Consider the following 55,918-nt stretch of genomic DNA (forward strand, 5'->3'; position numbering starts at 1 on the left):
CCGGCAGCCGGAGGCGCCGATGGGGTGGCCGAGGGCGATCGCGCCGCCGTTGACGTTGACCCGGCGCTCATCCCACTCCAGTACCCGGCCAACCGAGATCGCCTGAGCGGCAAAGGCCTCATTGGCTTCGATCAGATCGACGTCGTCCAGCCGCCAGCCGGCCCGCTCCAGACAGCGACGGGTGGCATGCACCGGGGCAATGCCCATCAGCGCCGGATCGACGCCGACGCTGGCGAAGGCGCGGATCCGCGCAAGGATCGGCAGCCCCAGCTCCAGCGCTTTAGCCTCGCTCATCATCATTACCGCCGCCGCGCCGTCATTGATGCTTGAGGCGTTGCCGGCGGTTACCGATCCAAGGCGATCGAAGGTGGGCTGCAGGCTGGCCAGCCCTTCCGCGCTGGCATCCACCCGCGGTTGTTCATCGGTATCCACGGTGCGCGCCGCGCCGTTATGCTCGGTGACAACCGGGACGATCTCATCGCGAAAGCGACCGGAATCAATCGCCTTGCGCGCCTTATGCTGTGAGCTGAGCGCCCAGGCGTCCTGCAGCTCGCGACTGATGCCAAATTCCCGGGCCAGGTTTTCCGCCGTGACGCCCATATGATAATCGTTGAAAGCATCCCACAGCCCATCATGCACCAGACTGTCAATCAGCTGGCTGTTGCCCAGCTGGGCGCCGGTGCGGCTGTCGGTAAGCACATGCGGAGCGCGGCTCATATTCTCCTGGCCGCCAGCGATCACCACGTCCGCTTCCCCGCACTGGATCGCCTGGGTAGCGAGGTGCAGAGCCTTCAGGCCGGAACCGCAGACATCGTTAATGGTGATAGCCGATACGGTGTTAGGCAGCCCACCGCGAATAGCGGACTGACGCGCCGGATTTTGTCCGGTCCCCGCGGTCAGCACCTGGCCGAGGATCACCTCATCCACGCTGTGCGGATCGATTCCCGTTTTCTCCACCAGCGCCTTCACCACCACGCTCCCCAGCTCGACGGCTGAATGGCGCGATAATGCGCCCTGAAAGCAGCCAATCGGCGTTCGCAGCGCGCCGACGATCACGACATCCTTCATCCTCTACCCCTGCCCATGCATTTGCGCAAAGAAACAGCGATATACTAGATAATTGTTATCAAAAAACTTTGTAATTGTTTAAAAAAAGTGAAGCCAATCACAAAGAAATAGCTATTCGTTAACGTTCACGCCGCTGCAGATGCTGACGCAGCCAGCTGCCGGCCGCTCCCGGCGGCGCTTTCTTATTCCACAGCAGATCGACTGAAATTGCCCGCGGCCAGCCGGGGATATCGAGCGCCACCAGCCCGCCCTGCGGCGCAAACTCCGCCACCAGCGCGCTGGGCAGAATGCACCAGCCGAACCCCTGCGCCGCCATGCTGAGCAGCAGCAGGTAGTTTGGCGCCGACCAGACCTGGCCTGCGGCAGGTTCGGTGGCGCTGGCCAGAAAGGTGCTCAAACGCAGCTCGCGCCAGCTGCGCAGCTCATCCCAGGCGACCTTACCCTGCGCCGCCAGCGGATGGCCAGGGGCTACATAAATGCCCATCGCCGTCTGCAGCGGCAGGCGGGTGCTGCCGATATCGGTGGGGTAGCGCTCCCTCGCCTCAATCAGCCCCACCTGGGCGCGGGATTTTTGCAGGAGATCGATCACATCCTCGTCTTCGCCAATCAAACACTCAAACTCGGTATGAGGAAAGCGGCGGTCAAACTGCACCAGCAGATCTTCCAGCACGTCCGGGTGCAGAGTATCGGAGAGCACGAAGGTCAGCCGCGGCTCCGTCTCGCCGGACAGCGACACAGCCAGTTCGTCCAGCCGCTCGCTGGCGGCAAGAATCGCTTTGACATAGCTCAGCACCTGCTCCCCCTGCGGGGTCAGCGTCGGTTGCCGCGTTGCCCTGTCAAAGAGGATTACGCCGAGATCGGCCTCCAGATTGGCGATGGCGGTACTGATCGTCGACTGACTTTTCCGCAGGCGGCGGGCGGCGGCGGAGAACGATCCGCTGTCGACCGCCTCGACAAAGGCGGTTAAGGCTTCCGGTGAATAACGCATGATGTATCTACAATATCGATGGTTCCTATCTTTTGTTTATCATATTTTTCCATAAACTGCCGGGTAATTTCCTGTTCAGGCTAAAACTGGAGGTAGCTCGCCATGCAACAGACCCCACATCAGCGCAAGACGCTCACCGAACGCGTTATCCACGCCATCACCTTCGAAGGACTGGCGACGCTGATCCTCGCCCCTACCGCCGCCTGGCTGATGCAGCGCTCGGTAGTGGAGATGGGCGGACTGAGCATTCTGCTCGCCACCCTGGCGATGGTATGGAACATTATCTATAACGCGGCGTTCGATCGCCTGTGGCCGGTCTCCCGCTTCCCCCGCCAGCTGAAAGTACGCGCCCTGCACGCGCTCGGTTTCGAAACCGGATTCGTCATCATTGGCGTCACCATGGTGGCGATCGTGCTGGGCGTCTCGCTGCTGCAGGCGTTTATGCTGGAGATCGGTTTTATGCTTTTCTTCCTGCCCTACACCATGGCCTTTAACTGGGTATGGGACACCCTGCGCGAGCGCGTTATTCGTCACCGCCGCCCGCGCCAGACGGCGCGCGGTTAATCCCGGCGCGGATCTTCGACGATCCGCCGCGACTTTATCACCAAAAACTATCGCAACAGACGAACCATAAATATGGTAAATTGCACTCCTTTTTTTTGGTTTGACGGTTGATAAAGTCGCATAATGTCTAAAATTTGGTCTAAAGAAGAAACTCTATGGAGTTTTGCCTTATATGGCACTGCAGTAGGCGCTGGGACGCTATTTCTACCGATCCAGCTGGGTTCGGCTGGCGCCATTGTGCTGTTCATCACCGCGCTGGTCGCCTGGCCGCTCACTTACTGGCCCCACAAAGCGCTGAGCCAGTTTATTCTCTCGGCCAATATCGCGCCGGGAACCGGGATCACCGGCGCAGTTAATCACTACTATGGTAAGAAAATTGGCAACCTGATCACCGGCCTCTATTTCCTTGCCTTCTTTGTGGTGGTGCTCATCTACGCCGTGGCCATCACCAACTCGCTGGCCGAACAGGTGGCGCATCGCACGCCGATGACCCCAGGGCTGCGTGCGCTGCTGAGTCTGGGGGTCGTGCTGGTCCTCAACCTGATCTTTCTCATGGGACGGCAGGTCACCATCAAGGTGATGGGCTTTCTGGTCTTCCCGCTTATCGCCTGTTTCCTGTTTCTCTCCCTCTATTTAATCCGCGACTGGCATCCGGAGCATCTCACCAGCCAGATGCAGTTCAGCCCGCAGACGCTCCACCAGGTCTGGATCTCTATTCCCGTGATGGTTTTCGCTTTTAGCCATACGCCGATCATCTCGACTTTTGCTATCGATCAGCAGGAGAAACACGGCGACCTGGCCATGGGTAAATGCAAAAAAATCATGAAGGTGGCCTACACCATCATCTGCGCCAGCGTGCTGTTTTTTGTCTTCAGTTGTCTGCTGGCGATCCCGGCAACCTATATAGAGACCGCCCGCGATCAGGGGGTGACTATCCTCTCCGCCCTGTCGATGGTGCCAGGCGCGCCGGGATGGCTGGCGGTGACCGGCATCATCGTCGCCGTCGTCGCTATGTCGAAATCGTTTCTCGGAACCTACTTCGGAGTGATTGAGGGCGCCAGCGAAATCGTCAAAAGCTCGCTGGGCCTGCTGGGCGTGCGTAAGAGCCGCGCTTTCAACCGCGCGATGTCGATCCTGCTGGTCTCCGCCTTCACTTTTGCGGTGTGCTTTATCAACCCGAATGCGATCTCAATGATCTACGCTATCAGCGGACCGCTTATCGCCATGATCCTGTTTATTATGCCCACGCTGTCGACATGGCTCATTCCGGCGCTGAAGCCGTACCGCTCGGTGGGTAACGCCATTACGCTGGTGGTTGGCCTGCTCTGCGTGTCGGTGATGTTCTTCGGCTAATCCCCTCTGGCGACAGCGGCTGCCTGAGCTGCTGTCGCACATTCTGACAATATTCTCCCCCTTGCCTTCCTTGTGAGCGGATTACACTTACGGCTTAGCCACCGTGAGGAGAGTTCTTATGTCCAGTGTCACCTTATCCGGTCGCGGCACGCTCGGCGATCGCCAGGTCTATCGCTTAGGTTACGGCGCGATGCAGCTGGCCGGCCCCGGTGTTTTCGGCCCGCCCAAAGATCCTGAAGAAGCGGTGCGCGTACTACAGGCCGCCGTCGAGGCCGGGATAAACCATATCGATACCTCTGATTTCTACGGTCCACATGTCACCAATCAGTTGATCCGCAAAGCGCTCCACCCCTACCCTGACGATCTGTGCATTGTCACCAAGGTCAGCGCCCGCCGTGACGAGAAAGGCAACTGGCTACCGGCCATGTCGCCCGCCGAACTGACCCAGGCCGTTGAAGACAATTTGCGTCACCTGGGGCTTGAGGTACTGGAAGTGGTTAATCTGCGCAGTATGCTGAGCCCGCACGGCCCGGTGGAGGGTTCGCTGGAGGCGCCACTCGCCACCCTGCTGGAACTGAAAGAGCGAGGATTAATCCGCCATATCGGCCTCAGCAACGTGACGGCAAAGCAGGTCGCGGATGCGCAGAAAATGACGCCCATCGTCTGCGTGCAAAATCTTTATAACGTTGCCCATCGCGCCGACGACGCGCTGGTGGATGCGCTGGCCGCCCAGCACATCGCCTGGGTGCCCTTTTTCCCGCTGGGCGGTTTTACGCCGTTGCAGGCGCAGGAGTTGAACGAGGTCGCGGCTTCGCTTGAGGCGACGCCGATGCAGGTCGCCCTCGCCTGGCTGCTCCAGCGAGCGCCAAATATTCTGCTGATCCCCGGCACCTCCTCCCGCACGCACCTCGCGGAAAATATTGCCGCTGCCGAGCTGGTCCTGCCCGCGGAAGCGCTGCGCACCCTCGATAATATCGCCACCGCCGCGCGCCGCTGACCTGCCAGACAAAATGGAGGGAACCCTATCCCTCCTCAATATTTGCCTGGAAAAACCTCACCGCTACTGGCACTATAGATCCTACAAATGGGGCGTGATCGACGATCGTTCTCTCATTATCCCCGTTAATTAAACTTAAGTTTTTATCCTTCGACCGGTCTCCAGCTTGGAGGCCGTTGTCGTTTTTGTCATGACCAAAATTCGAAACTCTTGATTACAGGAAATACAATATCAAATTCCAAGTTTATACATATCAATCTGGCTGCAAAGATAGTCAATAACATCAAACGCTCATAAAAACATCTGATTAACCCAATCAGAATGTTGCTATTGCTATAAGAAAAATCAAACGCCTCACGACAACTATTTACAAGGGATGCATATGACAGAGGGAACGATAAAGACCAGTAAGTATGAAATTATTGCTATTTTCAGAGAGGAGTTGCGCAAACGTACTGAAATTGAAATATTTTTTAACAACACCAGTATCATAACCCAACTGACGCGCGTGGACTTTGCCGAGTTTCATATTCAGACCCATCGCAAAATCCCGTCCGGGCATAAAATTCGCTTTCTCCTGCATAGCGATTCAGGGAAAATAGAGTTTAATGCGGCCCTGACAAAACATGACAATAGCGGTGTCGATAAAGGTATCCGCTACGCTTTTTCATTGCCTGAATGCCTGCAGGTAGTGCAGCGTCGCCGCGATCCCCGCTTTCGTTTACGCCATGAGCATGACTTTTATTGCCGCGGCCGCCATAAAAACGGCGAAAACTATCTTTTCGATATCAAAGACATTTCAGATGGCGGTTGCGCATTGATGACCAAAACGCCGAATCTTAAATTCCTCAGCCACAACGCCTTACTGAAAAACGCCGTACTGATGCTTGCAGAATATGGCGAGATCACCATCGACCTGGTGGTCAAAAATGTCATTGTTATCACCCTGGATAACGCTAATGAAGAGAGTGAGAGCTACTATCAGATATCCTGCCAGTTTAAGTTCCGCCATCTCGATGACCAGCGCAGAATAGAGAAGATACTGCTGGACCTTATCTTAGAAGCCAAGCGCAAAAAGAGAATCTGACAACCTTGGACAGTATATTGCTGTACACCAATGACAATCTCATTGGTCACTCAATCTATCACTACCTTATTGATAGCCATGAAAATGCCACCCGACTGAGTTATGCCGATGTCATCCATGAGAAACATCTGCCACTGGCCCAGACGATTATTTTCAATTTAATTAATAAGGATATTTCTGCCATCAGAATCGTCGATCTGCTGAATGCGCTCCGCCTTTCCCTGCTGCGCTGCCAGCAGCCGGTGCTAATGGTGAAAAGCGACATTGTCGGGCTGTGCAGAGAGTTGATAAACTTTGACAACGCTATGATTATTAGCGAGAAATCTCCGCTAACTCTTTTTTCATCTATCGTCCAGCGCGCCAAAGGCGTCAGCGAACTGCCGCCGCGAGGATTGCGCAAACAGCTTTCACCACGGGAGTGTCAGATCCTCGAACTGCTCATTGCCAACAATAATAATAAGCGTATTGCCGCCCTGCTCGGCATTGCTCATAAAACGGTTCATAGCCACCGCATCCATATCATGCAAAAACTGGGTATTGATAATTCCCGCACTATGAATCAGCGTATTGCCGCTCTCCATCAATGCTAAATGTTCTCCCGGTAAATCAGTAGCGGATAAAGCGTACTTATTCGCTGTTGATTTACATTTCCCGCCATTCCCATTAATCATCAGGTAGCCTATAATTAATGTATCCTCTGCCTATTGTCTGACTAACCTCGTGAAGAGGGATAATGAACACTAAAATATTCGAAGACAACATTTTATCTCGTAATGATATCGCTGTACGCTACGTCTTTCAGAAAATGTTTTCCCCACAAGGTACTCTGGTCGCGGTGGAATGCTTAAGCCGCTTTGATAATCTTTCTATTTCCCCCGAAGATTTTTTCCGCCATGCTACCGCCGCCGTTCGTGAACGTATTTTTCTCGAACAACTGGCACTGATTGAAAAGCATAAAGCCTGGTTTTTACGTAACCATATTTCCGCAACAATTAACGTTGATGACCATATCCTGAACCTGTTGCGCCAGAAGGATATAAAAGCCAAAATCGCCGCCATGACCTGCGTCCATTTCGAGGTAACCGAAAACGCCGAGAATCTGCTGCATAATTCTCTTGCCGCCTGGCAGAGCCCACAGGATACCTCACTGTGGCTCGACGACTTCGGCTCCGGCTACGCGGGAATTAACGCTATTCGCGGTTATCACTTTGACTATGTGAAAATTGATAAGGATTTTTTCTGGCACCTGATGCGCAAAGAGTCCGGCCGCCAGTTGATGGATGCGCTGGTGACCTTTTTATCGCGCAACCATCATAATGTGATTATTGAAGGTGTCGAAAGCGAAGCCCATAAAGAATGGCTGCAGGGAATGGAGTGGTTTGCTATCCAGGGACATTACTGGCGGGAAGTCAGTATTGAACAACTGGTCGCCGATGATATTGCCATGTAAACAAAGCCGGGAATTCCCGGCTTTTTAACGTCACTTAATTATAAACTAATTCCCACGTTGCCCAGCTGGTAATCGGCCCGCTGGTGGCGCTTTTCGGCGTTGGCGAAACATAGCCAACGTAATAGGTGAACAGGCCGCCGCTGACCGCGCTTTCCTGCAAACGCACCTGATTTTGCTGCGGGTCCGCCGGGACAATTTTATTACTCTTATCCAGCGTATTATTATCGTTAGTCGATAGGGCTAGATAAATATTCTGCGCTCCATCCGGCAAGGTATTGGCCAGATACCCGGCGTTTTCGTTACCGACCGCCGTCAGTAAAAAACCATCGACCCAGCGCACGCTGACCCGACGCACCTCATCCTGCGAGGCTGCTTCACCATCATGGCGCAGCTGGCAGTTTGACAGTGCCAGGGTAAACGGCTGCGGTTTCATAAACGCCCCGGCCCCGCGATCGTGGACTTCCGCCAGGCTGACCGGCGCCAGCCAGACATTACCGCTGCCGGCATGCTGGCCGCCGTTTAGCGCGACGCTACAGGAAATATCCGTCACCCGCCCGGCAAAATCGACCCGTCCGCGATCGTAATTGGTCTCAAAACCCCACGCCGAGGGGGCGGCGAGGCTGCCGCAAAATAGCAGCCACGCGATAGTGTTTTTCGGCAATCCCTTCATTCCCCCTCCCGTATTAATCGTACGTCAGGTTAAAGATCATATGCGACTCCACCTCGCCGGTGCTGGTCGTCGGGCCATACTGATAAAAACGCGCGTGTAGCGGTATGGTGATGTAGCGGGTCTCCTGATTATTCAAGCGGCCGACGGTGTATTTCTTATTAAACTGCAGCGGGGAGCCATCCTTCAGCACCTGGATGCCAATGCCTTTCGCCATCCCGCTGCCGGCTTTTTCATTCAGCAAGGCGCCCATGGTAGCGGTAGTGCTGGTGGCCAGGGTACCGGAGAACGAGGTGCTAATGTTGGCATATCCCGTTTCACTCAGGCCGCCGCTGCACTGCAGGTCGATATTAAAATCCTTCCCGCCGGCGGTGGTGCCGACCCCTTTCAGGTCGGTGCGCCGGATGGAACCCACATCGACATTCATATTTTTCCCGCTCAGCACCGAACAGGAGGGCGAGACCACGGTGATGGCGTTGGCGCTCAGATAGGTTTCGAGGATCGGGTTACCGCCGCTCTCCCAGTCGTAGGAGGTGTACTTACCCGCCGCCAGGGTGCCGCTGCCGGTGGTTGCCGCGGTTTTGATAATCTGCAGCGTAAAGCGCGACCCTTCGAGGGAATAGTTGGTGGTGTTATATACCCGGGACGAAAAGACATCGGGATAGACGATATTTACCGTTGCGCCGCCGCGGCTGAAACGCATGCCGATTCCCGGCACGTTGGTGGAGTAGATTTTATTTCCAAGGTCCGTGGCCCCTGGCGACACGATCTTCGCCGCAAAGCGGTTGGTGCCGGAAGTACAGCGATAGCTTGCCCCGCCGGGAGCGCTCATCGTCCAGTCGCGGGTAAGGATCACCGAGCCCACCGGCAGATCCGGGGGCACCACCACCCTGCCCACCACCATGTCCAGCATCACCGTTGGCGATGAGAGACGCGTACAGGAGGCCCAGGACGAGGTGGTTCCCAGCGCCATTAAGACGATAAAAAGCGTTAGTAATTTCCTCAGCGACATACGCTATCCTTTGTTGTTTGCTGTCCCAGATCCACCGAACACTGCCCGCCGCTCCACTTCACAATCGCGCGTTTGGCGTTCGCATCGCTGATAAACATCATGCTGCCCTGGCCGACAACGCCGATCTCCTTGCCGTCGGGGGAGAAAATACTTGCCGCAAACGGCAACGGCTCGTGGTTCGCCTGGCGCGCCTGCAGGGTGAGGTTGTTCTGCACCTTAGTGCCGAACGCGACCTTAACCACGCTGCCTTCCCACGGCACAACCTGCGCCACGGTGCGATCGAAGGCCACGTCGTCATGGCTGCCTTTCGGGTCGATTTCCACGGCGTTAATCCGGTACGGGCGCAGATACGGCAGGATGGCGTAACCATTGCTGTCCACACGGGTGCCCGGCGATCCCGGAAGCATCGCCCCGGCCGCGTCTTTGGCTTCAATCAGGGCCATCGTCGAGCCGCTTTCCGGTGAGAGCACCACGCCGCCGCTGTGGGCGATCATCGTCCCGCTGGCGCCAATGCCGCTCTGACGATAGCCTTCGCCCTGGCTGTAGCTGCCGTTGAGGGTGGTCCATGGCGTACGGTAGCTGCCGTTGAGCGCCACATCATGCTGACCGCCGGTGGCGGTGGTGGTCGACACGCCGTAGTTAAGGTTGTTTTCACTGTCCAGCGAACCGTTGATACCAATCTGCGAGCTGGCAAAGCGCGAGTTATTGAACGAGGTGTTCGACGTCAGGTTGGCGGTGCGGTTATCGCCAAACCACAGCGGGTAGCTGAAGTTGAGTGAAATACGATCGTCGCGGCGATGACCGGAGCTGTCTGGCGTATAGACGCGCTGCGCGCTCGCCGACCAGGAGAGACGACCAAATGAATTGTTGTAGCTGACCTGATACTGCTTCTCGGTCCCGGAGCGGTTCCAGTAATCGGAGATACGGCCGCTGAGATAAAACCCGCCCCAGCCGTCCGGCAGGTTCTGGTTCACCGTGAAGGTCATGCCGTTTTTTTGCCGCCACAGGGTGTAGTTGCTGCGACTATTTTTTTCCTGATCGACGGCGTACAGCGCGTCGTTGAGGTTGTAATAACCTTTCGTCGAGTAGCGATACGCCGCCAACACGATGCTGGTCTGGGTATCGGTAAACATGCGGTTAAAGGTCGCGCGATAGCTCTGACCCGAGTCATCATGGGCATCGCTCTTCAACCGCGAATGGGTGACGTCAAAAGAGAGCGCGCCGATGCCGGTGTTCATCCCGGTCCCCACCAGGAAGGCCTGATAGTCGTCAAAACCGGTGACCCCGGTGTAGCCGGTCAACAGATTGTTGATCCCGTGCTGCCAGGTCGCCTGATAGAGCATCGGCTTGTTGCGCAGCGCGCTGTCGTCCACTTTACCGGCGGAGAGCGCGTAGCGGGTCATTCCCGGACGCAGCAGCTGGGCGACGGAAGCGTAAGGCACGCTAAACACTTCTACCGAGCCATCCGCTTCTTTCACCGAGACCTCAAGATCGCTGCCATAGCCGGAAGGATAGACATCCTGCAGGGTAAATGGTCCGGGCGGAACGGTGGTCTGATAGATAATATTGCTGCCCTGGCGCACGGTGACGAGGGCGTTGCTCTGCGCCACGCCGCGAATTTCCGGAGCATACGAGCGCATGCCGTCCGGGAACATATTGTCATCGGTGGAAAGATTAACCCCGCGCAGACCGATGGTGTCGAAAAATTCACCATTGGTGAAAATCTGCCCGCCGCTGACGATGGAGTTGAGCTGTGGGATAGGGCGCTGGAGATAGGTCTGGTTGCTGTTCCAGTGCGCTTTACCCTGCTGCTGCTGCCAGTTCAGGTTGCCGATGTGCTTCAGCAGCCAGCCGTCCCACGACAGTCCGGCGTTGACGCCCAGATAGGCGCTGCTGTTATCCGACCCGCCTACCGAAGAGGTATGGCTGTTCCAGGCGTTCGCCATCCAGCCAAGATTGAGCGCGGTAATACCTTTGTCCCAGAACTCCGGGCTGACATAGTTTTTCAGGCGTTGATCTTCATAGATCTGCGGTACCGAAATGTTCAACCGCAGGGAGGACTGGACCAGGTTGTCTTTGACGTTTTCTTCGTTGCGCCAGGATTTGAGGCTACCGCAGTAGCCCTCCTGCTCGCTCAGCTGCGGATTGAGCTTTTCCGCCGCGATGCCATATTGGGCCAGCATCGCTTTGGTGTAGCAGACGCCCAGCCGACCATCTTTATCGCGCGCGATGCGTAAATCGTAGCGCCCTTTCCACTCGTCGTTGGTGTAGACGTCAAGGGAGTAAGTGCCTTCGGTAATCGCGCTGGTCGAAAAGCGCGACAGATCGACCTTTTCGCGACTGCCGACAATAAAGCCGTCGTTAAACTGATATACCGTTCCCGGGTTTTCCTGTCCGCTGGAAAATGGCGGAAAGCAGCACAGCGCGATGGCGATCGCGGTGCTTAATCTTCCCGGGCAGAATGACCTCTGCTTCATTAGCTTTTCCCTTATTTAACGGCCACTTTCACTGCGACATCGGCGCCATAGTCATTAATGTTGTTAACGGTCAGGGTTTCGCCGCGGTTGACGGCGGAGGAGAGCGCCACCGTTTGGCTGGACTGCGGCGCCAGCATCACGGTTTTGCTGTTCAGGGCTTTACCGCCGTCGCGGGAAATACGGCTGACGGTAATGTAGAACGGCGTCGGGTTGTTGATGGCGAGACCACTGCCGCTGGCGGTCAGGGTCAGCTTCTCGGCCGCCGCATCGCGGTTGCCCAGTCCGGCAGGACGATAAATAAATTTAAAGCGCGAACGGATCGCCAGCTGCAGCACGTTCTGGCCTTCATTTTTCTGATTGGCCACCACCGGCGGAATTTCCAGCAGATTCAGCCACCACAGCGTCTCTTTATCTTTCGCCAGACCGGCGCTGCTGCCGAGCTTAATACGCAGCGTCTGGCCGCTCTTGGCGTCAACACGCGAAATCGGCGGGGTGATAATAAACGGGGTGGTAATGGTATCCGGTGTGGCATCGGCATCGCCGTTATCCAGCCAGGCCTGCGCCAGCGCCGGACGGTCGGCGTTATTTGAAAGCTGTACCGTTATTTCTTTTTCATTTCCTGGATAAATAAAGCGGGTACCGTTAACAATAATATTGTTGGCATGGGCCGCAAAACTAAAAATGAAACAGAAAAAAAGGGCAATACGCTTCATGCTGACCTCAGAATAAAAATACAAGCGGCGGACATTGCCGCTTTATTATTGTTATTAACTGCCCCATCGCGGGGCAGTTTTATTTTCTGACGGAATTACTGGTAAGTAATTTCGTAAGTCGCGTAGCTGTTAACCACACCGGTGGTTACCGTGGTCGGCGCGCTGGTGGCGTAGCCTACGTAGTAGGTGAAACGCGCGCCATCGGCTACAGCGGAAGCGTCGCCTTTCGCTTTCGGCTGAGTGCTGTCACCCGGGATGATTTTGTTGGTCAGCGCGGTAGCGTTGTCAGTAGACAGCACCAGCTGGATGTTCTGAGCACCGGAAGCTTCGGTGTTCGCCAGGTAGCCCTGTTGTTTGTTGGTTGCGCCAGCCAGCAGGTTACCGCCGGTCCAGTTCACGCCCAGTTTGCTTACGTCATCCTGTTTAGTGCCATCAGCAGCCTGGCAGTTAGAGACGTCAATGGTGAAAGATTTCGGTTTCAGGTAAGTATCCGCTGCTGCCGCTTTAACTTCAGTCAGGGTTACCGGAGACAGGTAAACGTTCGCATCGCTGCCCTGGCCGTTAACGGAAACAGTACAGGATACATCGGTAACTTTACCGAAGAAATTAACCTGGCCGCCGCCAACATTGGTATCAGCTGCATGGGCAGCAGTCATGCCAAAAAACGCGGTTGCCATTGCTGCAGAAAGAAGAACCTTTTTCATTGCCATTTCCTTGTCAGAGTGAATTACGAATCAATGAGCACACTGTGAATTCGCATAGAACCAGAAACATCAGGCGATGCTGATTTATGCCACTGCTAATAGAATCTTCGACTGACCGGGAGCCGCAATATTTAAGGCGTCAGGTAACGAACCTAAAAATATAAGTTCGCTGGTGCTATCGGCGTCAAAGAATGCTATTTATTCGCCGACAAATATACATTTGTTCACGTTTCATTAAGTTATATAACAGATAACCATCGACTATTAATAAACAGTCATTGATAGATGAAAACGCGAGGGTGGTTGTTTACAGCGCAGCAAGCCTAACGCCAGAGCGAGAGAAAGTGACCGCAACAGCATGCAGAAAAAGCCCTCGGAAGGCCATCGCGATAAGTCTGAATCTGCCTTTGCGGTGGTGAAAACAGCACCAAACCATTCACACAACGAATGGTGAAAGCATGAATGAGGCGCATTCCTCTCCCTGAACAAGGGCAGCCCATGTGATATCCCCTTCCAGAAATAAATCATTAATTCATTGTTTTTAAATTAAAAAATAGATAAACGATCATGTTTTCGCCATCAAACCGCCATAAAAATGTGATCTAAATCGCACTTTTTGCCACGCGCGTTATAGTTAGCAGGCTTATTATAAGTCCATCGAAAGCAAACATGCTTTCCACCATAAAAGTTAAAAGGACAAACACCATGAAAAACGTAAAATTACTCGCCGCTGCCGGTATGCTCTCCCTGGTCTCTTTCGCTAGCTTCGCTCATCCGGTGAGCGTGACAGCAGACACCCTGGACAGCGCAGAAGCGAAAATCGCAACCATTGCGAAAGAACAAGGCGCTTCCTACCACATCACCGAAGCCTATACCGGCAACCAGGTCCATATGACCGCCGAGCTGTCTAAATAAGCGAATGGTTGCAGAGGGAGCTGCCGGACAGGCCGCCTGCGGGTGGCTGGTCTGGCTCCCGCCGCCCACCCCGCACGCAGCAATGCCGAGCCCCGTTATGGGGCTTTTTTCGTTTTTGCTCCCGCCGCCTGGCGCGCCAGCGCGCGCTGGATAGACAGCACGCTCGCCAGCACCACGATCAACCCCACCAGCGCCATCCCCTGGATCTTTTGTCCAAGGAAAATCCATCCCAGCACCACGGCGGTCACCGGGCTCAGCAGACTCATCGCCGACACGGCCACCGGTGAGAGGCGGCCAATCCCCCGAAACCACAGGCCATAGGCCAGCATGGCGCCCGCCAGGCACAGCCACAGATAGCCGGCCGCCTGCAGCACTGTTATCTGATGCAAAGGAGGGTCAACGATCAGCGCCACCGGGGCCAGCACCACCCCACCGATCGTCAGCTGCCAGCCGGTCAGCGCGACGATCGGCAGGGAGAGCGCCCAGCGCCGGGAGAGCCAGGTGCCCAGCGCCATACTGATCGCCCCGAGAAACGCCGCGCCGATACCCAGCGGGTCGAGGACGGTGTGCGGCGACAGCAGCAGCATGGCCATACCGAGTATGCCGGCGATGGCGGAGAACACCGCCAGCCAGGGCGAGCGCTGCCGGTCGACGCACCAGGCGAGGAGCATCACCAGCAGCGGCTGGATCGCGCCGATCACCGCCGCCAGCCCGCCGGGTAAGCGATAGGCGGCGATGAACAACAGCGCCTGAAACGCGCCGATATTTAAGATGCCGGTAACGATCAGCTTTGCCCATTCGCCGCGTTGCGGAAAACGACGGCTCCAGATCAGAAGAGCGATACCTGCCGGCAGCACCCTCAGCAGCGCAGCAATAAATGGGCGGTCAGGGGGCAGAAACTGGGAGGTGACGATGTAGGTCGTCCCCCAGATAGCGGGCGCCAGCGCGGTGAGCAGCAGGTCGAGAATCAGATTACGTGAGAGAAAAGCCATGATTTTATCTTCACTTCAAGGTAAATTAGTGAGTGAAGTATGTACCGCCAAGTATCTTGATATCAAGACAAGTGAGCACTAATGGACAAATCACCGCCGATCGACGCCGTGGATCGCATCCTCGCCCAGTGGCAGCGGGAGCGGCCAGACCTCGACTGCAGCCCCATGGGGCCGATAGGTCGCCTGAAACGATGCGCTATGCTGCTGGAGCCGCAGGTGGAAGTGGCCTTTACGCGCCACGATCTGGTGCGCTGGGAGTTTGACATGCTGGCGACGCTGCGGCGCGCCGGGGCGCCTTTTGTACTTTCGCCCACCCAGCTCTTCTCCACGCTGATGATTACCTCCGGCACCATGACCCATCGTCTGAAGGCGCTGGAGAAACGCGGGTTTATTACCCGCCTGCCCAATCCGGAGGATGCCCGCAGTATGCTGGTCGCCCTGACTTCCGCCGGACGCGAACGGATCGATGCCGCAGTGGAAACCCACGTCGACAACGAACGGCAACTGCTGTCAGGACTCAGTGACGGTGAACGCCAGCAGTTGGATCAGGCGCTGCGGGTGTTGATGCGACTGCTGGAAACGGGCTAACAGCCAGCGGCGATAAAGTCGCCGTTGGCGCTGATCGGCACCACGCTGAAAAACAATCCCACGGCAAAGAGGATCAGCGCCAGACCGCCGAGGATCTTCATCAGCGGAACCAGCCAGGGCCGCGGGCGGTGATTCGTGGCCAATCGTTTGACCGTCCGATGGCGCGCATAGTGAACCAGTAGCGACAGACCGAGGATCGAGAGCGCGGTGCCCAGCGCCATGCTCATCACCGCGGCGATGCCCCAGCTAACAATCCCCAACGCATTGGCGAATAATAAAATCATGATCGCCCCGCTACAGGGCCGAACGCCGATAGCCAGCACCACGCCAAGGCGCGTCTTCCAGTCAGCGCCCTGCAGATCCTGCCCCACGCCGTGATGGCCGCAGCCGCACGAGGCGTCATGCTGATGCGCTGGCGTCAGACGGCGAATCACCTGTTTTGTCGGCCACAGGCTTTGCAGAGCGCGAAAGATAACATAAGCCCCAAAGACGCCGATGGTCAGGGCGCTGATCTTCTCGACGTACCAGCGGCTGGCGCTAAGATCGCCAGCGGCCAGATTCAGCCCCACCGCAAGAATAAAGACAAAGAGTATCGCAGTGACGCCCTGCAACAGGCTGCCGAGAAAGGGCACCACCCGCGCCGCCGTCAGGCTCTCCTGATTGGTGCTCAGGTAGGTCGTCACGATAAATTTACCGTGTCCCGGTCCGACGGCGTGCAGCACGCCATAGAGAAAGGCCCCCACCAGCAGCCAGATACCGCCGCTGTACTGATGGTTATTCAGCAACAGAAGGTACATCACCAGATAGCGATGCAGGGTAATTTGGGTGGCGAGACACCACTGGAGAAAGTCACCCCAGTGGCTGTGCAAGGTGATAGCGGCGGCCAGCAGTAGAAGGCCGCCGCACCCGGCCGCCAGCAGGCGCCAGTCGCGGAGCGCAATCGGAGTCGTCATCGTTATACCATTGTAGTAAACGTAAACCGCCTGACAGCAACTTTACGACAGGCGAGCGAAGGCGTCAGCGCTGAAGGGTGAGGAATTTGTCGAAGCTGTTCACGGGATTGTTCGTAGTCACCAGGCTCCGCATTATCTACCGATCGCTATCTTCCCGACACCGTATTAGCGCAGAATGCCTCAATATCTTGAGCATACCACAGCTATATCTTTTTATGCGTTATTGGTTACCAATACCTTTTAACAGGAATAATTACTCAAAAAATCACAGATAAAAATAAATAAGTTATTTCTTGGCGAGCATTTTTTGTCAGTTATTATGCCGCGCTTCCGGCAACAATATTCTTTAACTGCTATTTATTGTACTCTTCAGCAGGATCACTTCCATGAAAAGAGGCTTACTTACCCTGGTTACTGCTGCCATCGCTTTCCGTACAGGCCACCTGGCGCAGCGACAAGCGCCAGGTGGCACGTGACGAAAAGTGGTGAACCGGCAGGCTTCGGCGTATCCTGGATGTGAGTCCTTCCCACGCCGAAGCGAGTATTCCAACCCGCCGCCAGACCGTGTCGCAATACTTACCTGTCCTCTACTACCTCCCATTGATATCTTCCTGTATACGTTGACCGTGACGAGTTTTCATCTCATTCAACCGCATGTACCAGATTAAGCTTACCCGTTGAAATACGGCGTAATGTGCTCTATTACAGACAATGCTATTATCACCAGGCTTTTTGCAGTATGGTTTAATCACTGTTGTAGTTTTGCAGTGAATGCTATCCAGACGACTTAAGGTTGTATTTTGTCTGAGAAATTTCTCATGCCATTCCCGAAGGTTGTCGGCGAGGGAGGCTGGTTTACTGGGGTGACATTGCCCAGTAGACAGGCAATCAATCATGACGGCATTGATAGCCGCCTTGCCGTGGCCGGAAGCCCAAGCCTTCATCATCATGCGGGTATCATCAAGAGGATCAGGGATGTACAGGACGTGGAAACCCCCAGGAAAGATTCATCAGTTCAGCCAGCTCACCCTTTCTTTATCCTTCAGATCGCGGCCTCTTATCGTTAGCAATGGAGCTAGCCCATGATACCGCTCGCGCTCGTAGCAAATTAAAACGTTATCACCACGCTGTTTCAAAATAAAAAGGCAGTCAAATTTAACAATGACCTGACGCAGGCTCGGAAAACCAAAAATATGCCTGCAATAAAAGGGAAAACCATGACGAATAACGCCGACATAAAAAAAAGGAACTTCCTGACTCAGAATGAAATTGAGTCTTTACTTAAAGCGGCCGATACCGGTCCTTATGCTGCACGTAATTATTGCCTGACGTTACTGTGCTTCATCCATGGTCTGCGCGCCAGCGAGATCTGTCGTCTACGAATATCGGATATCGACCTTGCTGCCCGATGTGTTTACATCCATCGGCTAAAAAAAGGGTTTTCGACTACCCACCCGTTGCTGGATAAAGAGATCTACGCCCTAAAGCGCTGGCTGGCCATTCGCAGCAGCTGGCCGCAGGCCGCCAGCGAATGGCTGTTTCTCTCCCGCAAAGGTAATCCCCTTTCGCGCCAACAGTTTTATCAGATTATCGCGTCCTCAGGGGGACTGGCGGGGCTGCCACTGGAGATCCACCCGCACATGCTGCGGCACTCCTGTGGCTTTGCGTTGGCGAATATGGGAATCGATACCCGCTTGATACAGGATTATCTCGGGCATCGCAATATCCGCCACACCGTCTGGTATACCGCCAGCAATGCGGGACGCTTCTATGGCATCTGGGACAATCCCCGTGACAAACAGCGATCGTCGCTGATCCAATAGCCTTGACGCCACGGATGGCGTTGTATCGCGATCGGTCGACAAATTAAAATATTCATGATTATTAACCCTGCGTTAATTAGGGTTACTGTTCCCACAAGCTCTTATTTAATCCTTATTACTGAGAGTTAATATAACCCTGCGTTTACTCAGGAATTAGACTGGGTATTTATTGGTGGGAAAAATTTCCGCGGCTGTGTTTTTAATAACGGCTGGTAGTGAAAAATATCCTTTCATTTTATATACCTGGCGGCAACCCGCACAGATACTATTGAGCCGATGATTAAAATCTTTAAAATTAAGAATTATCACCCGACGATATTTTTAGTGTCTGGCAATGTAATATGTTATCAATTCGTGATTAATCATCTTCACCCTGTACCGTTTTAGCATTACAGAACCTATTTCGTCATGGCGTATGGTTTCGCTGTGACGGTCATTCATACCTATTTTCAGGAGCAACTATTGTGAACCGACGTCGTTTTCTAACCGCCAAAGAAGTTCAGGCCATGATGCAGGCTGCTCGTCAGGGCCCTACCGGCGAACGGGACTACTGCCTCATTCTGCTGGCCTTTCGCCATGGCATGCGCATTAGCGAACTGCTGGATCTGCATTATCACGATCTGGATCTCCATGAAGGGCGGGTTAATGTGCGGCGATTAAAGAATGGTTTTTCGACGATTCATCCACTGCGTTTTGATGAGCGCGAGGCGATTGAGCGCTGGAGCCTGGTCCGTGCCGGCTGGAAAGCGGCGGACAAAACGGACGCACTGTTTATCTCCCGCCGCGGCACCGCGCTCTCCCGCCAGCAGGCGTATCGTATTATTCGCTCCGCCGGGGAAAATGCGGGTACCGTCACGCACACTCACCCCCATATGCTGCGTCACGCCTGCGGCTATGAACTGGCGGAAAGAGGGACAGATACGCGTTTGATACAGGATTATCTAGGACATCGCAATATTCGTCACACAGTACGTTACACCGCCAGTAATGCGGCACGTTTCGCTGGCATCTGGGAAAGAAATAATCTTTTAGAGGAAAAAGACCAGAAGACGAAAAATGAAATAACAGATTGATTTTAAAGAATTAAAAAAATAACGAACAGGTCAATTGGGGCCAAACTGTTTATATCATAAAAATGTTTTGACATATTTTGCAACTCACTGCGCCATATTTCCGCAAAAAAATCATATCTCATTGATTATTATCTATTTTTAAACCTGCAATTACTCAATTTTCTCTAACCATATCTCTGCTGCACCGGCGATCCGTCGCCAACGCCATCGCTATTCCTTTCGCACCCCCTCCCACCACACCAGATTATATTACCATAAAAACCAAATTTGGCAGAATTTAAAACTACAGAATACCAAATTGACACAAAATACAGATCATTTATCCCAACGAGTCAAAATGGCCCCAATTGTCTCATCGGTTGGGCGAAAACTGTGCAGAGCCGGCAGCCGGACCACTCGGCTGAAATCTGAAATGCCTGGAAGGCACAACGGCTGCCAATCCGGTTCGTTATTTCGACATCGTTCAAAGGAAAACAGTATGAAAATCAAAACACTGGCAATGATTGTTGTGTCAGCCCTGTCACTGAGCTCCACGGCAGCTCTGGCCGATACCACCACGGTCAACGGCGGGACCGTGCATTTTAAAGGAGAAGTCGTTAATGCGGCCTGTGCGGTGGATGCCGGCTCTATCGATCAAACCGTTCAGTTAGGCCAGGTGCGTTCCGCGAAACTGGCCACGGCGGGGAGCACCAGTTCGGCCGTCGGTTTCAACATCCAGCTGGATGATTGCGACACTACGGTAGCCACCAAAGCGTCCGTCGCCTTCGCCGGTACGGCCATCGACAGCAGCAATACCACCGTTCTGGCCCTGCAAAACTCTGCCGCCGGCAGCGCAACCAACGTCGGCGTGCAGATCCTCGACAATACCGGTACGCCACTGGCACTGGACGGCGCCACCTTCAGTGCTGCGACCACGCTGAATGACGGCCCCAACATCATCCCGTTCCAGGCACGTTACTACGCGACCGGCGCAGCGACGGCTGGTATAGCGAACGCGGATGCCACGTTCAAAGTGCAGTACGAGTAAGACCCGAGTCAGGCAGGGAAGCTATTCGGGCCAGGAGGGCCCGCTCTCTATTTTCAACCGGAGTGAAACGATGCAGGGAATGAAATCTGGTCTGCTGCTGCTACTGCCTCCGCTGGCGCTGGCCGGTAATCATTGGAACGTCACGCTGCCGGGGGGCAGCATGCGTTTTCAGGGCCTGATAATGGCGAGCTCCTGCCGCGTCGAAGCCGGCGATCGGCAGATGACGGTCAATCTGGGGCAGATCAGCAGTAATCGATTTCATGCTGTCGGCGAAGACAGCAACCCAATCCCTTTCGCGATTCATTTACAGGATTGCAGTACGGCGGTCAGCCAGCATGTGGGTGTGACCTTTCACGGCGTGGCTGATGGAAAAAACCCCGACGTGCTGTCGGTGGGTGAAGGTCCGGGGATCGCCAGTGGGATCGGTATTGCGCTATTCGACAGCCAGGGCCAGCAGCTCCCGCTCAATCGTCCAGCGGATCGCTGGATATCACTCTACCGCGGACCGACGACGCTAAATTTCGTCGCCAAATATCGGGCGACCGGACGCCAGGTCACCGGCGGTGCAGCCAATGCCCAGGCCTGGTTCTCATTGACCTATCAGTAATTAATCCGCAGACAAACAGGACAACACGGTGAGCAGACAAGGAGATAATGTGAGAAAAACGGCAACGATGGCGCATGGCTTACTGGCAGGATGTGTGCTTTTCGCCGCCAGTATCTTTAGCGCCAGCGCGCAGGCGGGCGTTGCGCTTGGCGCGACCCGGGTTATCTACCCGGCGGGACAGAAGCAGGTCCAGCTCGCGGTGACCAATAATGATGACAACAGTACCTGGCTTATTCAGTCATGGGTGGAAAATGCCGATGGTCAGCGAGACGGCCGGTTTGTCATCACTCCTCCGCTGTTTGCCATGCAGGGTAAAAAAGAGAACACCCTGCGCATTATCGACGCCACCAATAACCAGCTGCCGCAGGATCGGGAAAGTCTGTTCTGGATGAACGTGAAGGCGATCCCTTCGATGGATAAATCAAAGCTCAGCGACAATACCCTGCAGCTGGCGATTATCAGCCGCATCAAGCTCTACTACCGTCCGGGAAAACTGGCCCTGCCTCCGGATCAAGCGGCGGAAAAGCTGACCTTTAGCCGTAGCGGATCGTCGCTGACGCTGACGAACCCCACCCCCTATTACCTGACGGTGACCGAACTGAACGCCGGGACACGCATTCTGGAGAACGCCCTCGTACCGCCGATGGGCAAAACCAGCGTCAAGCTACCCGCGGATGCCGGGAACACCATCACCTATCGCACGATTAATGATTACGGCGCGCTGACGCCGAAAATGAATGGCGTGCTGCGCTAACCCAGAAGCGCCCCGCCGCGCGGGACACGCTGCGCATGACCAGAAGCAATGACAGCCGGGCAACGTCGGACCGGAGGGATAATGTCACATCGGAAATATGGACTGGATCATTTAGGTTGCCGAACTGCCCGGCGCCTGGTATCTCCGGCGCTGGCGCTGTGGCTCTGCTCACAGCCGTTTGCCGCGCGGGCGGACCTCTATTTTAACCCCCGCTTTTTAGCTGACGATCCGGCGGCGGTGGCTGACCTGTCGGGATTTGAAAAAGGCCAGGAGGTTCCGCCAGGCACCTATCGCGTCGATATTTATCTCAACAATGGTTTTATGACCACCCGGGACGTCACTTTCCAGGCCGATGCCCAGGGTCACGGTCTGTCACCCTGCCTGACGCGCGGCCAGCTGGCGAGCATGGGTGTGGATACTGGTCGGGTGCCGGGCATGGCGACGCTGGACAGCACGGCCTGCGTGCCGCTGACCACGCTTATCAGCGAAGCTACCACACGCTTCGACGTCGGACAGCAGCGCCTGTACCTCACCGTCCCCCAGGCATTTATGGGTAACCATGCGCGCGGCTATATTCCGCCGGAGCTGTGGGATAACGGTATCACCGCCGGGCTGATAAACTATAACTTCACGGGCAATAACGCCCATAACACCACAGGTGGCAGCAGCCGTTACGCCTATCTGAATCTACAGAGCGGCCTGAACATTGGCGCCTGGCGTCTGCGCGATAACAGCACCTGGAGCTACAGCAGCGGCGGTAGCACCTCATCCAACGAGAATCGCTGGCAGCACGTTAACAGCTGGCTTGAGCGGGACATCACGCCTCTGCGTTCGCGACTCACCCTAGGGGACAGCTACACCAACGGCGATGTCTTCGACGGGATCAACTTCCGCGGCGCCCAGCTGGCCTCCGACGACAATATGCTACCGGACAGCCAGAAAGGCTTTGCGCCGGTGATCCACGGGATCGCCCGCGGCACGGCGCAGGTGTCAATCAGGCAAAACGGCTACGAAATCTACCAGAGCACAGTGCCGCCGGGACCATTTACCATCGACGATCTCTACGCCGCGGGCAATGGCGGCGATCTGCAGGTCACGATCAAAGAAGCGGATGGCTCCCGCCAGGTCTTCAGCGTGCCCTGGTCAACGGTGCCGGTTCTCCAGCGTGAAGGCCATACCCGCTTCGCCCTCACCGCCGGGGAGTACCGCAGCGGCAACAGTCAGCAGGAAACGCCCGATTTTTTCCAGGGCACGGCCATGCATGGCCTGCCGGCAGGCTGGACGCTCTACGGCGGCACCCAGCTGGCAGACCGCTATCGCGCCTTTAACCTTGGGGTGGGGAAAAACATGGGCTATTTCGGCGCCCTGTCGCTGGATATCACTCAGGCCAACGCCACCCTGGCTGACGACAGCGAACATCAGGGGCAGTCGGTGCGTTTTCTCTATAACAAATCCCTGGATGAGACCGGCACCAACCTGCAGCTGGTGGGCTACCGCTACTCTACCCGCGGCTATTATAACTTTGCCGATACCACTTACCGCCGGATGAGCGGCTACAGTGTGGAAACCCAGGACGGCGTTATCCAGGTAAAACCGAAATTTACCGACTACTACAATCTGGCTTACAGCAAGCGCGGCAAGGTGCAGCTGAGCGTGACTCAGCAGTTGGGGCGCACCGCCACCCTCTATCTCAGCGGTAGCCACCAGACCTATTGGGGCACCGACGATGCCGATGAGCAGCTGCAGGCCGGCCTCAACGCCGCCGTGGACGATATCAACTGGTCGCTAAGCTACAGCCTGACAAAAAACGCCTGGCAGCAGGGGCGCGATCAAATGCTGGCGATCAATATCAATATCCCCTTCAGCCACTGGCTGCGTTCCGACAGCCGCTCGGTCTGGCGGCACGCCAGCGCCAGCTACAGCCTGTCGCACGATCTCAATGGCCGCATGACCAATCTGGCGGGCCTGTACGGCACCCTGCTGGAAGACAACAACCTCAGCTATAGCGTGCAGACCGGCTATGCCGGCGGCGGCAACGGCGACAACGGGAGCACAGGCTACACCGCCCTCAACTACCGCGGCGGCTACGGCAACGCCAACGTCGGCTACAGCCGCAGCGATGGCTTTAAACAGCTCTACTACGGGGTCAGCGGCGGCGTGCTGGCGCACGCCAACGGCATCACCCTGAGCCAACCGTTAAACGATACCGTGGTGCTGGTGAAAGCCCCCGGCGCCGGCGGCGTGAAAGTGGAAAACCAGACCGGGGTACGCACCGACTGGCGCGGGTATGCCGTCCTGCCTTATGCCACTGAGTATCGCGAAAACCGGATCGCGCTGGATACCAACACCCTGGCGGACAATGTCGACCTTGACGATGCGGTGGTCAGCGTGGTGCCCACCCATGGGGCGATTGTCCGCGCCAACTTTAACGCCCAGGTGGGGATGAAGATCCTGATGACGCTGACCCATCGCGGCAAACCGGTGCCGTTTGGCGCCCTCGCCACCGGCGACAGCAACCAGAGCGGCAGCATCGTCGCGGACAACGGCCAGGTCTACCTGAGCGGGATGGCGCTGGCGGGCAAAGTGCGGGTGAAATGGGGCGATGGCCCGGACGCTCAGTGCGTGGCCGATTACCGTCTGCCGCCGGAGAGCCAGCAGCAGGCGCTCAGTCAGCTTTCGGTCGCGTGCCGCTAAGGAGATCATGATGAGAACACTGCAGTATCTGCTGGGCGCCCTGTTCACCCTGGGCGCACCGGCTGCGCTTGCCGCCGATAGCACGATCGCCATCAGCGGCTATGTCCGCGATAACGCCTGCGCGGTAGCCGGCGAATCGAAGGATTTTACTGTCGATTTACAGGATAACGCCGCGAAGCAGTTTTATGCCGTTGGGGCGACGACGCCGCCGGTGCCGTTCCGCATCGTGCTGTCGCCCTGCGGCACTTCCGTCACCGCGGTGAAGGTCGGTTTCACCGGCGTGGCGGACAGCATCAACACCAGCCTGTTAAAACTCGATGCCGGGGCCTCGGCGGCGGCAGGAATGGGGGTGGAAATTCTCGATCAGCAGCAGTCCCGGCTGCCGGTCAATGCGCCGTCATCCACCATGACCTGGACCACGCTGACCCCGGGCCAGACCAATATTCTCAACTTTTACGCCCGGCTGATGGCCACTCAGGTGCCCGTCACCGCCGGGCATGTCAATGCGACAGCGATATTCACCCTGGAATTTCAGTAAGCGGAGGCTGAAATGAAATGGACTCATGTGGGCTGGCTGCTGGCCGGCCTGTTAACCGCGAGCGCTTCCCTGCGGGCGGCCGACGTCACTCTCACCGTCAATGCCACCGTCGAGCTGGGCGATCTCTATACCTTTAGCCTGATCGGTGCGGGCTCGGCATCGGCCTGGCACAGCGTGGCGCTGGATCTGAGCAACTGCCCCGTGGGTACTTCACGGGTGAAAGCCACCTTCAGCGGAACGGCGGACAGCACCGGCTATTACAAAAACCAGGGAACGGCGGGCAATATTCAGCTCGAACTGCAGAACGAGGACGGCACCACGCTGAACAATGGCAGCAGCCAGTCGGTACAGGTGGATGAGGCCAGCCAGTCCGCTCGCTTCCCGCTGCAGGTCAGGGCGCTGTCCGTCAACGGCGGCGCCACGCAAGGCACCATTCAGGCGGTGATTAACGTCACCTATACCTACGCCTGAGCCAGGAGAGCATCATGATGAAAAAAATAATCCCCCTGTTCACCACCCTGCTGCTGCTGGGCTGGTCGATGAACGCCTGGTCCTTTGCCTGCAAAACGGCCACCGGGGCGACGATTCCCATCGGCGGCGGGTCAGCCAACGTCTACGTTAACCTGACCCCGGCGGTGAACGTCGGGCAAAACCTGGTGGTCGACCTCTCCACGCAGATTTTTTGCCATAACGACTATCCGGAAACGATCACCGACTACGTGACCCTGCAGCGCGGATCCGCCTATGGCGGTGTGCTGTCGAGTTTTTCAGGCACCGTGAAATATAACGGCACCTCTTACCCGTTCCCGACCACCACGGAAACCGCGCGGGTGATTTATGATTCACGGACCGATAAACCCTGGCCGGCCGTCCTGTATCTGACGCCGGTGAGCACTGCCGGTGGAGTGGCCATCACCGCAGGATCGTTAATCGCTGTGCTGATCCTGCATCAGACCAACAACTACAATAGCGACTCCTTCCAGTTCATCTGGAACATTTACGCCAACAACGACGTGGTGGTCCCTACCGGCGGCTGCGATGTCTCCGCCCGCGATGTCACCGTCACCCTCCCCGACTACCCGGGATCGATGGCCGTGCCGCTCACCGTCCACTGCGCGCAAAGCCAGCAGCTGGGGTATTACCTCTCCGGCACCACCGCGGACAGCGCCAACGCGATCTTCACCAATACCGCCTCCGCCTCGCCGGCGCAGGGGATAGGCGTTCAGCTGACGCGCAACGGCAGCGCCGTCCCGGCGAACAGCACGGTCTCGCTGGGCACCGTCGGCACCTCGCCGGTCAACCTCGGCCTGACGGCCACCTATGCCCGGACCACAGGCCAGGTTACCGCCGGCAACGTGCAGTCGATCATCGGCATCACCTTTGTCTATCAATGATGACCGACTATATCCTCTCACCCTGCTCGCTGGCCGCCCGCGGGTTGAGCCAGCTGATGGTGAACGCCGCGAAGCGGCCCGTTGAGCTGCCGGTCGAGGGCGTGTCCCTGCGGGAGCTGACCGCCGTGACGCGGATCGTGGTGTTTCTCCCTGACGATCCCCTGTGGATGCTCACCACGCTGCGCCAGGCGGCAAGGCTGCTCGACCAGGCCTTGCAGCCGTTACCGATGTTGATTCTGAGCCGCAGCCCGGCCATCTGGCTGTGGCAAACGCTGCTTTATCAGGTGAGCCATCCGGATCGTCTGCGCAACGTCCATACCGCCCCCGCCGATCTCTCCTGCACGGAGCTGGCCGATCGGCTGGAGAACGCACCGCGACTTGAGCGGCTTGCCAGTGAAGCCGCCCTGCTCCACGACAAACGAGCCGCCGGATTGAGTCATGCCGAGTTCAAAGTGATCCTCGCCCTGCTGCAAGGGCAGACGATAGGCGAGCAGGCCCGGCGTCTCCGATTGAGCCAGAAAACGCTCTACACCCAGCGGCTGGCCGGGGTGAAAAAGCTGGTGGAATGTCATCCGCATCTGGCCCCCCGCTTTCCGCGCACGCTGCTGCCGCGCTCACCCGCAAACGCACTGACGGCGTTTGAACAGGAATGGGTACAAGCGATTCACGATCGCCAGGTCTTCCCGGTTTTTCAACCTATCGTCGATAGTCGCTCACAGCTACAGGGGGTGGAGATCCTGATCCGCTGGCGCCACCGCGGCCAGGTACTTCACCCCCAGACCTTTCTGCCGCACTTCCGCGCCGACTACACCTGGCTGCTGCTTACGGCCGTTGTTCTGCAGGAGGCCGTGCAGAATATTAATGAGTATCCAGGCACCTTCTATTTTTCGGTCAACATACCCTCCTCACTCGCCGACAGTGACAGCCTGCTGCGGATGGTGGAAGCCGCTCGCCAGCAGCTTCGGCAGCCAGAGGGCGTGGCAAGGCTGGTGCTGGAATATGCTGAAACTATCGATTTTCGCCATCAGAGCCGCTCCGCCGCCCACGTGGCGCAGCTGCAACGTGCTGGCGTGCGCGTGATGCTGGACGACTGCTTTTCTCAGGGGAGCGTTATCTTTCCGGCGCGTCGACTGCACTTCAATGCGTATAAACTGGATATGAGCATCGTCAATGACGCCCAGCACGATCCAAAGGCGCTTGCGCTAATAAAAAGCCTGGCCTACTACTGCCAGTTAAGCGACAGTCGCTGTGTGGCGGAAGGGGTGGATTCACTGGCGAAATTTACGCAGTTAAAATCGCTGGGGATTGATCGCTTCCAGGGCTATCTGTTTTCACCACCGATGCGGCGCGAACATCTCCCGGATCTGATCCGCCGCTTTTCCCACCAGCGCGATCCGGCGAAACATTGAGGGTGCGAGAAAAGCGCACCGGTTAGCACCGGTGCCGGTACGTCATGCGCGAATATCGTCGTATTCGCGGGTGTTATCGAATTCATGTTTGGCAAACGGGCAGAGAGGGATAATCTTCCGCTGCTCCTGGCGCATTTTTTCCACTACCTTCGCCACCAGCTGTTTCCCCACGCCCTGGCCTTTCAGGCTGGGATCAACATCGGTATGTTCGATAATGCTGAGGTGTTCGCCGGTGGGAACAAAAACAATCTCCGCCACCTGATTTCCCTGCGCGTCGTTAACATAAAATTTGTTATGCCCTTCCAGTATTTCCATCTTCTCCTCGCTTATTTATGACGATATTGCAGAGCGCCGCTCGGGCAGGTATCAATCACGTTTACCACCGTCGCGACATCCACTTCATCCGGGATAATCCACGGCTTACGCTTCAGGTTGAAGAGCTTCGCGCTGCCGCGCACGCAGTTCCCGGAATGCTGACAGATCGCCGTATTAAAGTAGACGTCGATTTTCTCTCCGGTGTAGGCCCGGTAACCGGCTTCCAGTAATTCCTTATCCATGACATTGCCTCGGTCGTTTTTATCTTTCAGGCTAAGCATAGCCCTCGCCGTGGCGGCTGACTATGCGCAAGCGCGGGAATTGACGCCTCACATCATGCTCTCCCATCGCACAAGGATCCCGCAGTCAACGATCGGTTGACTTTCATTCCCACAACGAGGCGATTACACTCATGACACACTGGTATGATCACTCAGGGATGTTCCATTGAATCATATTGCCACCATCGCCCGCCCGGCGCGGTTACTGCTCGTCTTGCCGCTTTCCGGCTGCTCACTTTCGCCAGAGATCCCGGTATTGGGCGCTGCTTTTCCCGGCTGGTTTTTCTGCTTACTGGGCGGTGCGTTTTTACTGATCCCCTGCCATATCCTGATTACCCGTAAAGGCTGGCAGCCGCGCTTTTCTCCCCTGGTCTTCAGCTACGTCGCGCTGATGTTCCTGTTCGCCACGTTGCTGTGGTTTCTGTTTTTTGTTCACTGATCGCTTATGACAACTTCCCGCACTTCCCTGTTACGCAAAAAGTGGCCTCTGCTGGCGCTGGTCCTTGCCGCCATCCTGGCGCTGATCCTCGTTATCTGGCAGTTGCAAACCTCGCCGGAGACCAATGACGCCTATGTCTATGCCGATACCATCGATGTAGTGCCCGAGGTCAGCGGACGCATCGTGGAGATGCCCATTCGCGATAACCAGCGGGTGAAAAAAGGCGATCTGTTGTTCCGCATCGACCCCCGCCCCTATCAGGCAATGCTCGATGACGCGAAAGCCCGGCTGACGACCCTCGACGCGCAGATCATGCTGACCCAGCGCACCATCAAAGCGCAGGAGTATAACGCCCAGTCGGTGGCGGCCGCCGTCGAGCGCGCCAGAGCGCTGGTTAAGCAGACCACCTCCACGCGTATCCGCCTTGAGCCGCTGGTGCCGCAGGGGTTCGCTTCCCAGGAAGATCTCGATCAGGCGCGCACCGCTGAGAAAGCGGCGCGGGCGGAGCTGGAGGCCACGCTGCTGCAGGCCAAACAGGCCTCGGCGGCCGTGACCGGCGTGGATGCCATGGTGGCGCAACGCGCCGGGGTCCTGGCGCAAATCGCCCTCGCTGAACTGCATCTGGAATTTACCGAAGTGCGCGCGCCGTTCAACGGCGTGGTGGTGGCGCTGAAAACCACCGTCGGCCAGTACGCCTCGGCGCTGAAGCCGGTCTTCACCCTGCTGGATGACGACCGCTGGTATGTGATCGCGAACTTCCGCGAAACCGACCTGAACAACGTGCGCCCCGGCGTGGCGGCGCGGATCACCGTGATGACCAACCACAACCGGACCTTTAACGGGGTGGTGGATTCGGTCGGCTCCGGGGTCCTGCCCGAAGGTGGGAGCGTCATCGAAGGGCTGCCGCTGATCCAGAAAAGCATTAACTGGGTCCACGTCTCGCAGCGCTTCCCGGTGAAAATCGCCGTCAGCGATCCCGACCCGGAACTGTTCCGCATGGGCGCCTCGGCCAGCGCCGTGCTGCAGCCGTAGCCGGGCGACGCTATGTTTCCTCTCGCCCATTTTTTACGCCAGGAACTGCGCGACGCGCCGGGACGCGCCAGCTACACGCTGCGCCTGACGCTAAGCTGCGCGGTGCTCATCACCCTGTTTATGACCCTGCAGATCCCTTTCCTGGCCGTTGCGCTGATCGTCGTGTTCTACGTCAGCCAGCCTAACGTGTTGATGATTAAGCTGGTCAGCGTGGTCTTTTTTGTCACCGTCACCGTGGCGCTCGGCGGCGTGCTGCTGATCATCAAGTGGACCTATGACTACCCGCTGATCCGCCTGGCGGCCTCCGTGGCGCTCTTTTTCTGCGCCCTCTATCTGATGCGGGTGCTGGGCAAGCTGGGACTGGCCTTTTTCGTGGTGGCGCTGGCGGTGATTTACGCTCAGACCTTCCCGTCGATGACCAGCCAGAGCGAGATCCTGGTGCGGCTGCTGCTTTGGCTGTGGGTGGCGATTAACACCGCGATCCTCGTCACCCTGCTGGTCAACGCCTGCTTTCAGCAGGCCTTTCCCGGTAACCAGTTTAAGGCGCGTCTGGCCGGGATGCTGCACGAGGTCGCCCGGCGGCTGGCGGCCCCGGACGCTGAAGCGCCACCGACCTTCGGCGAGACCGCCGCGCAGTTCAATCAGCTGCAGTCGCTATTCGCCCAGGCCAGCAGGGCGACACCGGAGATCGCCGCCGATCCCCAGGCCTGGCGCTCGCGGCTGGCCGCCACTTTGCGCTGCTACCAGCTGACGGCCCTGCTGCAAGCAGACGAGGCGGATAGTGACGATCGCCAGCAGCTGTCGCAGGCGGTACTTCAGCTGAAGAACGCCCTTAGCGAGGGGCCGTTTGACGGCGCTATTCCTCCCCTGACGCTCAGCGGTCGCGGCGTCAATCGCGCTGTTCTGCAGGAGATGGCTACCACTCTGCAGCGGCTGGCGCAGGGTGAGCCGGTTGCCCTGCCGCAGGGTGAGGTGGAGAAGGCGCCCCTGCTGGCGCCGGACGCCTGGCGCAACCCGGCATATCTCCATTTTGCGCTCAAGACCCTGCTGGCGACCCTAATCTGCTATGTCTTCTATACCGCTGCCGACTGGCAGGGTCTACATACCATTATGCTGAGCTGCGTGATCGTCGCCCAGCCCGGGCTGGGCGCCACGATGCAAAAGACATGGCTGCGCATCGGCGGGGCGCTGCTCGCCTCCCTGCTGGCGCTGCTGTTAATCGTCTTTGTCCAGCCCTGGACCGATTCGCTGACGGGCCTGCTGGCGATGTCCCTGCCGGTGCTGGCGCTGGCGGCGTGGATTGCCGCCGGCTCGGAGCGTATCGCCTACGCCGGGATCCAGATTGGTTTCACCTTTGCGCTGGCCTTTCTCAGCTGGTTTGCTCCGCTGACGAACCTCACCGAGCTCCGGGATCGGGTGCTGGGCATCCTGCTCGGGGTGCTGGTCTCCTCCATTGTTCATTTGTATCTCTGGCCGGACAGCGAAGCGCCGCAGCTGAAAACCCGCCTTGCGGCACTTTATCGCCGGCTGGCGGACTGCCTCGCCGCCCCGAAGGAGGCGGTTCCGCTGGCTCCCCTGCTTGTCGCCTTCACCGACAGCGAAGCGCTGCTCCACCGGGTTCGCGCCGAACCGCTGGGCACGTATGCTCACCCCTGGCCCCAGGCGAAAGGCTGGCCGATGCGCGCCACCCTCGCCCAGGCCGAGGAGATCGCCCGCCTCAGCGAAGGCTACCGACTCAACGCCACGCCGGGAGACCCGACCCTGGCCCGCTGCGCCGAACAGCTGCGGCGCTACGCTGAACGTATCGAACAGGAGGCGACGGCGCCTGGCGAACAGCTAACCGCCGAACTGACTAACCCCTTTGGCCCGGCGCTGGCCGCCGCGCTGGCCGCCCTGCCCGACTGGGGGCCGACACCGATAGCGACTGAGCAACAGGCTAAAACGTCATGATGATCCTTCCTTTCTCCGCGCGCCTGCGCGGCACTCTTTTTACCCTGACGCTGACGCTGCTCAGCGGCTGCGCGCTGATCCAGGATGAGCCTGCCCAGGTCGCCATCGTCAATCCGCAGCAGGCCCAGCTGGCGCAGGTGATCCACCTGGCGAACAGCGACTGGCCGGCCGCCCGCTGGTGGGAGGCCTATGATGATCCTCAGCTCAATATGCTGATCAACCGGGCGCTGCAGAACTCGCCGACCATGCAGGCCGCCCGGCTGCGCATCTCCCAGTCGCAGTCCACGGTGGAACTCGCCCGGTCGGCAATGGGCCTGCAGGCCACCGCCGTCGCGGCGCAAAACCGCCTGCGGATCACCGACAAATCCTTTAGCTGGCCCTACTCATACTCCCTGCCGGTGGATAAAAACGGCCCCTGGTATACGCTGAATACCGTTGGCGTCGGGGCGCAGCTGAATATCGATCTCTGGGGGGCCGATCGCGCCCGGGTCGCCGCCGCTATTGGCGAGAAAAACGCCCGGCTGGCGGAGACCGCCGGCATTGAGCTCGACATCGCCAGCAGCGTGGCGCAGCTCTATTTCGCCATGCAGGCGACGTTCCAGAAAATCGCGCTGCTGCAGGAGCTGGAGGGCATTGCCCGATTCTCGGTGGAAGCCCACGAGCACCGGACCCGGCGCGGCCTGGAAGACAGTGTGGATGTGGCCAACGCCCAGGCCGAACAGCTCGCCACTCGCCAGCAGATCATTAGCGCCGAGGGGATGCTGACCCAGTATCGTGAAACCCTGCGGGCGCTGATCGGCGCCGATGCGCAGAGCATGCCGGCCATCCATCCGGTGGCGCTGCCGGCGCTCCAGGAGACGCTGCCGCCGTCGCTTTCTTTCGAGCTGCTGGCCCGCCGTCCGGACCTGCAGGCGCTGCGCGGCTACGTCACCGCCTCCCTGAGCCAGGTCGATGCGGCGAAAGCGGCCTTCTATCCCCATTTTGATATCAAAGCGTTCTGGGGCTATAACGCCCTGAGCGTCGGGGATCTGTTTAAGTCCTCTTTCCAGCAGATCAACCTGCTGCCCGGGCTGTATCTGCCGATCTTCGACGGCGGTCGTCTGAACGCTAATCTGCAGTCGGTACGCACCGCCAGCAACATCCTGATCAAACAGTACAACCAGGCGGTGCTGGATGCGGTTCGCGATGTCGCCATCAGCTCCAGCCAGCTTAACGACCTGAATCAGCAGCGCGCGCTGCAGCAGCTAAAAGTAACCGCGGCGCAGACCACCACCGATAGCGCTCGCGCCCATTATCAGCGCGGCCTCCTCAGCCGCTACGCCGCCGAAGAAGCCCGCCGGGCGGTCCTCGCCCAGCAGCTGTTGCTGCTGGACATTGAGGCCCAGCGGCTAAGCACCGACATTACCCTGATCAAAGCCCTGGGCGGCGGCTATCGAGGGCAGTAACAAAAATGCCTTCCCCGAGGGGAAGGCAATCAGACTGCAGACAAAGTGCAATCTTCAGCGCTTGCCCGGCGGCGCTGCGCTTGCGCAGGCCTACAGCTAACTGCATAACTGTCTGATATTGGAGTTTTTTGTAGGCCGGGTAAGGCGAAAGCCGCCACCCGGCAGAAAGGCGGGCACAATAACGAAACGGGTTTGTCATCCGCCAGAATGCCTTCCCAATAGGGGAAGGCATTAAGCTGAAGAGGCGGGGTGGATGCGCGGCGATTACACCAGGGCGCGCAGCTCTTCCCGCATATAGGTGGAAAAGAATTCCGGATGCTTAATCACCAGCCGTTCGCCGGCGGCGACCCGTTCAGCCCACTCCGCCACTTTGTCGGTAAACCCAGCGCTCCAGCCCTGCTGTTGGCCGCGCGCAGCGACGTCGGCCGGGGTGGCGGGTACGCCCAGTTCTTTTAAATATTTGAGAATTCCCTTCGCGGTACTTTCATCCATAGACTGTGGTACTGGCTCAGACGTATTCATACCACCGATGAAATCCAATGCTTTATCAATGACTGCTGGCATAGGTGTGTCCTTATATTAACCACATAGTAAACCTGACTACACTATGGACCGGAAAGCGACGTGATTTCAAAGAACACGCTCACGTTATGGGACATCGCGCATTGAGAAAAGGGGATTTTGTTCTGCTGGGGCGGGGATTGGACAAAAAACAAGCCGGCCCCACCGGGCCGGCCTGAGGATCGCGTCAGGCGTTGCTGAGGGATTTTTGCGCGGCGCTGGACCGACTGTTCTCCAGCATCCGGCGGACCGGGACAATCAGCACGGCCAGCACGGCGGCGCAGATCAGCAATGCGATGGAGCAGCGGGCGAAGAGGTCCGGCAGCAACGACAGCTGATCGGCCTTCACATGACCGCCGATCAGGCCCGCCGCCAGGTTACCCAGCGCGCTGGCGCAGAACCACAGCCCCATCATCTGGCCGCGCATTCTCTCCGGCGCCAGCAGAGTCATGGTCGCCAGCCCAATCGGGCTGAGGCACAGTTCACCGAGCGTCAGCATCAGGATGCTGCCCACCAGCCACAGCGGCGACACACCGGCCCCGCCGTTGCTCAGAACGTTCTGCGCCGCCAGCATCATCAGGCCAAAGCCCGCCGCTGCGCACAGGATGCCAATCACGAATTTGGTCATACTGCCCGGACGAACGTTTTTACGCGCCAGCGCAGGCCACGCCCAGCTGAATACCGGCGCGAGGAGAATGATAAACAAGGCGTTAATCGACTGGAACCAGACCGCGGGGATCTCAAAATCGCCGATCATCCGGTTGGTGTAGTCGTTAGCAAACAGGTTGAAGGAGGTCGGTTTCTGTTCAAACGCGGACCAGAAAAAGGCCGCCGAGACCAGCAAAATAAAGCATACCAGCAGGCGCGCCCGCTCTTTACGGTTGAGTCCGGCGAAGACGAACAGCCAGATGAAATAGAGCGCCACGGAGGCGGCAATCACATAGACCAGCACGCTGGCCACCGCCACCGGGTTAATCACGATCGTGCCCAGGCTGATAAGCGTGACCAGCACCGCCACTCCCAGAGCCAGCGCCAGCAGCCACGCTCCAACGCCATTCTTTTTCGCCACCGGGCTGTTCCAGGTGGAATCGAGGCCAACCTCCGCGTCATAGCGCTTCATCGACGGTACGGCAAAGACACGGAAAATGATCAGCGCCACCAGCATCCCGATCCCCCCGATGCCGAAGCCCCAGTGCCAGCCATGCGATTTGATAAGCCAGCCAGAGATCAATGGCGCGATAAACGAGCCGATGTTGATCCCCATGTAAAACAGCGAAAAACCACCGTCGCGGCGCGCGTCGCCCTTTTTATACAGGGTGCCGACCATCACCGAGATACAGGTTTTAAACAACCCGGAACCCAGGACGATAAACATCAGACCGATAAAGAACAGATCGTTGCCCAGCCATGCTGACAGAGCGATCGACAGGTGCCCCAGGGCGATCAGGATAGAGCCGTACCAGACGGCGCGTTGTTGGCCAAGCCAGTTATCCGCCAGCCAGCCGCCAGGCAGCGCGGCCAGATACATACTGCCGGCAAAAATCCCAACGATCGCCGAGGCGTTCTCTCGCGCCAGGCCCATGCCGCCGTCGTACACTGTCGCCGCCATAAACAGGATCAGTAAAGGACGGATGCCGTAAAACGAGAAGCGCTCCCACATTTCAGTGAAAAACAGTGAGCCCAGCGGATAAGGATGGCCGAAAAAGGTACGGCTTTCGTTTTTATTAACAGAGGAATGCATAAATTCTCCAGGTAAGGTGCGCCGCAGCGCAAGTTAACCGTATAAAGCAGGCTGACGATTTATAATTTGTTTGTATTAACATCAAACACGAGCATTTTTAACCATTTGATAACCACGCAATGGTTTTGTCCAGCCCCTTACCTTCCCTTTTTAGATGAAAAGTCGACAAACATCTAGTTTTACAGATTTAATGTTCGCAATAATGCAAACGACGTTGACTTTATATCATTACGCACAAAACGAAATTTTACCCATTAAAAACAAACAGTTAATAATTTATCGAGAGACATAAACCACCGGCGCAGAGGCGGTGTATAACGGCAGGAAAAGTAAGGGAAACAGACTGGATAGTGGAGAAATAGCGCTAATCGAGAATATTGTCAGCAATCCAGGCGCTACATACCTGGAGAGCCTACCATACAGGAGGATTAACACGGCATGCCGGCTGCTACAGCCGGCGCCATTCTGCGCGCTATTTCACACGCTGCCCTGCGGCATCAATGACTGGCTCACCGTCCTCCTTCACGAATGCGCCTTTTTGCGGCGCCGTCAGGATCTCCAGCACCACCTCTGACGGGCGGCAGAGTCGGGTGCCCTGCGGCGTCGTTACGATCGGACGGTTAATCAGGATCGGATGCTGAAGCATAAAGTCGATTATCTGGTCGTCAGTAAACCGGTCTTCCGCCAGGCCCAGCGCGTCGTAGGGTTCGACGTTTTTCCGCAGCAGCGCGCGCACCGGGATCCCCATCGCGGCGAGCAGCTGGCGCAGCTCATCACCCGACGGCGGCGTCTCCAGATAATAGATAATGGTGGGCTCGGCGCCGCTGTTACGGATCAGCGCCAGCGTATTACGCGAGGTGCCGCAGTCAGGGTTATGGTAAATGGTGATGCTCATAGTACGTTCTCATGGCTGGTTGAAGGAGAGACGCAGCGCCAGCGCGGCCAGCGTCACAAGCAGCACCGGCAGGGTCATGGTGATGCCGCAGCGGAAATAATACCCCCAACCGATGGTGATGTGCTTCTGCGCCAGCACATGCAGCCACAGCAGCGTGGCCAGGCTACCAATTGGCGTGATCTTGGGCCCCAGATCGCAGCCGATGACGTTGGCATAAATCATGGCCTCTTTGATCGTCCCTGTTGCCGCGCTGCCATCAATCGACAGGGCGCCGACCAGTACGCTGGGCATATTATTCATTATTGAAGAGAGGAAGGCCGACAGGATACCGGTGCCCAGCGTCGCGGCCCAGAGCCCGCGCTCCGCCAGCATGTTCAGCACCGTGGTCAGATAATCCGTTAACCCGGCGTTTCGCAGACCATACACCACCAGATACATTCCCAGCGAGAAGATCACTATCTGCCACGGGGCGCCGCGCAGCACCTTGCCGGTGTTAATTACCCGCCCGCGCTTCGCGACAGCAAACAGGATCCCGGCGCCGAGCGCCGCGATGGCGCTGACCGGGATCCCCAGCGGTTCAAGGGCGAAAAAGCCAGCCAGCAACAGCAGCAGCACGCCCCAGCCGGTGCGGAACGTCGCTGGATCTTTTATCGCCGTGGCCGGCGCTTTTAGTAACGCCATATCCCAGGCCGGCGGGATATCCTTGCGAAAGAACAGGTGCAGCATCGCCAGGGTGGTGAGGATCGCCGCGAGATCGACCGGCACCATCACCGAAGCGTACTCCCTGAAGCCGATGGCAAAGAAATCTGCCGAAACGATATTCACCAGATTCGACACCACCAGCGGCAGGCTGGCGGTATCGGCAATAAATCCGGCGGCCATGACAAAGGCCAGCATCGTTCCCTTGCTGAACCCCAGCGCTCGCAGCATGGCAATCACGATTGGCGTGAGGATCAGCGCCGCCCCATCGTTGGCAAACAGCGCCGCCACAGCCGCGCCGAGCAGGATAATCCAGGTAAACAGCAGACGACCCCGGCCTCTTCCCCAGCGGGAAACGTGCAGCGCGGCCCATTCGAAAAAGCCAGACTCATCAAGCAGCAGGCTGATAATGATAACGGCGATAAAGGTGGCGGTCGCATTCCAGACGATATGCCATACCACCGGGATATCGGCTACCTGTACGCCACCGGTGGCCAGCGCCAGCGCCGCGCCAAATGCCGCGCTCCAGCCGATCCCTAACCCCCGCGGCTGCCAGATCACCAGTACCAGGGTCAGGATAAAAATCGTACCTGCCAGCAACATCGTTCCTCCGCCAATCACATTCGAAAAATCATATATGTTAAGATAAATTTTTTACCGGCAACCCGGCCCGCCAGCCAGTCTGCTGATCATCAGCCGCACATCCTCCTGCTGACTGAGCCAGGCCTGCTCAATCACCTGCGCCGCCCAGGCCGGCATCTGCGGAGAGAGGCGGTAATGGACCCACTTACCCTGTTTACGATCCAGCAGCAATCCGCTCTCACGGAGCATCGCCAGATGGCGGGAGATCTTGGGCTGGGACTGGGCGAGCGCCGTACAGAGATCGCACACGCACAGCTCTCCACGCGCCTTGAGCAGCAATACGATCCCCAGCCGAGTTTCATCGGCGAGGTTTTTGAACAGTTGCAGGGGCAATAAAGACATGATTTCTCCTCAAGCGTGACGGACAGCATACGGGGCCACAAAGAAAGATCAATATACATGCGAAAAAACGTATATATTAATTCACGTCTGCGATGAGCATCCGGGATGTTGCGCCCCGCCATCCCTGCTAAATAGCACGGAAAAATGCCGCGTTTTCTTTTATCCATCATCGAAATATGTCAGGCTGGAGATCCCATTGGATTGCCAGGGCTTTCAGGATGAGTACGATTTATGTGGTTGTTTTAACGTATATAAAACCGCTCGAAGAGGTTGACCGTGCGATCCCCGCCCACATCGAATGGCTCAAAAAAGGCTATGCCGACGGCCTCTTTCTCGCCTCCGGCCGCCGTATTCCCCGCACCGGCGGCGTCATTCTGGCAAAATGCGATAGCCGGGAAACTCTGCAAGCGCGTCTGAGCCAGGATCCCTTCCAGCAGCTGGGTCTCGCCCGTACAGAGATTATTCCCTTTGAGGCCAGCATGGCGTCACCCGCGCTGCAGTCGCTGTTATAACCCTGTCTGAAAGCATATCCCGGAGGAAAAATGCAGCCGTACTTTCACTGGATCAATGAACCTGCCGAGTGGCGCCGCGATTCCGACGGCCTGACGGTGGTCACTAATAAGCATACCGACTTCTGGCGCCATACCTGGTATGGCTTCGAGCGCTTCTCTGGCCATCTCTATGCCGCAGAAGTGGCGGGCGATTTTACCCTGCAGGCAAAAATCTGTGCGGATTTCACCACGCTTTACGACCAGGCCGGGCTGATGATGATGGCCGACGAGCAGACCTGGCTGAAGGCGGGAATTGAGTTTAATGACGATGCCCCGGCCATCGGCAGCGTACTGACGCTAACCCACTCCGACTGGGCCACCGGGCTTTTCCCCGGCGACCCGCGCACCTTCTGGCTGCGGCTGACCCGCAAGGGCGACGCGTTAAGGCTGCAGTATTCAACCGACGGCGAGCGCTGGCCGCTGCTGCGGCTCGGCTACTTTCCGCCAGGCCCGGTGAAAGCGGGCGTCATGTGCTGCTCACCGGAGCGCGCGGGACTGGCGGTTGCGTTTCAGGATATTCAGCTTTCCCCGCCGCTGGACAAAGCGCTGCACGATCTGAGCTGAACGCTAGCGGGAAGACCCGACTTTCTCTGCATCCTGGGGCCCAGGATTGCAGGGTTCGCTGGTGCCAGGGAGATAAAAATGACCGTGCTTATCGGGATCGGTGCCGCCAGGGCACCCTGCCCGACCCGAGGAATTATCGATATCGCCGCCGTTCGAACCGTTGCCGCCGTCGGCGCCAGCGCTCACCGACTGCCCGTTATGGCCACCGTGAACACCATGCGCAGCACTGGCCGAAAACGCCACCAGCGCGAATATACAGACTATGAAGCGTCTGCCCATTGATACCTCTCCCTTATTGATATTCCCAGCCTATGACGTTGGTGATGGGTTAAGCCGTTGAGCGGCAAAAATCATCGCGATAAAAACCGCTTTATCCGCAAGGAGTATAGGGTTAAGACTGAGGGAAAGACAGGATCTGTGCCTTCAGATATTTCGCACGCAAAATAGCCTTTATTCCGCGGCATGCATTATCAGGAAATCAATCAGGGCTTTCACCCTTTTCGTTCTGCCTGCGTTTTTTGGGTAATAGAGATAAACCGGCGGATAGGTTTTCCAGTAGTCCTCCATCACGGGAATAAACTGCTCACGATCGGGCTGTAATTGCAGGATTGGTTCAAATAAACGGCCAATCCCCAGTCCGTGGCGAATACCGTCGGCCATGACGTCAATATCATTGCTGATTAACTGTCCGGGCATCTCGACGGTGAGCTGCTCGCCGTGGTCATTGAGGATCAGCGGCAGGATGCGGTTGTTGGTAATAAAGCGATAGCCAATCAGCCGGTGATGATGGAGATCGGCAGGCATCGCGGGCACGCCATATTCGGCAAGATAGGCAGAGGAGGCGTATAGCCCTTCACGAAACGGCTTCATTAACGGGCGGGCGACCACGCCGCCTTCGAGAATATCGCCAAAGCGGATCCCAAGGTCGAAACGTTCTTCAATAATATTGACGGTACCGTCATAGACCGATATTTCCAGCTGGATCCCCGGATATTGCTGACAAAATGCCGCCATCGCCGGTTTGAGAATAAGCAGGTAGGCAAAGCGCGAGAGGGTTATTCTCACTGCCCCGGAGGGCTCCTGATTCTGGTCGCGGATGATTTCCAGCGACTTTTCCAGTGTCTCCACCGCCGCGGCGGTCTGCTCCAGCAGCTGTTGCCCGGTTTCCGTCAGCTCGATACGCCGGGTAGTGCGCACAAAAAGGGGGTGGCCAATATGCTCCTCCAGCAGCCTGAGCGCATTGCTGACCGACGGCGGCGTGATTTCGAGCTTGCGCGCGGCGGCCGAGATATTGCCCTCGCGCGCAATGCTCTGAAAGATGCGTATCTGATTATAAAGCGTGTTATTCATAGCATCTCCTTAAGACACCCTCGCCTGATTATTAAGTACAGGCTAAATATTCTTAAGTCAATGACCGCCTAATCTTCCCCCCCTGCGGCTCGTATACTTTTGTCTCTTCCCGCTGATAACGACTTTCCGGAGACAACTATGCGAATTTTATGTCTGGATATCCCTGCCCCCGGCGCGACGCTGGAACACTATGCGCCGCACCTTACCGCAGAAGCCCTGCACGCCTGGGGACTGTACAAGTCAGGCTTTATTCGCGACATCTATTTCCGTCAGGATCGACCCGGCGTCGCTATTTTCCTCGAGTGCGACACCGTGGAAGAGGCGAATAATGTCATGGCCGAATTTCCGCTGGCAAAAGCGGGTCTATTAACCTTCGAGTGTATTCCACTCGGCTCGTTTATTAGCTGGGAAAATCTCTTCTCTGCTGAATTTAAACATCAGGAGTAACGTTGGGAATGGCTCATATTCTTGTCGTTTCCGGGCATCCGGATCTTAACCATTCCATCGCCAACGCCACCATCCTCGATGAGCTGGCGACCGCCCTGCCTGATGCGGAAATCCGTCGTCTGGACTGGCTCTATCCGGACGGCAAATTCAACATCGCCGCTGAGCAGGAAAGCCTGCTGCAGGCGGATGTGATTGTCTGGCAGTTTCCCTTTAGCTGGTATGGGCTGCCCGGGTTAATGAAACAGTGGCTGGACGAGGTATTTGTCCACGGCTTCGCCCATGGCTCAACGGCGAAACTGGGTGGTAAAAAGCTGATCCTCTCCTTCACCACGGGAGCGCCACAGGCGCTCTATACCGCTGACGGTTTCTTTGGCCATGCCATTGAGGAGTATCTCCTTCCCTTCGAGACCACGGCCAGGCTGTGCAATCTTGAGCTGCTGGCGCCGGTTTATACCTGCGGTATTAGCTACGCCGACCGGGATGCCGACAAAATCGCTCAGCAAAAAACGCTTGCCCGGGAACACGCGGCCAGACTGATCGCGCAGCTTAAAACTCTGGTGGAATAACCCAAAGGGAGAAAATAACGATGCAGTATACCCGGCTCGGGAAGAGTGACTTACTGGTCTCCCGTATCTGCATGGGATGTATGGGGTTTGGCGATCCGTCAACGGGTCAGCATCGCTGGACGCTGGACGAAACAGCCAGCCGGGACATCATCCGCCACGCTCTGGAACAGGGCATCAATTTTTACGATACCGCCATCGCCTATCAGAACGGCTCCAGCGAACGGTACGTTGGCCGGGCGCTGCGGGAGATGGCAAAACGCGAGGAGGTGGTGCTGGCCACCAAGTTTCTGCCACGAACCGCTGCCCAGATTGCCGAGGGGATCAGCGGAAAACAGGCGATAGCCCGCTCGCTTGACCAGAGTCTGCGAAACCTCGGGATGGACTACATCGACCTCTACATCTACCACATCTGGGATTACAACACCCCGGTTATCGACGTGCTGGAGGCGCTGCACACCGCAGTGACCGCCGGCAAGGTGCGCGCGATTGGCATTTCCAATTGCTATGCCTGGCAGTTGGCGAAGGTGAACGCCCTTGCCGAACGCGAAGGGCTGACATCCTTTGTTTCTGTGCAGAGCCACTACAACCTGATTATGCGTGAAGATGAACGAGAGCTGTTCGGGCTGTGCGCGGAAGAGGGTATCGCCATGACTCCCTATAGCGCGCTGGCCAGCGGCCGTCTCTCCCGCTTAGAAGGCCACACGCGGCGAGCGGTGGAAGATGATTATGCCCGGGGCAAATACGACGGCACGGCAGAGCAGGACCGGATCATTATTGCCCGCGTCGCCGAACTTGCCGAACGGCATCAGGTCTCCATGACCGAAATTTCGCTGGCCTGGCTGCTGACTAAAGTCACCGCCCCGGTGATCGGCGCCACGCAAAAGCATCATGTTGACGGCGCGGTCAACGCTGTAGCCCTTCAACTGAGCCCGGAAGACATCCGTTATCTGGAAGAAGCCTACCAGCCGCACGTTCTCACAGGCGTGATGGCGCAAAACACGCCGCAAGCCAAAGACCATCATCAGGTGTGGACGCGGTAACCCTCTGTCCTGTTCAGCAGGGAGAATAAAACATGAAAAACGTGATTGCCGCGGCAGCCTTGTCGCTTGTGCTGTCTGATTTTACTTATGCCCACGAACAAAGAGATGAAGCTATGATGAAAATTACCCCTTCCACCCTTGCGGACGCTGATATTCAAGCGGTCTCCCCGGCGCTGGCGCGCTTCGGCCGCGAGGCCATCAGCAACGACCTCTGGCAACGTGACGCCCTGTCCGCCCGCGACCGTAGCATCGTGACCGTAGCGATGCTGATTGCCCGCAACCAGCCAGGCGAGCTGAAGCACTATATTGCCGTTGCGCTCGATAGCGGCGTGACGCCAGCGGAAGTGTCAGAGATCATTACTCACCTCGCCTTCTACGCTGGCTGGCCCAATGCGATGTCAGCCGTCAGCGTCGCTAAAACCATCTTTGAAGCCAGGGGCGTGACGGCAGAGGCCCTGCCCGCCGCCTCGCCAACGCTGCTGCCACTCAATGAACAGGTAGAGAAACAGCGTGCAGACACCGTGGAAAAAAATGTCGGCCCCATTTCGCCTGGCCTGGTTAAATTTACCGCCGACCCGCTGTTTCTCGACCTCTGGCAACGGCCCGCGCTTACGCCCCGCGACAGAAGTCTGGTGACGGTCAGCGCGTTAATCGCCGCCGGACAGAGCGCGCAGATTGGCTACCACCTAAACAGAGCTATGGATAATGGGCTTTCGGCTGAAGAGGCCGGAGAAGTAGTCGCCCAGGCGGCGTTCTACGCGGGATGGCCAAATGCGTTTACCGCCGCCCCGGTGGTCGGTGAGGTATTACGATCGCGCGAGAGCAAAACTGAATAAAAAAGAATAAAGGACAGGGAAGCTGTCCTTTATTTATCGTTAATTGTTAATTTAAAGGTACCACGAGGGCTTTCGATTAGGTCTCGCGGAAAGAACATAAACGGTCTATCGAAGTATGGAGACTTCGATCGTGAGTCTGTTCACATCGCTCATTGAGAAAATTGCCGTTCCGTATGCCGTCATGAGTCTCATCCTTTGAAAGCAGCGATCGCTGTGGCGAGACGGTAGCGCGGACATGTCTATTTGGTCCAGAGATGGACATCTCAATTTAGCTACTACACCGCTACTTCGATTGATGTGTTTTATATTAAATATCAATGAATTGAATTATACATTTAATATAAATTGATGTTATAGCAATCGCTATACAGGCTCCTTAGTCATGACTGACCGGGCCACACCGCATATCGCAAGAATTTGCTCTCTCAGCCAGCGGTGACCGGGGTCGCGTTCCATTCTTGGGTGCCACATCTGCGATACCGTAATACGACGGCTTTTGAACGGCAGCTCGAAAAGGTGTACCTGGTCCGTTACCTGCTGATTGAGTAAATAGAGTGCGGGTATCATGGCGATAAGATCCGATTCCAGCGCCACGGAAAGTGCTGTCGGAAATCCCGGTACGACGCTTGCAATTTTACGTTTTGTCCCCAGTTCGGCCAGCGCATCGTCAACGGATCCGTGCAACGCGCCCTCGGGTGACGCTACCACATGGCCCCAGGCGACATAATCACCCACGCCTATTTCAGCCTGCTTAGCCAGCGGGTGCCCTTTACGGACGACGCCAACAAACCGATCCTCAAACAGTCGTTGCAGCCGTATTTCTGGCCCCATATTACTCTGAACGCCAATCTCCAGATCAACCAGCCCTTCCCGAAGATAGCGCGACGTTTTTTCCGGCTTAGGCGCGAAGCGTATACAGACGTCCGGCGCTGCGTCGGCAACCGCTGCTATAAGCGCAGGCCCAAACGCCACCACAAAACCATCGTTTGCCCTGATGGTAAAAAGACGCGCCAGATTTTGCGCGCTGAACGTTTCAGTTGAGGGCTGTAATACCGCCCTGGCATCGTGCACTGCACGCCTGGCGCGATCCCGGGTCGCTTCGGCCCACGGGGTCAGTACCATGTTACGCCCGGCGCGTACCAGGATCGGGTCTCCTGTGACATCGCGTAACCTGCTTAATGTCCGGCTCATGGCCGAAGTGCTGAGGTTCAGACGACGAGCCGCACCTGCGACACTCGCTTCACTCAGCAATACGTCGAGAGCTAACAGCAAATTAAAATCGGGATCAGACATTACCCTTCCTCCCAGCACATTAAGATAAGGCGTTTGATGCAACAATAAAGTGAAAATAGTGCGCCTTCCGCCTGGTAAAAGCCATCTTTATAGTTTTGTCATCCATACACTCTTCTCAGAGGACAAATGATGACGCTCTTTTCCAGTCAACCCGGCGACGAAGGACTGCCTGGCCCGGCGCGCGCACGGGTGATGGCCGCAATAATGACCACCACCTTAATGGGCGTGTTTGATGGCACCATGATCAACATTGCCCTGCCCTCCATGGCTCAGGAGATGCAGGTACCTGCCAGTATTGCCGTCTGGTTCGCCAACGGGTATCTGCTGGCGGCTGCGATGACGCTGGCGATATTCGCGGCGCTTGCGGCCCGTCTGGGTTATCGCCCCGTATTTCTGGCGGGCCTGACGACCTTTACCCTGACATCACTGGGTTGTGCGCTGGCGAATAAGCCCGAAGTGCTTATCGGTATGCGCGTGCTTCAGGGGATCGGCGGCGCGGCGACGCTGAGTATTGCCCCCGCAATACTCAGGTCCGTATTTCCCGGACGCTTACTTGGCCGCATTCTGGGGTTCCATGCCCTGCTCATTGCCTCGAGCTCCGCTATCGGCCCGGTATTGGGCGGTACGATCCTTCACACCCTTAGCTGGCAATGGCTGTTTGCGATAAACGTTCTTCCCGGCACCCTCGCCTTACTGCTGGCGCTCAGAGCGCTGCCGCGGGATGCGATCCGTATGCAGGCGCCCTTCGACACCGTGGGCGCCATATTGTCGGCGCTGCTGTTGGGTTCGACGATCATGGCGGCGAACAGCCTACAGAACGCTACTTCTCAATTCGGCAGCCTTTGCTGGATGGCTCTCGCTGCGCTGAGCGGCATGGCTTTTATCTGGCAAATCCGCCGCACGGGTTCTCCCTTACTGCCGCCGAGCATGTTTAAAAATGAACGTTTTACCCTCGCGGCCTTCACGTCGATGGTTGCTTTCGTCAGCCAGGGGATCACCTTTATTGCGCTACCCTTCCTGTTTCAGAGCGAATACGGCTACAGTCCGGTAGTGTCTGCCCTGCTGTTTACGCCGTGGCCATTAGGGATCGTGCTGATTGCGCCGCATGCAGGCCGTTGGGCGGACACGATATCAGCCCCGGCGATATCCACCCTGGGGCTGGTGATATTTGTCGTCGGTTTGATCCTGCTGGCGACGTTACCCGCCAGACCTTCAATGTGGGATATCTGCCTGCGAAGTCTGGTATGCGGAATAGGGTTTGGCTGCTTTCAGAGTCCCAATAACCGGGAAATGCTCTCAAACGTTATTCGTGAGCACGCGAGTTATGCGTCCGGTGTTTTATCCATTATGCGCACTTTCGGGCAGTGCCTGGGAGCCGCCGCCGTAGCCGTTCTGCTGGCAGCAGATGAAAGGTCAATTCATGTTGCGCTGTGGAGCGCCGCCGCGGCCTCTGCGGTATCGGTCGTCGTCAGCGCGAGCCGGTTGCGTAAAATCGCTCATCCTGCGGAAACAGGATAAGCGCGAAAATATCACTAAACGCTACGACTCCAGCGCCAGCAGCGCAAAACGCCGATCCCGCAACCAAAGTGGAGTCCTCCGTCGGAGTTCAATAGACTAACAGAATGCTATAATCGCTGATTTATCAAGGGAAAATTGAGTTAGGTAGACTTCAGGAGACTTGAATTTGGAGCGGCGAAGGGAGTAGAACCAACAGGTGAAAAGCCTTACGTATAGGCAATCCAAATGTTTATAAAATTAATTCTATACACATTTCTATACACATTCGGTCCTCGCTAGGGTGAAGCCGCATTCAGTTATGGCCGGTGGCTATCCGTCAGAAGGCTGATCGCTATAGGTTGCCAAGTAATCACCCGGACATAAGAATACCCACAACCCAAAATCGTGCACAAATTTATGCCCGGAAAATTTCTCTATATACATGCAAAATGTGTTGGTTCGGTTGGTTCAGTTGTCTCAAAACGTAAAGACCTTTGTTTTGTTTGATTATTTCTCAGAAAATTGAACCAACAGCACCCTGTTTTGAACCAACATTTGGCGGATTGAACCAACATTTGCGATGTTTCAAACGCCAAAATCATACGTCCTGCCACTAATCAATGATTCTCTTACGCCACTCTTTGGTCATTGGACAACAAGTGGATGATATCTGGACGTTTGAATCTACATCGGCACATAACCAGGAGTAATCCTCTGCATTTCTGATACGACACTTGCTAAAAACCCCACCATTTTTAATACATACGGTTGAATTAATTAATGAAAAAAGCTTTTGGTAGGAAAGAGTTGTTGCTGGTGGTGCCGTTATCGATGAGTACTATCGACCGCCTTGAACATAAAGGTCGGTTCCCAAAACGCTTTTATATTACAGACGGACGCTGTGCCTGGGATGGAGATGAGGTCGAACAGTGGCTTGACGAAAGAAAGGCCGCAAACACTGGTATTTTTGGTGGAAAAAAGCCACCTGTTAACAAGAGAGTTTCTCGCCCGGTAAGTAAGGCAACGTGATACAATTGGAGAAGTCCTACCTCAGATCCTCAAGACTGGCCGCTACGTTCGGGAAGAAATTTCCCAGGCCGATCGATAAAGCCCGCATGCTGGCGCAGGAGATGACCAGCAGCATGTTGCCGGCGATCATGGATGCATTGCAGGTCGAGCAGAAGCACTACACCTTCCCTCTTAACCGACGCTATCAGGATCACATCCATTCAACTGATGGTCTGCGTGAACTGGCGAAAAGCTCAATGGTGATGAAGCTGCTCCGCGAACTCGATGCTGACGGGCATGATGTGTCCGGCGCCGCCGCAGAGGTCACGGCCATGCTCAGCTACATTGTTGGTATCGGCGCCGTACTGCGCGATATAGAGACGCACGCTCAGTACGTGATGGCTAAGGCTAAGGGTTACTGAGGCTGCTGGCGCAGGGAAGCGCCTTAAAAAGCATGATACGTAACCTATTCATATCTATTGATATCGCGTTTTTATTGCTCTGCTCGTCTTGCAACCAACAATACCTGTGAGTATATTTAGCCCAAAGGTATTCAACCTTTTGTTGAGCACCTTTTAGATGCCTGATACGTCCGACACACAACATGGAGGACGAAATGAACCTGAACACGATAAGAAAAGCGATGCCATACATAATCCCTGAAGCAGATTTCGACAGAAAACTGAACATGTCGGAGAGAAATGTTACTCACACCGAAGACTACATTGCAAAAGGTGTGAATGACTTTACTCTGCCAGGGTTTACTACGCCATATGGTTATCGCCTTGTTAAGTCGATCAGAGATGACCATTACAGGCTGATCACAGACAGCGAAAATCCTGAGACAGTCTACGCGGTAAAACTGATTTTCCGCGAAGACATCGTTGAAACCAGAAAAAGTTGTACTCAGATTTTAGTCTGGCGTACGCCTAACGTGATTCATGACCGAGCTGTACATGGACTGCCTCAGATCTTCTTCGCGTTCTTCCTTGAACACTATGCGATAGTGGTATCTGACGAGCAGCAAACGTTAGATGGCAGAAGATTCTGGGAACGAATGATCTCATGGGCTATAACCACTAATGGTTATCATGTATACGTTTCTGATGGGACTGAAATGGATCGCCCATTAACGTTTATGACATCATGGGATGATTTCTATAGCGTATGGGCTGACTTCTGCTGGGGTAATGACCAAGATATTCATACCCACCGCCTTCTGGTAATTAGCAAAGAAAAACTACATTAACTTAAAGCCCGCCCAGCGGGCTTTTTAATGGATGAAATCTGAGCACAGCGCTACAATCATAAAGCCACGTTCAGTGGTCTACACATGGTAAGTGAAAATGAAAAAAGCATTCGCAGTGCTGTTTGTTCTGTTGTCTCTGGGTTCAGCTACACAAGCTTTCGCTGGTAACTGCCAGCATCCTGATGATACTGCAGCTGATGGCTCACGCTGTGGCGGCCGTTCTGCTGACTCCCGCCCCGGCGGTCAGTGATAATTAAGGCCGCCGCAGCGGCTTTCGTGACATGTCACACTACTGAACTAGTAATCATTTTTACAAGACCAATGACATAACGGAAGTTACAGATGCGTTCGATACTATGCTGTATAGTGTTAGCTTTACCAACTTTAGTATTTGCTGGTGATGCGCGATACGAGATACCAACCGAAAGCATCATGGCAAAATCATTAACGCCATCGTTAGATGGCGTTCCTGCCAATGTGGAAAAAAGCTTAAGCATAAAAAGCATCTCCGCTACGAATGATGACATCGTTGTTTTAGTTAAGGTAGGTGCTATAGATACTACAAGACCTAAAAACGAATCTCACCTTCCAGATAGTGTTCAAAATGTTGCTACAAAAAACATGATTGTGAAAAAATATTGTTCTCCATTTGGTAATGGCGATCCGTTTTTCGATACTCTAAGTCAAAGGAATGTTACTCTGCATTATCATTTCGTCTCAGTAAATGACATAACATTCCTCTCATTCAATGTTAGTAAAGCTGATTGTGATTAGCGCATACCAGGGTCAACCTGGTTAATCAGCGGTGCAATCCAGAACAGATTATTACCCGGCAACAACGTACGCACACTGTGTAGAACACGGTCGCCGGCATCGCCATTGAGCACGCCTGCGGTTACATCGGTAACGGTATCCAGCAGGCCAAAGGTTGGCCCCAGCGCAGAACCGATAAAGCCGCGGCTGGCGTAACGGGATTGAGTACCCGTGCCGAGCAACGGCCCTAAGCCAAACATCCCGCCGGTGGCCTTCTCCGCCATGTTGTTATATTCCATCAGCGGGCCGAGGATGCCGGACCGGTCGATACCTTCCAGAGCAAGTTTCTGAGGTGACCAATCCACTTCTTTACCGTTAGCAGACTGTTTTAAAGCGTACGTGAGCGCGCCGAGTGCAATCTGAAACGCCGTGCCGTAGTAAAACTGCGCGGTACCTTCTGATAAGCCGCCGATTGTCGCCCTGTTATATGATGCCGTCGTGAATGAGCGGAACTGGAACACTGTGCGTCCGATCGGAGAGCTGGCCCACAATGGCGTATCGCCTACCCCCGGAGTGATAATGATGTTGTTGGTATCCTTCAAAACTGCCGACTGGAATACACCTGCTGCGTAATCATCATCCCATTTTTCAAAATTGCCAATATGCCAACCATCAAGCACCTCGCCATGCTTACGAAATTGTTCGCTTATGCGCGCGGCTGTAGCCGGACTGATACCCAGTTTCGCAATCCGGGAAGCCGGAGCTGCCCCGGACAGAATACTGTCAGCGGTCACCATGCCATTAATCGCTTTGTTAAAGTCGTTATACACCCCCATCAGCGTGAGCTTTCCGAACACATCAGTTACGCGATCTAGCCCAGCTTCCGCCGCGCTCGTACGCGTGGAGCTGTCAACCAGATCAGCCATCAAGCGTGACCGGGAGTCAAGAACCGCTTCAACCATAACCCCCATCTTTTTCATTTCGCTTTTGTTAGCGGCGAACGCCGGTGATCTGGATATCACGGCGCCATAGCCCTTCATGGTTTTACTGAATCCATTGACCATCACGCCACGGGCAAGATCGGGAATCGCGGATACAGTCATGCCGCCGAGTTTGGTAACGAAGTTTACATTACGCATGGCACGGCCAGCTCGTACAAAAAAGGATGATGGATCGTCAGGCATTCCATACGTACCGACCAGCCGATCACGCATGGCAGTAATATCCCGGATATCATTCTCGCGGGCTTTGGCTAATTTAGCCTGATCCTGGGGGCGTGCCCGCATCAGTTCATCATATTCATCCTGTATCGCCTTAAGTTGGGACTCAAGGTTACGGTTTCCGAACACACGAGTTAATTCGATATCAGGAGAAGCCTCTCGGATATGCCTCTGCAATACGTAGTTAGCATCACTCTCCAGATAATCTCGCATCATATTGTCTGGGAGATTTAAAGTACGCTGCCGGGAACTGCCAGGGACTTTAACAGTAAAAACGTTCGTAAAATCCTGGGGGATTTTTGCGCCAACAATTTTATTTATCGTTGCGTCTGCGGCGATCTCTGCATCTTCCCGTGACATAGCCGAAGCACCACGCGACCACCAGTTAACTAAAAGATCGCGGAATTTATCGCGCTCCTCAACAATTTTCCCCACCCTGTAGACTCGAGGAAAATAACTGGTCTGGCCCAACGCTTTTAGCTCCGCATCAGGAGGGAGTAAACCTAAATCCTGCTGGGCTACTTTCACCCGGTCTACTACCTGACGCAATGCACGTGCAGCATCCTGAACAGCAGCGTTCCCGTGGATATCACCATTTCGCATAGCATCGCCAACCTCCTCACGAAATCTGGTGTAATTGAGATCTCCGCCATCAGCTTTATATTTGGCATACGCCTGTTTATTGGTTACCACCACCGCAGCTTCTTCCCTTCGCCATCCACGCACACGGGTTTCAGCTGCAACGGGGGTCTCAAATCCGCGCTGATTACCACGCAGCGCAAAGTTATTTTCCGCCAGCTCCAGTGCCGTGATCCGCGCGTTGCGCGACGGCGACGATATAACACGTGATATTGGTGTCATGTACCCGCCAGCTTTTAACGCAATATCTGCCGCCTTTCCTCCGTCGAGGGTGAGATCGTCAAGAGTTGCCTGTCTGATCTGCATAGCGCCCACGCTTCCGCCATCCGGTAGACTATCCATACCCCGGTTAATAGCGTTAGCCGTGCCGGCATTTTCCAGCGCATCAGCCATTTCCCGCGTGGCCGCGTTCCTTACTCCGGGGGATAACATTGCGCCAGCACTTGCAAAAATACCGCTGAACATAGCGCCAGCAGCAATGTGCGCGGCGCTCTCTTTGGCGGTTCGTGTGTACTGCTGCTGATTCAGCGCAACTTCGCTAATTGCAGTGCCAGCGGCGCCAATCGCGACCTGAGAACCGATACGCGCGGCAAGGGTACCCTGAGCCCCGGGGATGAACATTGACGCTATGGTAACCGGGTCGATAACACCGGCGGCGATACTCGCCAGCGTGCCAGCGGCGCCCGCTTCCCCCAACACCCGGCGATCTTCGTTTTCATCATCAATCTGACTTTTAATCCAGGCGGTTTCCTCTGGTGACTGAGAATCCGCGAACGCCGATCCCCATTGCTCATAACCCTTAATCTCATTTTTATCTGAATAAGGATTGTAGCCGTCAGAAGGTTCAAATTGTTTAGCCGGGCGAAACATTCCCGCCAGCAGGTTATTCTGTCGAAATGCTGCATTCCATACAGAAGGCTCAGCCTGCTGCGGCTCCGGGTTGGTACCCTCTGGCAAAGAAACGTCAAAGCCCGTAGGGGCCTGAAGTGCGTTATCCATAACACTCGGCGCGTCTGATTGCGGATAGATAGGCATTATTCATTGCTCCATGAGAAATAGTTTTTAAAGCGATCCACTCGTTCATCATGCAAACGTTGGTACTGTTCATCGAGCGCGCGATGTTTTGCCTTAAACCCACGAATATCTTTACCGCGGGAGATCTCGGCTTCTTCTTGCTGTGCCCTCTCCTGCTGCATTTTTTTGTAAGGCTCCCACTCTTCTAACGACGGTTTCCAGCGCATAGGCCGGCCGAATTTATCGTAATACGGCTGTACGCTCTCGATACCCTCTTTATCCTTCATGCGAACCATAATGGCGTAGTCACCATTGTGCGTGGTTAAAACATCTGGGGTAATTTCCAGCTCGCCACCGATTCTGGATTCAGGGGTATTAGAAGTGATAACGGGGGCTGAACCTGAGGTAATTCCTAATTGGGTCGGACTGGTCGATATTTCATCGCTGCGATCGCCATAGGAAAGGCGCTCTTTTTCCTCTTTCCACTGCGAAGCCTGCCAACCCGATGGCCCGTAGTTATAGAGCGCTTCAGGTGCGTATTTCATAAACTGGGCGCTACCGTTCACATCGCTGAGACTCCACGTGCGGGCGATCTGGGTATTTGTCATTTTTTTGGCGACATCAGCATTACCGCCGGAGTTGCGGTAATTAATATCGTAAAGGGACTGGTAATCATTGCGGAAATTGACAGCGTTAATATTCTGGTCGTCAGCACCAGGCCCGCCGAAGCTGTACCACGGCGACATATTACTGACGGCAGAATCTAAAGCGCTGCTGCGTTCTTTTTTGTATTCTTTAGTGCTCTGCGTGGAGGTTAGCTGAGCTTTTAGGGCATCAGTCTGGTTATAGGTAACGTTCTGCGCCTGCTTCACTGCCTCATCGGACGCCATACCCGCATCGGTCAGCTGTTTTACCGTTAGATAAAAACTCTGCATATCCTTCGGCATATCCCCCACCGACGCGGGGTCCGTGTCGTAAAGGGCGTCAAATAAGGTAGAGCCCTGTTTCACCACATCCGGGCTGCTGGAATGGGCGATCGCATTCAGTTGCGATGTAACTTGCGACGGGATAATACCGGTCTGGTTTACCTGCTGTACGATAGCGTCGTGAGTGGTGGCATCGTTAATGCGGAAATTAAGCGCCGATGGCGTATTGTCCGCCGCCTTCTGCATGGCTTTATTGCTCGGGTCGAGTTTCTCACCAGAGATCAGCGCGTCATTAAAGCGGCGTGCATCGCTCTGCGCCTGATTATTCGCGTTACTTTTCTGTACCAGCGCGCTGAGTTTGCCGTACGCGTCGAGTTTCAGCGCGTAATCTGGGTCGTTCGCCTGCGGTTTCACTTTCGCCAGCTCGGCCTGCTGCTCTGCCGGGGTGACGTACTGGATAGCCTGGAAAGTTCTGGCGTTATCGATCGCGATATCCAGTTGCTTGACCGCCGTCTGCCCCTGATCACCATAGGCAAACATTATAGTGGCCGCGTTCGGCATGGCATCCGGCACTTCGCCGTTATACAGTTGCGCCATCGTATTATTAAGAATGGGGTCAACCTGCTGGCGCAGTGCTGTACGCTGCTCGCGGATCTGAGCCTCGGCGATATTGTCGATTTTGTTTACCGCTACCGGGTCAAGACCGGTTTTGTTTTTGTTATAGCGGGATAACCAGCCGCGCGTCTCGCCGGGCAGCTGTGCGACGAAATCGGCCATAGATATTTCACCCTTACGCGGGTCGCCGACCTTAGCGATTAGCTTATCGACGTTACCCATCCCCCAGTTATATGCGGCCCCGGCCAGGGTTTCAGACTGATACTTTTTGCTTAGCTGCCCGGCGTAGTCTTTTGCTAACTGCGCATGCTGTTCAGGATCATCAGGGTTATATTCCTGTCCTCTTTTAGCCGCAAGTTCTTTGCCTGTTTCAGGCATTAACTGAAATTCTCCCTGGGCACCTTTTGGAGATGTAACCAGACTACCGTCAGCATTGCGGTGCTTTCCACCGCTTTCAACAATACCTACAGCCCGCAGATCCAGCACCCCACTATCATCCGCTGAGAAATCACCGCTAAGCCATCCCATTGGATTGGCTACAGCATAATTTTTAGCTCTTAGCTCAGTTGCTTCCTGGTTATCCTTTTCTATTTCTGCAAGCATTTGCTCTCTTGACCACCCTCTTGCAGCCCCATAGCTCGAAGTTGCAATTATTCTCTGCTGTCTAGCAAAAGCTGCTGCCTGCTGATCATTCCATGATTCTGATTCTCTTTGTATCCATAATTTTCTGGTTGCATCCTGCATACCAGACTCATATTGTTGGTGCTGATCTACTTCATATCTTACGGCCTGATTTTTTAATGACAGGATTTGCATTTGTGCCTGACGCATAAAGTTGTCGCGCACATCACCATCTGGCAGAGTGGCAGCTATATCCTCAGCATGTTTAGTAGCCTTTGAAACAATCAGATCTGATTGCCCAAGCGCGGCTTTTCCTTGTTTGGTTATTAATCCATTTTGTTGGTTGTTCATTTGATCATCGCCAAATGCGGCGACTTTCAATAGTCCATCCTGAATATTTGCTACATCAGCTTTACGTTTGGCCTGAACCATCATATTAATCGATGTATCCGCGGCCTGCTGGATACCCTGAACAAGTGGATTCTCCGGCACGCGTAAATTAGTGGTCATTACCGGGGCGGCTTGCGTCTGGCTCTGGCGCTGATACTGCGGTACGGTTGGCATGCTTTTCTCCCGAGAATGTTATGTTAGAAGTATCATGGGGCTAGTGGTATTTACTCCCACCAGGTGCTGGTGCTGATTTCCCATCGGTTTTATCTTGAGCGGTATCATGCAGGTCAGATGATTGAACGGTAGCTGGTTTTGTTGCGGCCGCGAGAAAGTCTAAAACCCCTAATGGATAACCAGGTAATGCGTACTTGGCCACAGAGACAGCCAACTCATACCGTTGAAGCAAATCGGTTAGGGCGATCTGTTCTGTTAACGATGCTTTGTCGATGATTCTCTGGACTTCCTGCAGTAACTCTTCGTCAGTGATATTCATTTCATAGTTACCTTTATTAACCCTAAAACACTTAACATCTGCATGAATAATAAGCAGTTAGTTATTTTGCTTTGTATCAACAAGTTAGAGCCTTTAGCCCAAATGCTGTTGCAAGGCTTTGTCCACCAGCCCCCTTGCGATTTCATGGATAGTTGGCGCAACGCCGATACCTGATTGCTGGCGCTGCTTTTCCTGAATTTTTCTGATTGCCTGAATTTGTGCCTCGCTGAGCAAGACAGGTTTGACGGACTGTTTTGACATGACCACCTCCTGATATTTATACAGTCAGTTTAATTTCATTAAATGAAATGATCATTGCTTATATTGCAATTATTGAAAGAATAAATTCGATCGTTGCCAGAAAGGAAATTGATTAATTAGCGAACAAAATAGAGGGTGGATAAGGCTCATAGGCAAAACACGTCACATTTGCCTATACATAGCCAGAACACATCAAGCCTGCCTATCTATAGGCAGAACACACCGTTTCTGCCATACATAGCCAGAACACACCATTTCTGCCTATAAATAAGATATGGGCATTTTCATGGGGTGGTATGGTTTTACATGTAGCGTTCAAACTGCCACGCAGCGGCCAGATGCGCAGGCTCATTCAGCTGAATCACTTCCAGCACCCACAGGTAGGCATCAGTTTGC

At 55.7% G+C, this 55,918-nt stretch carries 57 protein-coding genes and 2 pseudogenes (2 of these 59 cut by a window edge); 35 read left to right on the forward strand and 24 right to left on the reverse strand.

Translation table 11 applies throughout. The annotated features are described in order from the left end of the window. Both RRF55_RS11060 and RRF55_RS11065 read right to left on the reverse strand, forming a co-directional pair. Positions 1-1,068, reverse strand: partial view of an acetyl-CoA C-acetyltransferase gene (locus RRF55_RS11060; RefSeq protein WP_002916052.1) — the 5' portion only. 111 nt of this gene lie to the left of the window's left edge; only the first 1,068 of its 1,179 coding nucleotides appear in the window; it begins with the start codon at positions 1,066-1,068; the stop codon falls past the left edge of the window. A 118-nt stretch (positions 1,069-1,186) separates the two neighbouring features. Then, complete coding sequence (locus RRF55_RS11065; protein WP_002916055.1) at positions 1,187-2,056, reverse strand: LysR family transcriptional regulator; 870 nt, start codon at positions 2,054-2,056, stop codon at positions 1,187-1,189. Between the two features lie 102 nt (positions 2,057-2,158). Between RRF55_RS11065 and RRF55_RS11070 the strand changes: the two genes are divergently transcribed. From RRF55_RS11070 to mrkJ, 6 genes are all read left to right on the forward strand, one after another. Next, positions 2,159-2,620: a multidrug/biocide efflux PACE transporter gene (locus RRF55_RS11070; RefSeq protein WP_002916056.1), complete on the forward strand. Its 462-nt coding sequence runs from the start codon at positions 2,159-2,161 to the stop codon at positions 2,618-2,620. Positions 2,621-2,743: 123 nt separating this feature from the next. Next, the gene (locus RRF55_RS11075) at positions 2,744-3,973 is read left to right on the forward strand and encodes an amino acid permease (RefSeq protein WP_002916058.1); all 1,230 of its coding nucleotides are present in this window, start codon (positions 2,744-2,746) and stop codon (positions 3,971-3,973) included. A gap of 118 nt (positions 3,974-4,091) precedes the next feature. Continuing rightward, entirely contained in the window at positions 4,092-4,970 is an 879-nt protein-coding gene (locus RRF55_RS11080; protein ID WP_002916061.1) for an aldo/keto reductase family oxidoreductase, read from the forward strand. 382 nt (positions 4,971-5,352) lie between these two features. Then, entirely contained in the window at positions 5,353-6,057 is a 705-nt protein-coding gene (mrkH, locus tag RRF55_RS11085; RefSeq protein ID WP_004152886.1) for a transcriptional activator MrkH, read from the forward strand. Between the two features lie 5 nt (positions 6,058-6,062). Next, positions 6,063-6,647 (forward strand): transcriptional regulator MrkI, encoded by a 585-nt coding sequence (mrkI, locus tag RRF55_RS11090; RefSeq protein ID WP_004149657.1) that lies wholly within the window; start codon positions 6,063-6,065, stop codon positions 6,645-6,647. A 143-nt stretch (positions 6,648-6,790) separates the two neighbouring features. After that, positions 6,791-7,507: a cyclic-di-GMP phosphodiesterase MrkJ gene (gene mrkJ / locus RRF55_RS11095; protein WP_023287971.1), complete on the forward strand. Its 717-nt coding sequence runs from the start codon at positions 6,791-6,793 to the stop codon at positions 7,505-7,507. A 34-nt stretch (positions 7,508-7,541) separates the two neighbouring features. Here mrkJ and mrkF read toward each other — a convergent pair whose 3' ends face one another. From mrkF to mrkA, 5 genes are all read right to left on the reverse strand, one after another. Continuing rightward, positions 7,542-8,177, reverse strand: coding sequence for a type 3 fimbria minor subunit MrkF (gene mrkF / locus RRF55_RS11100; protein ID WP_023287972.1), 636 nt, complete (start codon positions 8,175-8,177; stop codon positions 7,542-7,544). Positions 8,178-8,190: 13 nt separating this feature from the next. Next, entirely contained in the window at positions 8,191-9,186 is a 996-nt protein-coding gene (gene mrkD / locus RRF55_RS11105) for a type 3 fimbria adhesin subunit MrkD (RefSeq protein WP_002916123.1), read from the reverse strand. Continuing rightward, entirely contained in the window at positions 9,177-11,663 is a 2,487-nt protein-coding gene (mrkC, locus tag RRF55_RS11110) for a type 3 fimbria usher protein MrkC (protein WP_000813718.1), read from the reverse strand. Before mrkC ends, mrkD begins: the two co-directional genes overlap by 10 nt. An 11-nt stretch (positions 11,664-11,674) precedes the next feature. Continuing rightward, positions 11,675-12,376 carry a type 3 fimbria chaperone MrkB gene (mrkB, locus tag RRF55_RS11115; protein WP_004211921.1) on the reverse strand — a complete coding sequence of 234 codons (702 nt, stop codon included), beginning with the start codon at positions 12,374-12,376 and terminating at the stop codon, positions 11,675-11,677. Positions 12,377-12,471: 95 nt separating this feature from the next. Further along, positions 12,472-13,080 carry a type 3 fimbria major subunit MrkA gene (mrkA, locus tag RRF55_RS11120; RefSeq protein WP_130974830.1) on the reverse strand — a complete coding sequence of 203 codons (609 nt, stop codon included), beginning with the start codon at positions 13,078-13,080 and terminating at the stop codon, positions 12,472-12,474. 705 nt (positions 13,081-13,785) lie between these two features. On the opposite strand from mrkA, the gene RRF55_RS11125 reads away from it, so the two are divergent. Beyond that, positions 13,786-13,995, forward strand: coding sequence for a DUF1471 domain-containing protein (locus RRF55_RS11125; RefSeq protein ID WP_002916131.1), 210 nt, complete (start codon positions 13,786-13,788; stop codon positions 13,993-13,995). 95 nt (positions 13,996-14,090) lie between these two features. Here the strand turns inward: RRF55_RS11125 and RRF55_RS11130 are convergent, their stop codons facing one another. Beyond that, positions 14,091-14,987 carry an EamA family transporter gene (locus tag RRF55_RS11130; protein WP_004174511.1) on the reverse strand — a complete coding sequence of 299 codons (897 nt, stop codon included), beginning with the start codon at positions 14,985-14,987 and terminating at the stop codon, positions 14,091-14,093. 81 nt (positions 14,988-15,068) lie between these two features. Between RRF55_RS11130 and RRF55_RS11135 the strand changes: the two genes are divergently transcribed. Next, a complete protein-coding gene (locus tag RRF55_RS11135) occupies positions 15,069-15,575 on the forward strand; it encodes a MarR family winged helix-turn-helix transcriptional regulator (RefSeq protein WP_023287974.1) in 507 nt (168 codons plus the stop codon). Here the strand turns inward: RRF55_RS11135 and RRF55_RS11140 are convergent. Further along, positions 15,572-16,528, reverse strand: a complete 957-nt coding sequence (locus tag RRF55_RS11140) for a nickel/cobalt transporter (RefSeq protein WP_004889905.1) — start codon at positions 16,526-16,528, stop codon at positions 15,572-15,574. The genes RRF55_RS11135 and RRF55_RS11140 overlap by 4 nt on opposite strands. Before the next feature lie 818 nt (positions 16,529-17,346). Here RRF55_RS11140 and RRF55_RS11145 point away from each other — a divergent pair. The 11 genes from RRF55_RS11145 to RRF55_RS11195 all read left to right on the forward strand — a co-directional run bounded on the left by RRF55_RS11145 (position 17,347) and on the right by RRF55_RS11195 (position 27,847). Then, a complete protein-coding gene (locus RRF55_RS11145) occupies positions 17,347-17,595 on the forward strand; it encodes a hypothetical protein (protein WP_029497017.1) in 249 nt (82 codons plus the stop codon). A 150-nt stretch (positions 17,596-17,745) separates the two neighbouring features. Continuing rightward, positions 17,746-18,351, forward strand: coding sequence for a type 1 fimbria switch DNA invertase FimB (gene fimB, locus RRF55_RS11150; protein ID WP_004151951.1), 606 nt, complete (start codon positions 17,746-17,748; stop codon positions 18,349-18,351). Positions 18,352-18,815: 464 nt separating this feature from the next. After that, entirely contained in the window at positions 18,816-19,424 is a 609-nt protein-coding gene (gene fimE / locus RRF55_RS11155) for a type 1 fimbria switch DNA invertase FimE (RefSeq protein ID WP_002916189.1), read from the forward strand. Positions 19,425-19,902: 478 nt separating this feature from the next. After that, a complete protein-coding gene (fimA, locus tag RRF55_RS11160; RefSeq protein WP_002916190.1) occupies positions 19,903-20,451 on the forward strand; it encodes a type 1 fimbrial major subunit FimA in 549 nt (182 codons plus the stop codon). 70 nt (positions 20,452-20,521) lie between these two features. After that, complete coding sequence (locus RRF55_RS11165) at positions 20,522-21,058, forward strand: fimbrial protein (RefSeq protein WP_004174507.1); 537 nt, start codon at positions 20,522-20,524, stop codon at positions 21,056-21,058. Positions 21,059-21,125: 67 nt separating this feature from the next. After that, a complete protein-coding gene (locus RRF55_RS11170) occupies positions 21,126-21,812 on the forward strand; it encodes a fimbria/pilus periplasmic chaperone (protein ID WP_004144024.1) in 687 nt (228 codons plus the stop codon). Positions 21,813-21,893: 81 nt separating this feature from the next. After that, positions 21,894-24,506 carry a fimbrial biogenesis usher protein gene (locus RRF55_RS11175; protein ID WP_004900404.1) on the forward strand — a complete coding sequence of 871 codons (2,613 nt, stop codon included), beginning with the start codon at positions 21,894-21,896 and terminating at the stop codon, positions 24,504-24,506. A 10-nt stretch (positions 24,507-24,516) separates the two neighbouring features. After that, positions 24,517-25,044: a fimbrial protein gene (locus RRF55_RS11180; protein ID WP_020804149.1), complete on the forward strand. Its 528-nt coding sequence runs from the start codon at positions 24,517-24,519 to the stop codon at positions 25,042-25,044. A 27-nt stretch (positions 25,045-25,071) separates the two neighbouring features. Then, the gene (locus tag RRF55_RS11185) at positions 25,072-25,515 is read left to right on the forward strand and encodes a fimbrial protein (protein WP_439419126.1); all 444 of its coding nucleotides are present in this window, start codon (positions 25,072-25,074) and stop codon (positions 25,513-25,515) included. A 17-nt stretch (positions 25,516-25,532) separates the two neighbouring features. After that, entirely contained in the window at positions 25,533-26,438 is a 906-nt protein-coding gene (locus RRF55_RS11190) for a fimbrial protein (RefSeq protein WP_004151788.1), read from the forward strand. After that, positions 26,435-27,847, forward strand: coding sequence for a cyclic diguanylate phosphodiesterase (locus RRF55_RS11195; protein WP_032438973.1), 1,413 nt, complete (start codon positions 26,435-26,437; stop codon positions 27,845-27,847). The genes RRF55_RS11190 and RRF55_RS11195 overlap by 4 nt, the downstream gene beginning before the upstream one ends. A 42-nt stretch (positions 27,848-27,889) precedes the next feature. Here RRF55_RS11195 and RRF55_RS11200 read toward each other — a convergent pair whose 3' ends face one another. Both RRF55_RS11200 and yjdI read right to left on the reverse strand, forming a co-directional pair. After that, positions 27,890-28,162 carry a GNAT family N-acetyltransferase gene (locus RRF55_RS11200; protein ID WP_002916201.1) on the reverse strand — a complete coding sequence of 91 codons (273 nt, stop codon included), beginning with the start codon at positions 28,160-28,162 and terminating at the stop codon, positions 27,890-27,892. 11 nt (positions 28,163-28,173) lie between these two features. Then, entirely contained in the window at positions 28,174-28,404 is a 231-nt protein-coding gene (yjdI, locus tag RRF55_RS11205) for a 4Fe-4S mono-cluster protein YjdI (protein WP_002916202.1), read from the reverse strand. A gap of 205 nt (positions 28,405-28,609) precedes the next feature. On the opposite strand from yjdI, the gene RRF55_RS11210 reads away from it, so the two are divergent. Genes RRF55_RS11210 through RRF55_RS11225 form a run of 4 tightly spaced genes read left to right on the forward strand, consistent with a single transcriptional unit; the run spans position 28,610 to position 33,309 of the window. Further along, entirely contained in the window at positions 28,610-28,882 is a 273-nt protein-coding gene (locus RRF55_RS11210) for a YtcA family lipoprotein (protein WP_002916204.1), read from the forward strand. 6 nt (positions 28,883-28,888) lie between these two features. Next, positions 28,889-29,914, forward strand: a complete 1,026-nt coding sequence (gene mdtN, locus RRF55_RS11215; protein WP_004174502.1) for a multidrug transporter subunit MdtN — start codon at positions 28,889-28,891, stop codon at positions 29,912-29,914. A gap of 12 nt (positions 29,915-29,926) precedes the next feature. Next, on the forward strand, positions 29,927-31,864 hold the full coding sequence (mdtO, locus tag RRF55_RS11220) for a multidrug efflux transporter permease subunit MdtO (RefSeq protein WP_032438974.1): 1,938 nt from the start codon (positions 29,927-29,929) through the stop codon (positions 31,862-31,864). After that, positions 31,861-33,309, forward strand: a complete 1,449-nt coding sequence (locus RRF55_RS11225) for an MdtP family multidrug efflux transporter outer membrane subunit (RefSeq protein ID WP_032438975.1) — start codon at positions 31,861-31,863, stop codon at positions 33,307-33,309. The genes mdtO and RRF55_RS11225 overlap by 4 nt, the downstream gene beginning before the upstream one ends. A 264-nt stretch (positions 33,310-33,573) precedes the next feature. Here the strand turns inward: RRF55_RS11225 and RRF55_RS11230 are convergent, their stop codons facing one another. The 5 genes from RRF55_RS11230 to RRF55_RS11250 all read right to left on the reverse strand — a co-directional run bounded on the left by RRF55_RS11230 (position 33,574) and on the right by RRF55_RS11250 (position 38,189). Continuing rightward, entirely contained in the window at positions 33,574-33,873 is a 300-nt protein-coding gene (locus RRF55_RS11230; protein WP_002916274.1) for a DUF1889 family protein, read from the reverse strand. Between the two features lie 184 nt (positions 33,874-34,057). Next, the gene (locus RRF55_RS11235) at positions 34,058-35,611 is read right to left on the reverse strand and encodes a peptide MFS transporter (protein WP_002916277.1); all 1,554 of its coding nucleotides are present in this window, start codon (positions 35,609-35,611) and stop codon (positions 34,058-34,060) included. Between the two features lie 472 nt (positions 35,612-36,083). Beyond that, positions 36,084-36,506 carry a glutaredoxin-dependent arsenate reductase gene (gene arsC, locus RRF55_RS11240; protein WP_016947386.1) on the reverse strand — a complete coding sequence of 141 codons (423 nt, stop codon included), beginning with the start codon at positions 36,504-36,506 and terminating at the stop codon, positions 36,084-36,086. Between the two features lie 9 nt (positions 36,507-36,515). Continuing rightward, entirely contained in the window at positions 36,516-37,808 is a 1,293-nt protein-coding gene (locus RRF55_RS11245; RefSeq protein WP_016947387.1) for an arsenic transporter, read from the reverse strand. 51 nt (positions 37,809-37,859) lie between these two features. Beyond that, positions 37,860-38,189 (reverse strand): metalloregulator ArsR/SmtB family transcription factor, encoded by a 330-nt coding sequence (locus RRF55_RS11250; RefSeq protein ID WP_002916281.1) that lies wholly within the window; start codon positions 38,187-38,189, stop codon positions 37,860-37,862. Between the two features lie 218 nt (positions 38,190-38,407). Here RRF55_RS11250 and RRF55_RS11255 point away from each other — a divergent pair, with 218 nt between their 5' ends. Together RRF55_RS11255 and RRF55_RS11260 are read left to right on the forward strand one after the other, a co-directional pair. Continuing rightward, entirely contained in the window at positions 38,408-38,701 is a 294-nt protein-coding gene (locus RRF55_RS11255; RefSeq protein ID WP_002916282.1) for a YciI family protein, read from the forward strand. A gap of 30 nt (positions 38,702-38,731) precedes the next feature. Continuing rightward, positions 38,732-39,304, forward strand: coding sequence for a DUF1349 domain-containing protein (locus RRF55_RS11260; protein WP_032438976.1), 573 nt, complete (start codon positions 38,732-38,734; stop codon positions 39,302-39,304). Positions 39,305-39,307: 3 nt separating this feature from the next. Here the strand turns inward: RRF55_RS11260 and RRF55_RS11265 are convergent, their stop codons facing one another. Both RRF55_RS11265 and RRF55_RS11270 read right to left on the reverse strand, forming a co-directional pair. Further along, positions 39,308-39,583 (reverse strand): hypothetical protein, encoded by a 276-nt coding sequence (locus tag RRF55_RS11265; protein ID WP_004174494.1) that lies wholly within the window; start codon positions 39,581-39,583, stop codon positions 39,308-39,310. 171 nt (positions 39,584-39,754) lie between these two features. Continuing rightward, entirely contained in the window at positions 39,755-40,654 is a 900-nt protein-coding gene (locus tag RRF55_RS11270) for a LysR family transcriptional regulator (protein ID WP_032438977.1), read from the reverse strand. Positions 40,655-40,792: 138 nt separating this feature from the next. Here RRF55_RS11270 and RRF55_RS11275 point away from each other — a divergent pair, with 138 nt between their 5' ends. Genes RRF55_RS11275 through RRF55_RS11290 form a run of 4 tightly spaced genes read left to right on the forward strand, consistent with a single transcriptional unit; the run spans position 40,793 to position 43,543 of the window. Further along, positions 40,793-41,101 (forward strand): superoxide dismutase, encoded by a 309-nt coding sequence (locus RRF55_RS11275; protein WP_004151785.1) that lies wholly within the window; start codon positions 40,793-40,795, stop codon positions 41,099-41,101. An 8-nt stretch (positions 41,102-41,109) separates the two neighbouring features. Continuing rightward, on the forward strand, positions 41,110-41,667 hold the full coding sequence (locus RRF55_RS11280) for an NAD(P)H-dependent oxidoreductase (RefSeq protein WP_021462752.1): 558 nt from the start codon (positions 41,110-41,112) through the stop codon (positions 41,665-41,667). 20 nt (positions 41,668-41,687) lie between these two features. Further along, on the forward strand, positions 41,688-42,707 hold the full coding sequence (locus RRF55_RS11285; RefSeq protein WP_002916289.1) for an aldo/keto reductase: 1,020 nt from the start codon (positions 41,688-41,690) through the stop codon (positions 42,705-42,707). Between the two features lie 32 nt (positions 42,708-42,739). Next, the gene (locus tag RRF55_RS11290; protein WP_002916291.1) at positions 42,740-43,543 is read left to right on the forward strand and encodes a carboxymuconolactone decarboxylase family protein; all 804 of its coding nucleotides are present in this window, start codon (positions 42,740-42,742) and stop codon (positions 43,541-43,543) included. Positions 43,544-43,906: 363 nt separating this feature from the next. On the opposite strand, the gene RRF55_RS11295 is transcribed toward RRF55_RS11290, so the two are convergent. Further along, complete coding sequence (locus RRF55_RS11295) at positions 43,907-44,836, reverse strand: LysR family transcriptional regulator (RefSeq protein ID WP_023287980.1); 930 nt, start codon at positions 44,834-44,836, stop codon at positions 43,907-43,909. Positions 44,837-44,965: 129 nt separating this feature from the next. Here RRF55_RS11295 and RRF55_RS11300 point away from each other — a divergent pair, with 129 nt between their 5' ends. The 6 genes and pseudogenes from RRF55_RS11300 to RRF55_RS11325 all read left to right on the forward strand — a co-directional run bounded on the left by RRF55_RS11300 (position 44,966) and on the right by RRF55_RS11325 (position 49,364). Further along, positions 44,966-46,354, forward strand: a complete 1,389-nt coding sequence (locus tag RRF55_RS11300) for an MFS transporter (protein ID WP_032415534.1) — start codon at positions 44,966-44,968, stop codon at positions 46,352-46,354. A 759-nt stretch (positions 46,355-47,113) separates the two neighbouring features. Further along, positions 47,114-47,362 carry a helix-turn-helix transcriptional regulator gene (locus RRF55_RS11305; protein WP_074187330.1) on the forward strand — a complete coding sequence of 83 codons (249 nt, stop codon included), beginning with the start codon at positions 47,114-47,116 and terminating at the stop codon, positions 47,360-47,362. Between the two features lie 10 nt (positions 47,363-47,372). Continuing rightward, a pseudogene (locus RRF55_RS11310) lies at positions 47,373-47,763 on the forward strand (anti-repressor protein); the annotation flags it as partial. A gap of 194 nt (positions 47,764-47,957) precedes the next feature. Continuing rightward, the gene (locus tag RRF55_RS11315) at positions 47,958-48,590 is read left to right on the forward strand and encodes a hypothetical protein (RefSeq protein WP_009307977.1); all 633 of its coding nucleotides are present in this window, start codon (positions 47,958-47,960) and stop codon (positions 48,588-48,590) included. Between the two features lie 97 nt (positions 48,591-48,687). Beyond that, positions 48,688-48,840: a hypothetical protein gene (locus RRF55_RS11320; protein WP_009485387.1), complete on the forward strand. Its 153-nt coding sequence runs from the start codon at positions 48,688-48,690 to the stop codon at positions 48,838-48,840. A gap of 92 nt (positions 48,841-48,932) precedes the next feature. Beyond that, entirely contained in the window at positions 48,933-49,364 is a 432-nt protein-coding gene (locus RRF55_RS11325; protein WP_128804882.1) for a hypothetical protein, read from the forward strand. Here the strand turns inward: RRF55_RS11325 and RRF55_RS11330 are convergent. From RRF55_RS11330 to RRF55_RS11350, 5 genes and pseudogenes are all read right to left on the reverse strand, one after another. Beyond that, complete coding sequence (locus RRF55_RS11330) at positions 49,361-52,237, reverse strand: hypothetical protein (RefSeq protein ID WP_187216987.1); 2,877 nt, start codon at positions 52,235-52,237, stop codon at positions 49,361-49,363. The two genes, RRF55_RS11325 and RRF55_RS11330, sit on opposite strands and share 4 nt — an antisense overlap. Continuing rightward, positions 52,237-54,942 carry a transglycosylase SLT domain-containing protein gene (locus tag RRF55_RS11335; RefSeq protein ID WP_261989668.1) on the reverse strand — a complete coding sequence of 902 codons (2,706 nt, stop codon included), beginning with the start codon at positions 54,940-54,942 and terminating at the stop codon, positions 52,237-52,239. Before RRF55_RS11335 ends, RRF55_RS11330 begins: the two co-directional genes overlap by 1 nt. 40 nt (positions 54,943-54,982) lie before the next feature. After that, a complete protein-coding gene (locus RRF55_RS11340) occupies positions 54,983-55,261 on the reverse strand; it encodes a hypothetical protein (RefSeq protein WP_087847304.1) in 279 nt (92 codons plus the stop codon). Between the two features lie 93 nt (positions 55,262-55,354). Continuing rightward, the gene (locus RRF55_RS11345) at positions 55,355-55,522 is read right to left on the reverse strand and encodes a hypothetical protein (protein WP_040224012.1); all 168 of its coding nucleotides are present in this window, start codon (positions 55,520-55,522) and stop codon (positions 55,355-55,357) included. 326 nt (positions 55,523-55,848) lie between these two features. Further along, positions 55,849-55,918, reverse strand: a pseudogene (locus RRF55_RS11350) (helix-turn-helix domain-containing protein); its annotated part runs 245 nt beyond the window's last position; the annotation flags it as partial.

The organism is Klebsiella sp. K47 (genome assembly GCF_051858335.1).
In the GTDB taxonomy this organism is placed as follows: domain Bacteria; phylum Pseudomonadota; class Gammaproteobacteria; order Enterobacterales; family Enterobacteriaceae; genus Klebsiella; species Klebsiella pneumoniae.

What these genes read in the sequence shown, in the direction of transcription:
- mrkH (WP_004152886.1), top strand. Translation starts at nt 5,353, where the DNA reads ATGACAGAGGGAACGATAAAGACCAGTAAGTATGAAATTATTGCTATT.
- RRF55_RS11285 (WP_002916289.1), top strand. Translation starts at nt 41,688, where the DNA reads ATGCAGTATACCCGGCTCGGGAAGAGTGACTTACTGGTCTCCCGTATC.
- RRF55_RS11300 (WP_032415534.1), top strand. Translation starts at nt 44,966, where the DNA reads ATGACGCTCTTTTCCAGTCAACCCGGCGACGAAGGACTGCCTGGCCCG.
- mrkC (WP_000813718.1), bottom strand. Translation starts at nt 11,663, where the DNA reads ATGAAGCAGAGGTCATTCTGCCCGGGAAGATTAAGCACCGCGATCGCC.
- RRF55_RS11225 (WP_032438975.1), top strand. Translation starts at nt 31,861, where the DNA reads ATGATGATCCTTCCTTTCTCCGCGCGCCTGCGCGGCACTCTTTTTACC.
- RRF55_RS11200 (WP_002916201.1), bottom strand. Translation starts at nt 28,162, where the DNA reads ATGGAAATACTGGAAGGGCATAACAAATTTTATGTTAACGACGCGCAG.
- fimA (WP_002916190.1), top strand. Translation starts at nt 19,903, where the DNA reads ATGAAAATCAAAACACTGGCAATGATTGTTGTGTCAGCCCTGTCACTG.
- RRF55_RS11080 (WP_002916061.1), top strand. Translation starts at nt 4,092, where the DNA reads ATGTCCAGTGTCACCTTATCCGGTCGCGGCACGCTCGGCGATCGCCAG.
- mrkJ (WP_023287971.1), top strand. Translation starts at nt 6,791, where the DNA reads ATGAACACTAAAATATTCGAAGACAACATTTTATCTCGTAATGATATC.
- RRF55_RS11265 (WP_004174494.1), bottom strand. Translation starts at nt 39,583, where the DNA reads ATGGGCAGACGCTTCATAGTCTGTATATTCGCGCTGGTGGCGTTTTCG.
- RRF55_RS11125 (WP_002916131.1), top strand. Translation starts at nt 13,786, where the DNA reads ATGAAAAACGTAAAATTACTCGCCGCTGCCGGTATGCTCTCCCTGGTC.
- RRF55_RS11305 (WP_074187330.1), top strand. Translation starts at nt 47,114, where the DNA reads ATGAAAAAAGCTTTTGGTAGGAAAGAGTTGTTGCTGGTGGTGCCGTTA.
- RRF55_RS11330 (WP_187216987.1), bottom strand. Translation starts at nt 52,237, where the DNA reads ATGCCTATCTATCCGCAATCAGACGCGCCGAGTGTTATGGATAACGCA.
- mrkA (WP_130974830.1), bottom strand. Translation starts at nt 13,080, where the DNA reads ATGAAAAAGGTTCTTCTTTCTGCAGCAATGGCAACCGCGTTTTTTGGC.
- fimB (WP_004151951.1), top strand. Translation starts at nt 17,746, where the DNA reads ATGACGAATAACGCCGACATAAAAAAAAGGAACTTCCTGACTCAGAAT.
- mrkD (WP_002916123.1), bottom strand. Translation starts at nt 9,186, where the DNA reads ATGTCGCTGAGGAAATTACTAACGCTTTTTATCGTCTTAATGGCGCTG.
- RRF55_RS11320 (WP_009485387.1), top strand. Translation starts at nt 48,688, where the DNA reads ATGAAAAAAGCATTCGCAGTGCTGTTTGTTCTGTTGTCTCTGGGTTCA.
- RRF55_RS11180 (WP_020804149.1), top strand. Translation starts at nt 24,517, where the DNA reads ATGAGAACACTGCAGTATCTGCTGGGCGCCCTGTTCACCCTGGGCGCA.
- RRF55_RS11280 (WP_021462752.1), top strand. Translation starts at nt 41,110, where the DNA reads ATGGCTCATATTCTTGTCGTTTCCGGGCATCCGGATCTTAACCATTCC.
- mdtO (WP_032438974.1), top strand. Translation starts at nt 29,927, where the DNA reads ATGTTTCCTCTCGCCCATTTTTTACGCCAGGAACTGCGCGACGCGCCG.
- RRF55_RS11195 (WP_032438973.1), top strand. Translation starts at nt 26,435, where the DNA reads ATGATGACCGACTATATCCTCTCACCCTGCTCGCTGGCCGCCCGCGGG.
- RRF55_RS11255 (WP_002916282.1), top strand. Translation starts at nt 38,408, where the DNA reads ATGAGTACGATTTATGTGGTTGTTTTAACGTATATAAAACCGCTCGAA.
- RRF55_RS11275 (WP_004151785.1), top strand. Translation starts at nt 40,793, where the DNA reads ATGCGAATTTTATGTCTGGATATCCCTGCCCCCGGCGCGACGCTGGAA.
- RRF55_RS11145 (WP_029497017.1), top strand. Translation starts at nt 17,347, where the DNA reads ATGCCATTCCCGAAGGTTGTCGGCGAGGGAGGCTGGTTTACTGGGGTG.
- RRF55_RS11175 (WP_004900404.1), top strand. Translation starts at nt 21,894, where the DNA reads ATGTCACATCGGAAATATGGACTGGATCATTTAGGTTGCCGAACTGCC.
- RRF55_RS11260 (WP_032438976.1), top strand. Translation starts at nt 38,732, where the DNA reads ATGCAGCCGTACTTTCACTGGATCAATGAACCTGCCGAGTGGCGCCGC.
- RRF55_RS11345 (WP_040224012.1), bottom strand. Translation starts at nt 55,522, where the DNA reads ATGTCAAAACAGTCCGTCAAACCTGTCTTGCTCAGCGAGGCACAAATT.
- mrkF (WP_023287972.1), bottom strand. Translation starts at nt 8,177, where the DNA reads ATGAAGGGATTGCCGAAAAACACTATCGCGTGGCTGCTATTTTGCGGC.
- RRF55_RS11065 (WP_002916055.1), bottom strand. Translation starts at nt 2,056, where the DNA reads ATGCGTTATTCACCGGAAGCCTTAACCGCCTTTGTCGAGGCGGTCGAC.
- RRF55_RS11315 (WP_009307977.1), top strand. Translation starts at nt 47,958, where the DNA reads ATGAACCTGAACACGATAAGAAAAGCGATGCCATACATAATCCCTGAA.
- RRF55_RS11340 (WP_087847304.1), bottom strand. Translation starts at nt 55,261, where the DNA reads ATGAATATCACTGACGAAGAGTTACTGCAGGAAGTCCAGAGAATCATC.
- RRF55_RS11170 (WP_004144024.1), top strand. Translation starts at nt 21,126, where the DNA reads ATGGCGCATGGCTTACTGGCAGGATGTGTGCTTTTCGCCGCCAGTATC.
- RRF55_RS11070 (WP_002916056.1), top strand. Translation starts at nt 2,159, where the DNA reads ATGCAACAGACCCCACATCAGCGCAAGACGCTCACCGAACGCGTTATC.
- RRF55_RS11270 (WP_032438977.1), bottom strand. Translation starts at nt 40,654, where the DNA reads ATGAATAACACGCTTTATAATCAGATACGCATCTTTCAGAGCATTGCG.
- RRF55_RS11190 (WP_004151788.1), top strand. Translation starts at nt 25,533, where the DNA reads ATGAAAAAAATAATCCCCCTGTTCACCACCCTGCTGCTGCTGGGCTGG.
- arsC (WP_016947386.1), bottom strand. Translation starts at nt 36,506, where the DNA reads ATGAGCATCACCATTTACCATAACCCTGACTGCGGCACCTCGCGTAAT.
- mdtN (WP_004174502.1), top strand. Translation starts at nt 28,889, where the DNA reads ATGACAACTTCCCGCACTTCCCTGTTACGCAAAAAGTGGCCTCTGCTG.
- RRF55_RS11245 (WP_016947387.1), bottom strand. Translation starts at nt 37,808, where the DNA reads ATGTTGCTGGCAGGTACGATTTTTATCCTGACCCTGGTACTGGTGATC.
- RRF55_RS11165 (WP_004174507.1), top strand. Translation starts at nt 20,522, where the DNA reads ATGCAGGGAATGAAATCTGGTCTGCTGCTGCTACTGCCTCCGCTGGCG.
- RRF55_RS11295 (WP_023287980.1), bottom strand. Translation starts at nt 44,836, where the DNA reads ATGTCTGATCCCGATTTTAATTTGCTGTTAGCTCTCGACGTATTGCTG.
- RRF55_RS11135 (WP_023287974.1), top strand. Translation starts at nt 15,069, where the DNA reads ATGGACAAATCACCGCCGATCGACGCCGTGGATCGCATCCTCGCCCAG.
- RRF55_RS11140 (WP_004889905.1), bottom strand. Translation starts at nt 16,528, where the DNA reads ATGACGACTCCGATTGCGCTCCGCGACTGGCGCCTGCTGGCGGCCGGG.
- mrkB (WP_004211921.1), bottom strand. Translation starts at nt 12,376, where the DNA reads ATGAAGCGTATTGCCCTTTTTTTCTGTTTCATTTTTAGTTTTGCGGCC.
- RRF55_RS11290 (WP_002916291.1), top strand. Translation starts at nt 42,740, where the DNA reads ATGAAAAACGTGATTGCCGCGGCAGCCTTGTCGCTTGTGCTGTCTGAT.
- RRF55_RS11075 (WP_002916058.1), top strand. Translation starts at nt 2,744, where the DNA reads ATGTCTAAAATTTGGTCTAAAGAAGAAACTCTATGGAGTTTTGCCTTA.
- RRF55_RS11235 (WP_002916277.1), bottom strand. Translation starts at nt 35,611, where the DNA reads ATGCATTCCTCTGTTAATAAAAACGAAAGCCGTACCTTTTTCGGCCAT.
- RRF55_RS11335 (WP_261989668.1), bottom strand. Translation starts at nt 54,942, where the DNA reads ATGCCAACCGTACCGCAGTATCAGCGCCAGAGCCAGACGCAAGCCGCC.
- RRF55_RS11230 (WP_002916274.1), bottom strand. Translation starts at nt 33,873, where the DNA reads ATGCCAGCAGTCATTGATAAAGCATTGGATTTCATCGGTGGTATGAAT.
- RRF55_RS11325 (WP_128804882.1), top strand. Translation starts at nt 48,933, where the DNA reads ATGCGTTCGATACTATGCTGTATAGTGTTAGCTTTACCAACTTTAGTA.
- RRF55_RS11130 (WP_004174511.1), bottom strand. Translation starts at nt 14,987, where the DNA reads ATGGCTTTTCTCTCACGTAATCTGATTCTCGACCTGCTGCTCACCGCG.
- yjdI (WP_002916202.1), bottom strand. Translation starts at nt 28,404, where the DNA reads ATGGATAAGGAATTACTGGAAGCCGGTTACCGGGCCTACACCGGAGAG.
- RRF55_RS11250 (WP_002916281.1), bottom strand. Translation starts at nt 38,189, where the DNA reads ATGTCTTTATTGCCCCTGCAACTGTTCAAAAACCTCGCCGATGAAACT.